This window comes from Brevibacillus sp. DP1.3A (genome assembly GCF_013284245.2).
Taxonomy (GTDB): domain Bacteria; phylum Bacillota; class Bacilli; order Brevibacillales; family Brevibacillaceae; genus Brevibacillus.
In genome coordinates this window covers 3,652,458-3,710,128 of sequence record NZ_CP085876.1, presented here as the reverse complement: position 1 = coordinate 3,710,128, position 57,671 = coordinate 3,652,458, and the positions used below count along the sequence as shown (strand labels likewise).

The window sequence follows — 57,671 nt, the reverse complement described above, 5'->3', positions numbered from 1 at the left end:
AAGACGATCGAGTTGGGATCAAGCTAGAACCCTTTACTTATAAAGTGGAGCGATGCAAAGTCAGGGAGCTATTGTGCGCACTCGATAATAATCCGTCCGTTGACGTTGAGGACGGGTTCATTCCCCCAACTTTTCCTACTGTCATCGAATTTTGGGGTTCTCAAACGTCTATTTCGAAGATTTTGGGTCTGAAAATTGAAAAAGTTCTCCACGGAGGACAGGAATATGAGTACCGAGGCAATATCAGAATCGGGGATGACATAACCGTTTATGGAGAAGTGGAGGACGTATACACAAAAGCGGCCATGATCTTCGTCGTCATCAAAAAAGAGTTCGTCAATCAACATGGTGAAACCGTCGTCGTTGGACGCTCGACCATCATTGAAAGGCACTAGGGGGTGAATGAACATGATCGGTAAACCATTCGAACCGCTATATAAAGAAGAAATCACGCATAGCCAACTGGTACGATATGCCGGAGCCTCAGGTGATTTCAATCCTATTCATACGGTAGTGCCCGTTGCCGAAACAGCGGGGCTTGGTGGCGTCATCGCACATGGCATGATGATCATGGGTTTTGTCGGGCAAGCCATCCATACGTGGTTTCAAGCAGACGATCTCCTGAAGTTCTCCGTTCGGTTTCGAGGCATGACGCGACCGGGAGAAAAAATCATCGTAAATGGCTCCGTAGTAGCCGAAAAGGAAGATCGCTGGCTATGTGAAGCAGAAGCCGTCAATGAAGTAGGAGAAGTAAAGGTCAGTGCCCAGTTCGAAGTTAGAAAAGGGTAACAAAGGAGGATAGCACTCATGATCAGTTTTCAGGTTTCGGAGGAAATCAAAGAGGTAATCTCTGCGATTTATCGATTCGTTGAAGTAGAAATTGACCCGCTTCGTAAGAAATATCAAAAAGAGCTGGAAAATGAAAGATATTTTTACGACGAAAACGGCTTGTATTCACCGGGGATACAAGAAGCGTTAAAACAAGTTCGCTTAAAATCAGCCGAAGCCGGATTTTACACGATGTTTGGTGATCCTGAGCTTGGTGGAACGGGAGATGAATTTGGACCGATCGCTGTTGCTTTGATTCATGAAGCCATCTTGAAAAAATACGGGCTAGATCCATTAGTCATGGAGATTTTCCCTGCTGGTCTGTTTACAGGCGGACTGACACCTGTGCTGTTGGGGATGCACCCTGATACCAAGGCAGAGCTATTGCCCAGTATCGCAAAAGGTGAGGCTACCTTATGCTTTGGTCTGAGTGAACCAGACGCAGGCTCAGATGTATGGGCCATCAAAACGAAAGCGGTGAAGGATGGTGACTACTGGGTTCTGAATGGTACGAAGCAGTGGATTACGAATGCACATTACGCCAAATACGCGATTATTTTCGCTGTGACTGATCCGGATTTGGTGGAAAAAAGAAAGGGCGGAATTACCTGCTTCCTTGTCCCGTTTGATGGCAAAACATGCGTAGCTACCTCATCTATTCCGTATATGGGACACTTAGGATCGCGCATCGGCATCATCTCCATGGAAAATGCGAGAGTACATGAAAAGTTTATTATCGGGGACTTGCATCAAGGGTTCGGCAAAGCCTTGCACGGCGTTGATCTCGGAAGGATCGTCATGGCAGCGTTATGTGTGGGTGCAGCACAATGGGCGTTGGACAAAGCGATCCAATACGCCAATGAACGAAAGACGTTTGGCGTCACGATCGGGAACCATCAGGCGATCCAAATCATGCTTGCAGATTGCGCAATGGAGATCTATGCAGCTCGAAATATGCTGCTTCACTGCGCGTGGAAAATGGAAAATCAAGAAAAGCTCCCGCTTAAGGAAATCTCGATGATCAAAGCCTATTGCACAGAAATGGTGCAAAACGTTGTGGACAGATGCATGCAAATCCACGGCGGCATGGGCTTAACGAATGAAATGAAGCTGGAAAAAGTATGGAGATGGGCAAGAACCTTGCGAATTCCAGACGGTACGACGGAAATCCAAAAGCGTACGATTGCCAGACGCTTGCTCCAAGGCGATCAAAGCTTTCAGTAGAACGGGAGGAACGAAATGAGATTTCAAGGGAAAGTAGCTATCGTCACTGGCGCAGGAAAAGGAATTGGCAAAGCGATCATCCAAAAATTCGCCCAAGAGGGAGCACTGGTTACTGTAGCTGATATTCATAACCAACTTTGTGAAGAGACTGCTTTCGAAATCAACCGGGCTGGGGGACGTGCCATCGCTTCGGTAGTGGATGTAACCAAAGCCGAGGATACCGAAAAGTTAATCGAAAAGACCGTACAGGCGTATGGCAGAGTGGACATACTCATCAACAACGCAGGAATCGTACGGGATATGAAAATCACAGACATGCATGAGGATGATTGGGATCAAGTACTGGATGTATGTCTGAAAGGTGCCTTCCTTTGCGCGAAATATGCTGCTCCATATATGATCGAGCAGCAATATGGGAAGATTGTCAATATTTCATCCCGTGCCTACTTGGGAAATCCAGGCCAAGCAAACTACTCCTCCGCAAAGGCAGGAATCATTGGCTTAACCCGATCACTTGCCAAGGAGCTAGGAAAGCACAACATAAATGTGAATGCGATTGCACCTGGTCTTATTGAAACAGACGCGCTAAAAAGCCATGCCAAATACGAAAAGATCAAGGAATTACAAAAAAGAGACACGCCGATTCCACGAGTTGGCTTACCTGAGGATGTAGCGAACGCCGTCCTGTTTTTCGCTTCTGACGAGTCTTCCTATATTTCAGGTGATATTCTGCATGTGTCCGGAGGACGATTCGGTTGAATATGTCAGAACAAATCTTATATTTCGAAGACTTTGAGGTGGGAACATGCTTTACATCCCCTGCTCGAACCATTACGGAAGCCGATGTGGTCAATTTTGCTGGTTTGTCAGGGGACTATCATGCACTCCATGTGGACGCGGAATACGCCAAGAGCACGATTTATGGTGAACGTATTGCTCATGGTCTGTTAGGATTGGCAGTTTCCTCCGGATTGTTTACGAGGACGGAGCTGAATAGAAGGATGGCCCCGTCCCTGCTTGCTTTATTAGGTATTCAAACCTGGAGATTTCTCGGACCGCTCAAAATAGGGGACACCATCCATTTGGAAGTCGAAATTGTAGAAAAAGAACAAACGAGCAAGCCTGATCGTGGGATTGTGTATTTCAAACGCAAGATGCTCAAACAGCGAGGAGAGGTTGTCCAAGAAGGAACCACGCCGATGTTGATTCGAAGAAAGTAGACCAACTTGATGCAAAGAGGTGAATATAATGTCTCTCGCATTAACCGATGAGCAAACGATGATTCGAGATACGGTGCGCAAATTTTTGGAAAAAGAAATACTTCCTATGGTTGACAGCTATGAGAAATCAGGTAAGGCGGTATCCAAAGAAATTGTCCAAAGACTCGTCCCATTTGGGTATCTCGGGGGGCAACTTCCTGAGGAAGCAGGTGGGCACGGGCTTACTTACACGACGTACTTCACGATGATCGAGGAGCTATCCAGAGTCTGGCCATCGTTGCGCGCAACAGTGGGACTCTCCAACTCGGTGTTGACGCACATTTACGAATACGGAACAGAAGAACAGCGTAAGAAGTTTTTAGGACCATTACTGAAGGGTGAAAAATTTGGGTTCTTTGCCTTGACTGAGCCGAATGTCGGTTCCGATACATCCAGCATTCAAACCCGGGCAGAGCGACGAGGAGACAAATGGGTCCTGAATGGCTCCAAAATGTTTATCACGAACGGCGTAGAAGGGGAAATCGGCATCGTCATTGCTCAAACGGACAAAACCAAAGGGAATAAAGGGATTGCCGCTTTCATCATTGAAAAAGAAATCTCTCCTTATCAAGCCAAGCCGATTGAAAAAATGGGAACAACGAGCTGCCCGTTTGCTGAGCTCATTTTCGAGGATTGTGAGATTCCGGCAGAAAACCTGCTGGGTACCGTCGGAGATGGTTTGAGACAGGGGCTGAAATTCCTCAATGGAGCACGGGCGATGGTTGCCTTTATCTCCACTGGAATTGCTCAAGCATGTGTAGACGCTTCCGTGAAGTATGCCAAGGAACGCGTTCAATTCGGAAAACCGATCGGTAGCTTTCAACTGATTCAAGCCAAAATCAGTGAAATGGTGACACTGACGAGTGCTATGCGTCTGCTCGGCCTCCAAGCGAGTCATTTACTCGATGAAGGAAAACCGTGCAAAGTAGAATGCTCGATGGCCAAATACTTCGCGACAGAAAAGGTATTGAAAGTCGCTGAAGAAGCGATGCAAATTCACGGTGGCTACGGCTATACAAAAGAATTTCCGGTTGAACGCTACTACCGTGATATCCGTTATTTCACGATCGCGGAAGGAACGAATGAGATTCAAAAACTGATCATGGGAAGAGAGATCCTAGGGATATCGGCATTTTCATAAAGGGTAGTTCATTTTACATACCAAAAGGAGGTCTCTATGAAGAATATGCTAGAAAATCAAGTGGCGATCGTTACAGGGTCGGGACGCGGTGTCGGACGAGAAACTGCCTTGATGCTTGCAGAACAGGGAGCTCGCGTTGTCGTTAGCGATAAAGACGAAGCGCCAGCGGCCGAAGTCGTCTCAGAAATCAAGCAAAAAGGCGGAGAAGCGGTCTTGTTTTGCGGGGATGTAACGGAAGCAGATTTCGCGAAAAAGATAACCGAAACAACCATCTCTGCATTTGGAAGACTAGACATTTTAGTCAACAATGCCGGACTTACCTTAGACAACATGATCCATAACATGACGGATGAACAATTTTATACCATTCTGGATATCCATCTCGTAGCGCCTTTCCGTCTGATCCGCGAAGCGGCCCCCTATATGCGGGATGCAGCCAAAGAAGAGATCGAACAGGGCATTGTTCATCACAGGAAAATTATCAACGTCTCGTCCGTTGCAGGAATCCGGGGGAATGTGGGACAAGCCAATTATGCATCTGCCAAGGCTGGCGTTATCGGTTTAACAAAAGTCGTTGCCCTTGAGTGGGGAAAATTCAACATCAATGCTAACGCAGTTGCCTTTGGTTTTATTGATACACGCCTGACAAAACCGAAGGAAGAGGCTGAGGTCATTGACGGTGTACAGCTAGGTATTCCGGAGAAAGTCCGAAATATGTTTATCGATAAAATTCCGCAAAAGCGTCCTGGAGATGCGAAGGAAGCTGCCGCCGGCATTTTGTATCTGGCTTCTCCGCTTTCCAATTATGTCAACGGTCAAGTCCTGCAAATCAACGGCGGTTCTTATACGTAAGGAGAGAATAGGCTTCCCAAGCAAATAATCGGTGCATGAAAAGAGGCTCCGATTATTTGCCCGTCCTACTTGAGGAGGTTCATCGATGTTATCCTTCCTAAACTTTGTAGCATTTCTCGCCATAACAGGGTATGCCACATACTTATTCGTACAAATCGTGTACAGCCGAATCGTCTTTATCAAGCTCGGCAAAAAAGCAATCCTGAAAAAGGATGCTGCGATACGGGTCAATGAATTTCTCACGCAAGTATTCGGCCAAACCACGCTGCTGAAAGATCCGAAAAGCGGTGTCATGCATATCATCATGTTTTATGGCTTTATCATTCTTCAGTTTGGGGCGATTGAACTCATTATCAAAGGGTTCGTTAAGGGCTTTGAATACCCGATAGGCGAGGCTCACAAGTTTTTCAGTCTCAGTCAGGAGATTACGACTTTTCTCGTGCTACTCGCCGTTGGTTATGCCTACTATCGTCGCTATATCGAAAAACTAAAGCGTCTGAAACGAGGGTTTAAATCAGGGCTCGTGATTATCTTTTTAACAACACTGATGCTTTCGATTTTCTTTACCTTGGCATTTGAGCATCTATGGTTGGAAGGATCAGGTGGGTCGTATGCTCCCATCTCATCGTTGATCGCTAGCTTGTTCGCTGGCATGCATCCTGAAATAGCTGGTGCACTGTTCTATCTGTTTTGGTGGGTTCATCTACTTACGCTACTTGCGTTTATGGTCTATGTCCCGCAATCCAAGCACGCGCATGTACTATTCGCGCCTGTAAATATAATGTTGCGCGATACCAAACCTGTCGGGAAGCTTACATCCATTGATTTTGAGGATGAAAAGCAAGAGACTTATGGCGTCGGAAAGATCGAGGATTTCCGGCAAAATCAGTTGATCGACCTGTACGCTTGTGTGGAATGCGGGAGATGCACCAATATGTGCCCTGCTTCCGGTACAGGCAAAACGCTATCGCCGATGGATCTGATTGTGAAAATGCGCGATCATTTGACGGAAAAAGGCTCAGCAATTACATCACGTACAGCATGGATGCCATCCTTTGTGTTTGCGCAGGCAAGAGGGAGCTTTCCCATGCACGATGAAGTGGCTGTTACCGCAGAACAAGCGCCCGAGTTGATCGGGGACGTCATTACAGAAGAAGTGCTATGGGCTTGTACGACATGCAGAAATTGTGAGGACCAATGTCCGGTAGCGAATGAACATGTGGAAAAAATTATTGATATGCGCCGTTATCTCGTGTTAACGGAAGGTAGTATGCCGCATGAAGCATCTCGCTATTTCCAAAATATCGAACGACAAAGCAATCCGTGGGGGATTAACCGTAAAGAACGGTTGAAGTGGCGAGAGGGGCGGGAAGACATCCATGTGCCTACCGTGAGTGAGGTAGAGGAGTTCGAATATTTATTCTTTGTCGGCTCCATGGGATCGTTTGATCTTCGCAGCCAAAAGATCGCACAGGCTTTCGTTAAAATTATGAATACGGCAGGTATTTCCTTTGCTGTTCTGGGCAATGAGGAACGCAATTCCGGGGATACAGCCCGCCGGATGGGGAACGAGTTTTTATTCCAGCAGCTCTGCCAGGAAAACATCGCGAACTTCCAAGTATATGGCGTAAAGAAGATCGTCACGATTTGCCCACATACGTACAACACGTTTAAGCATGAGTATCCTGAATTCGGCTTGGAGGCAGAAGTCTATCATCATACAGAATTGATCTGGAAGTGGATGCAGGAAGGACGGATCAAGCCGACGAAGGAAGTCGAAGAATCCATTGCTTATCACGACTCCTGTTACATTGGACGCTATAACGATATTTACGATATCCCGCGGCAAATCCTTACCCACATTCCGGGCGTTCAAGTGCTGGAGATGGCGCGCAACAAACAAGATGCGATGTGCTGCGGGGCAGGTGGCGGGATGATGTGGATGGAAGAAACACAAGGAAAACGGGTAAATATTGAGCGTGCAGAGCAGGCACTCCGTCTGAATCCAACGACAATCGGCAGTAACTGTCCATACTGTCTCACGATGATGAGTGACGGGACAAAGGCAAAAGAAATGGAGCACCTCGTCAAAACGCTGGACATTGCAGAAATCGTAGAGAAAGCGATCTAAAAGATAAAAGAACGTCAAAGAAAAGAGCGAGAGACCGCTCTTTTTTTGTTTGGGGAGGATTTTTCGTGACAATTGGCATCAGATGTATTATGGTAACTTTATTACTAATAGTAAGTTACGGCGCAACTCCATCACTGAATAGATACAGTCGTTTATGGTCAGCTTGACAGTAGTACGAAGAACGCTCATGTATATAAACGAGGAGGAACACGCTTATGAATTTTCATCAAAGTCCCCATACGTTTGTCCGACAAGTCAATCTCAAGGTGCAAAACCTGGATCGCTCCCTGGCTTATTATCAGGAAGTGATCGGATTCAAAATCTTGAACCAATCTGCCACAAAGGCGGAACTGACAACGGACGGCAAAACCGCGTTGCTTTCTATCGAGCAACTCCATGATGCATTACCGAAACAAAATCATACGACAGGTTTGTATCATTTTGCGCTATTGTTGCCAAAACGCTCTGATTTGGCAAATGTAGTGAGACACTTCTCTGCGTTGAATATGCGTATCGGGTCTTCGGATCATCTCGTTAGTGAAGCGCTATACTTATCAGACCCGGATGGAAATGGGATTGAAATTTATGCCGATCGTGATTCTGATCAATGGAGCTGGCATGAGGGCACCGTAGACATGGCAACGGAACCATTGAATTTTACAGATTTGTTGTCCAGTGGGGAAGAAAGCGCGTGGAAGGGTCTGCCTGCTGGTACCATCATGGGACATATTCATCTGCATGTATCGAAGTTGAATGAAGCGGAACAGTTTTATACCAAAGGACTTGGCTTTGAGGTAGTAAACCGATATGGAGCACAAGCACTGTTCATTTCCACTGGAAAGTACCATCATCATATCGGGTTGAACACGTGGGCGGGTGTCGGTGCTCCACCGCCACATCCTAAGAGTCCAGGACTCGAATCGTTTGTCATGGTGCTCCCGAATGAGGAAGCGAGAAATCGTGTAATCACTCAGTTAAGAGAAATCGGCGCATCTGTTCAGGAGGAGAGCGGCCATTTTGTTACGGAGGATCCTTCTGGCAATCGGATTCAACTGCACATTTGATTGGAAGCCGCAGGAGAGTTTTCCTTTTGAATAACGAAAACGACCTGTGGGTTGCACGAATGATTTTCCATCGTGCTACCTACAGGTCGTTTCATTATCTCATTTCGTAACAGATTGTATCCGTTATGATTAGTACTTTCTTGTGAGAATTCGAGAATGCTCTCCATCTACAGTGATTTCCCAGCCTCTTGGGATTTCATAAGCAAAGGCTGGCGAAGGATGCTTGACCGCTTCAATGCTGGATTCAGTAGGGATACTGGTGATATTTACGATATGTTTTTCATAGAGACTAACATTTACCACGACCCAGCCATATGGTACAGGCTGACCGGTACCGACCCATTTATTCTCCAGCTCTTGAGGTTGGTAGCGTTTTTTATTCTCATTTCTGATATCTATATAAGCCTGTCTCTTGCTGTTATAACCTCGACCGATTTCTACCCAACCAGAAGGGATGTTAAAGCTTAAGCTTCTTTCCACTTGCCCATAATTAGCGCCAACAATATATTTTGCTATTTCATATCCACGCTGTGTTCCACGATGTGGCTCTTTTTCAATCGAAATCCATCCATTCGGAAAGAAAGTATCGTATGCCACTACTAACGTATCACCGTACCGCCAGTTTCCTTCAAAGATATTTTTTTGTGGACGGACGATAGAGTCTTTTCCTTTTCCTACTGCATCTGCTGCTTGAGTCGGGACGATCAGGAATGATGATGCCAAGACGAGAATACCCAAACTTCTTACCACTTTTTTCATAGCTGTACTCCTCCGTATGAATGCAATAAGTGAAAAATGAATTTCAATAAGTATGAGAATTCAAAACAAAAATGAAAATTCCTTCTTTTTATGGAAAAAAATTCTTGATCCTAAGTGGTCGAGGGAGTCTTGTCGTCAGAATTATAAAAAGTGAAACCTGTTGAAACTAAAATTTGGATATGATACAATGCTGTTAAATTAATGACGGGAGCTGAAAGGTATAATGGATTCTTTTCTTGCCTAAAAAATAAAACAAAAAAGCGAAATCCTTCGCATGTTTTATTCTTTATACGCAAGAAAGTTACATTATCTTTTCACTCAATCAATATATCCATATCTAACTCTTGTTTGAGTTGGATTTGCTGTATTTATTTGAGCTACAAGAGAGGGTAACTTTCTTGTAGCTTTTCTATTTTTATACAGGAGGATGATTGTATGTCATTAATCAATGTAAATAACTTGACGTTTGCCTATGAAGGCAGTTTCGATAACATTTTTGAAAACGTGAGCTTCCAAATCGATACGGATTGGAAATTGGGGTTTACGGGAAGAAACGGGAGAGGGAAGACGACCTTTCTCAATCTGTTGCTTGGTAAATATGAATACAGTGGAAAGATTAATGCTCATGTCAGCTTTGAATACTTTCCTTTCCAAGTCGAGAACAAAGAATATCTGACCATTGATATCGTTCAAGACATTGTCCCTGACTATCAGTTATGGGAATTAATGCGCGAGTTCTCCCTCTTAAAGGTTTCTGAGGATGTTCTCTATCGTCCCTTTGAATCTTTGTCTAACGGAGAGCAAACGAAAGTGATGTTAGCCGCCTTATTTCTAAAGGAAAACAGTTTTTTGTTAATTGATGAGCCAACCAATCACCTCGACATGCATGCAAGGGAGCTCGTCAGTGATTATCTTCATTCCAAAAGCGGTTATATTTTGGTGTCTCACGACCGGGCATTTCTAGACAACTGTGTCGATCACATCCTGTCCATCAACAAGACGAACATCGAGGTGCAAAAAGGGAATTTCTCTGATTGGTGGGAAAATAAACAGAGACAGGATAACTATGAACTCGCTGAGAATGAGAAGCTCAAAAAAGACATTAAACGCTTGTCGGACGCAGCCAAACGTACAAGCAACTGGTCGGACGCTGTGGAAAAGACGAAAAACGGGACATTAAATTCTGGTTCCAAAGTAGACAAAGGGTATATTGGACACAAGGCTGCGAAAATGATGCAACGCTCCAAGTCGATTGAGAAACGACAGCAATCCGCGATTGATGACAAATCGAAGCTACTCAAAAACATTGAAAACCAGGATAGCTTAAAAATTGCACAGCTTGCTTATCATAAAAATCAACTAGCCGAACTGGAGAAGGTCTCGATTTATTACGGAGAGAGGCTCGTCTGCGCAGATGTCAACTTTACGATTGAGCAAGGAGAGCGCATTGCGCTGGCGGGAAAGAACGGTTCAGGAAAATCCAGCATACTCAAGCTCATTTGCGGAGAGAACATCCAACAAACGGGGACCTTCAGAAAGGGGAGTCAATTGAAAATCTCGTATGTTTCTCAAGACACTTCCCATCTAAAGGGCAATCTCACTGACTTTGCGCGAGACAACGAGATCGAAGAGAGCTTGTTTAAATCAATTTTGCGCAAGCTGGATTTTTCCCGGGTGCAATTCGAGAAGGATATCTCCGCTTTTAGTGGCGGGCAGAAGAAGAAAGTACTCATTGCGAAAAGTCTATGCGAGAAAGCACATCTTCATATTTGGGATGAGCCGCTAAACTTTATTGACGTCATTTCTCGCATGCAAATCGAGGAGCTGCTCCTCGAACATTCGCCAACGATTCTTTTTGTAGAGCATGACAGGGAATTCTGCAATAACATCGCTACAAAGATTGTTGAACTGTAATAGGACGAAAAGTGTCTAAAAGAAAGAAGGTGGGGAGAACCGTTTCGTTTTCCTCACCTTCTTTTTTTGTCGGAAGGGAAATTTGAGCAATCGAGAAGAAATACTAAGTAGTGAAATGTGTTAATTTTTAGATAATACTATATGAAAGAATGGCGGAGATCCGATGGGGAAAATAATTGCAAACGTAAGCAGCACATTGAATGGTATCTATACGGGGCCGACAGGAGAAGAAGACAATATGGTTAGCTGGGCGTTGCCTGGAATCATGGACGCCACTGAGGATGGTCTTGCGTTCTTCCAGAAGGTCGACGCAATCTTGATGGGGCGAGTCACCTATGAAGGTTTTGCAAGCTATTGGCCGTTCCAAGAGGGAGATTGGGCTGATGCTATGAATAAGACACAAAAGTTTGTCGTAACCAATAATAGTGAGCTTACGGAAGTTCATTGGGGGGACTACGCCGATACGGTTACACTCCTTCATTCTGATGTCATGACGAAAATAAAGGAGCTAAAAAAACAAATCAAGGGTGATATCATTGTTCCTGCAAGTGCGGGTCTTGTTCAAAGTTTGATAAATGCTGGTTTGCTGGATGAACTCCGAATCATTATTCATCCGGTCTTAATGGGCAGCGGCAAATATTATTTTGACAACATCCATACACGTCACGACATGAAGCTGATAGAAACAAAGCTTTACGGAAAAAGTGGTTCCATTCAACTGCGATATGAGATCGGAGAGGCACAAGGAGAATAAAACAAAAAAAGTCCAAGTTCTCATTTCATGGATGAAGAATTGGACTTTTTGTTTTTTGCTCTAATTCGTTCGTAAAGCAGGGTACACGAAAGCCTTTAACGTAACACCCGTAAAGGAACATCCAGAAGCCTTTGGATGACCACCACCACCGTAATGCTGGGCGATCACAGACAGATTCACGTCTTCGCGAATGGTTCGAAAGCTGATTCTGCCTTTCCCAGGATCGAGCATCGCGACGAAATCAATCATTTCCGCATTCTTACATAAGAAATTGCCTGTTGTGGAGTGATATTGTTCGAGGAAAACTACGCCCACTTGATACGTTTTTGGCTCATCTAAATCGATTTCTACCGGAATCAGCTTCATTTGCTTCAGCTTTTTTTGCTCAAATTCATCAATTCGTTTTTCTTCTGTATAGATGAGGATCGATTCTACTTCGTCAAATACAAATTGGTCCGTATCAGCACCCTCACCACGCAAGCGTCCCAGCACATTTTGAACAAACGTGTCTCGCTCGACCATATAGAATAAAATGTTCAGCTGATTGGCTTGAACAGTACCGGTAGCATCCCAGTCCCACGTATCAAAGGCACGAACCAGCTCCACATAGTCAGAGAGAACGTCAGTAGGAGTCAAATATCCCTGGGCTACCAGATAATCATAATAAAGGCTCGTTGCCGAGGTCTTTTTCCCCGCTTCTTCCGTGATAACGTTTGCCCATTCGTACTTAGAAGCCAGTGGCAGGGCGGTTGGGTGATGATCGATCAAAACAAACGCATGTCCCTGATCGCCCTTTTTCTGAATGAGTGTGGCGACCTCGTCATTGACACTCACATCGGTAATTACAACAAACATATCGGAGGTAAGTTCTTCTTCGATAAACTTCTGTACTTCTTGATTGACCGTGTAAGGAGTTACCCCACGCGAATCGACTTCTTGACTGGAAAAAGCAATCTGGCTCAGGATCGCACAGGATACGCCATCCAAGTCCTTGTCACTGAAATGAATGATTTTTTGATGATTCATCAGGCATCTCCTTACTAAATGGGTCCGTATTTCGTATTTCACTACCATGAATCATTTTTCCCATGACTGCAATAGATAGACCCTCTTTATTTCAATACCCTTAATCCAGCTTCGGTTAACCTCGTCCCAAAAGGCCCTCGGCTTTTCACAATATATCCTCTCGATTCCAGCACATCCAATCGGCTGCGAATCTGCTGCTCGCTCAGTGGCTTTGCCCAATCTGTGCTCATTTCAGTTATTTTCCGTCGATTTGGCCTTTCGCCACGTTCAGCGATGGTTTGAATACTCCGTAAGATAAGCAGCAGCTCGTCTTCTTCATCAGGAATGACCGGCGCTTCGGTATGTGAATGATCGCTTTTTAAAAAGCTATTTTCCCACGGCATGTCCTCAATTTGGATGATATCCTCGTCACAGACAGCCAGCATGTAATCGATGGTGTTCTTTAACTCCCGCACATTTCCAAACCACGGTAGGGTAGTGAGCCTCTCGATGACTTCCGGCTTGATAGTCACTTGTGGGTGTACGCTTTGTCGGATAAAATGCCGAACGAGCAGCGGGATGTCATCGGTTCGAGTTCGCAGGGAGGGGAGATCGACAAAGAGAACACGTAGCCGATGATACAAATCTTCCCGAAAAGTCCCTTGTTCGATCATATGCAGCAAATTTTTGTTAGTGGCAGCAATGATCCGAACATCGATTGGAATGATTTGGCTTCCCCCGATGCGCATAATCTCTTTTTCCTGCAGGACCCGCAGAAGTCGTGCCTGTAGCTTCAGGCTACTGTCACCGATTTCGTCCAAAAAGATCGTGCCGCCGTTTGCTTGCTCGAACAAGCCAACTTTTCCACCTTTTTTAGCCCCTGTGAATGCACCGTCATCATAGCCGAACAGCTCGCTTTCCATCAAATCCTCAGAAATGGCGCTGAAATTGACAGCGAGAAAAGGCCTCTTATCCCGCAGCGATGCGTTGTGGATGGCACTCGCAAAAAGTTCCTTGCCCGTGCCGCTCTCTCCTTGGATCAGGAGGGTGAGGTCTGTTTTTGCCAGTTTTTTTGCCTTTTCCTTTGTGCGCGTGAGGATTGAGCTTTCCCCAATCATATCGTCAAATGTGTATTTGGCCACAAAGCCTTTCTTTTTCAATTCGGAGCGCAGCGATCTTTCCAACTCGATTGTCTTTCTCGCATTCTTGAACGTAGCGACGAGTGATTGGTCATTGTTTAAAGGGAAGCGGTGAACAATGACTTCAACCTCACCGAACGTAAACCAGCGATCCTCTTCCTGTGAGAGGGCAAATAAAAAGTCGATGAGCTCAGGATGATCCATGACATCACGAATATGTCTGCCAATAACACGCTTGGCAGAGACACCGAGCAGAAGGCCGAGCTCCTCATTGAAGACCGTGATCTTGCCATCTTGCGTAATTGTCAAGATCCCGTCGTTTACGCCATCCAGCACCTCATTCAAATGCTTATTCAAATCTGTGGCGATCTGGTTGGCATCAGCCAGCCGCTTGCTCAATTGAATGATTTTACGCAAATAGCGCTGAGAGATCACATCTCCTGGCCCGTTCAGTTGGAAATGGTCGAGTATTTGATGAATCGTCGAGATGTCCATCAGGCGGGGACCGATACTCACTACATCTTGAACATGGTCAGGGATTAGCTCGAACGCCCCTGGTGTCACTGCGAGATCAATTTTTTCTACGTGCGGAATGCCGGGATAATACGGTATGTAATGAATGTGGTCAATCCCCAGCTTTTTCAGTGATTCAATGGACTCCAAACATGTTTCTAAGGAGTCATTGACGTAATAAGCTTTGGTTCCAGCTGGTAAGTATAAGAGCCTGTCGATGTTTTCGTAATTGATGATCCTATTGGCGATGATGAGCTTGCAATTTGTTCCAAGGCATGCTCTTATTTTTGGCTCTTCTAATACGAGCGGGTGGGAGAGGACGACCAATTGATTATGAAGGGATGTTGGAAGCTCCTCCTCGACGGAATAACTACTCATCCGCACATACCCGTCCATAACCTCCTGAAGTTGATTGACAAGCGCGATTCGGGTGTCTTTGCTGCCAGCTAGTAAAATGAATTCGTTCATCATGCCTTCCTCGCTTTTGGTTATTTGGGTGTGTTTGGTTGAATTAATTGCAAGAAATAACCGAATATTCTATATCGTAAACCAAATAGTATTTCATTGCACGATTAATTGATGGAGAAAACCAGCAAATATCAACGGTTCAGGACGAGGAAGCAGCATAGACTGCTGCCTATTTTTTTGGCATAGATCATGCTAATTAATTCAGTAGTTTCACTTCATTGATAGAAAGGGGAGAGATTTACGTGCAGATGAGAAGAAGAGTGAGCTTACTCACAGTCAGCTTTTTGATGGCAACAGCCATGCTATCTGCCTGTACGAGCAATTCTGGTCAACCCCCGCCAACAAGCGGACCAGCGCCTGGAAATGCTCAACAACAAGAAGTACCAGCAAAGGCAGTACGAAATGCGGAATTAATAGTGGCTCTTGAAGCGGAGGCCACCTCACTTGATCCTTGGAATTCCACGGATAGCAACACGCTACACATTTTGTCCACGATGTTCGAAGGACTGCTTACGCTGGATGAAAATGGGGAGGTTGTCCCTATACTTGCAACCGATTACAAATTAAGCGCTGATGCAACTTCTCTGACTTTTCATTTACGCAAAGGAATCTTTTTTCATGACGGTTCACCCTTTGATGCAGAAGTAGTGAAAAAGAATCTGGATTACGTACGCAACAAGGAGAATGGCATGGCAAGAGCGAGCTTCTTTGGATTTATCAAGGAGGTTACCGTCGTAGACCCGTACACGATAACGGTTACGGCGAACGAACCCAACTCAGCGATGGTAGCCTATATGGCACATCCTTCAGCCAGCTTTAAATCGCTGAAAGAATTGCAAAAAAAGATCGATGATCCGAAATACAATTTGGACCGGAATCCAGTGGGTACTGGGCCGTATCAATTCCTCGAATGGAAGAACGGGCAGTTTGTGAAGGTAGTTGCTTTTGATGGTTACTGGGATAAAGAGAAACCGGCAAAGCTAGCAGCGATTCTGTTTAAGCCTGTGACGGAGGCGAGTACGAGGGTCAATATGCTAAAAGTTGGAGAAGTAGACATCGTGACAAGTTTGCCGACACTGGATGCACGAACGATAGGGAAAGACGCGAATCTGGATGTTTACTCTGGTCCATCGCTCAATATGATTTATGTCGGTATGAATACAAAGCTGGATAAGTACAAGGACAAGCGTGTGCGTCAGGCGATGAACTACGCGATAAACAAAGAACAGTTGATTAGTCAGGTTGCTGACGGATATGGCACAGCTGCCGACTCACCGCTTTCGCCATTGGTGAAAGGCTACGCGAAACAGCAAGGCTATCCGTACAACGTTGACAAAGCGAAACAACTATTGACGGAAGCGGGTTATCCAGATGGTTTCGCAGCTACGTTGTGGACGCGCAATTCAACGGAATTCGTCGCGATTGCTGAAAATATCAAGATGCAGCTACAAGCTGTAGGGATCAAAGTAGAGGTGCAAGCTTACGAGAGCGGCACGATATTTGAAAGGCTGGATGCCGGAGAGGGAACGGATCTCTATATCGGGCGATGGGGTACGGGTACAGCGGAAGCGGATTGGGGAATGAGACCAAACTTTGCCTCTGACAGAATTCCACCGAACTATAATAACTCTGGCTATTATCAGAACCAACAAGTCGATCAGCTGCTAAATGAAGCATTAAAAGCAACGGACAACAGCATGGCACAGAAAAAATACATCGAAGCACAAAAAGTTATCATGGATGAGGCTCCATGGATATTCCTGTACGTCCCGGATGTGGTGATCGCAAAACGGAAAAATGTCTTGGATGTTGGGGTTACTCTTGATACAGTTCGTCTCCAGGCTGCATACAAACAATAAGTTAGTTTTCTAAAGAGAAGGTGTAGGAAATGTCTAGATATATTTTTGGTCGCATATTGGGCATGATTCCCATTTTAGTGATCATCTCGATCCTTTCTTTTTTGTTCGTACATCTTACCCCTGGCGACCCGATCCGCATCATGTACGGTGCGGAAATGGATATGGCCACCTATGAGAAAGTAAAAGCGAATCTAGGCTTTCATGATCCACTCTATGTGCAGTACGGTCGTTATCTTCAGCAAATTTTGTCCGGCGATTTCGGTGTTTCCTATAAAACAAAGACCAATGTGTCTGACGAGATCGGTAAGCGGTTCTTATACACGCTTGGATTAACGTTTGCCGCCATGTTCTGGGCGCTGATTATAGGCCTGGTTGTCGGAATTTATTCAGCGGCTCGGCGCAAGTCGATTTGGGATCGCATCGGGATTATCTCAACCACGACGATCATTAGCATTCCGGAGTTTTGGTTCGGACTCATGCTCATGCAAATGTTTGCCGTGCAGTTGGGGTGGTTCCCAACCAGTGGCAGCGGAACCTTTGCGCACCTTCTGCTTCCGTCGATAACACTAGGATTCGGAGTGTCTGCGATCATTGCCCGCTTTACACGCTCCAGTGTCCTTGAAGTATTACAGGAAGATTTTGTACGCACAGCCAAGGCAAAAGGGCAGCGAGAGTCAGTCATCATTTGGACGCATGTATTGCGTAATGCGCTGATTCCCGTGATCACGATGACTGGGTTGCAATTTGGCTTTTTGCTTGGAGGAGCAGTCGTAGTTGAGCAAGTTTTTGCCTGGCCAGGGCTGGGATCGTATTTGATTGATTCCGTTCTCGCTCGCGATTATCCGGCCATGCAAGCGCTCATTCTGCTCTTTTCCGTCCAGTTTCTCATCGTCAATCTTCTTGTAGATATCAGCTACAGTCTTGTGAATCCGCAAATACGTTATGAATAACAAAGAGGAGCAGACGAATGAAAAGTCAGAATACTCACTCTCCCTTTCAGCTATTTTTGAAAAAGTTCAAGAAACAGACGATGGCGGTAGTAGCCTTCTGGATATTAATCGGCATCTTTCTGCTAGGTCTGGCAGGGCCATGGATCACACCATATGATCCGAATCGGCCGGTAATAGAGCAGTATGAGGAAAAGGGAATCGACAGAACGAATGATATGACCGGAATGATTCAAATAACCGGGATCATGAGTGATGGAGCAGAACGACCTGTGACTGAGGTTATGCTGCAAAGTTCGAACCGACAGATTTCCTCGGTCAGTGAATCGAGTGGCACGATCACCATAACGCCAGTCGGCCAAGGAAGCACAACCGTGCTGATAGCCAAAGGAGATGTCGCTACTCAGATCCAGGTCGACGTTTCTGTAGAGGACACCCCACCTATTCTCACGCAGCTGCTACTTCATGGTCCGACAGGCAAGGTAAAGAAGGGGGACATCTTACAGCTTGAGCTGGAGGCCACCCTTTCAAACGGTGATAAGCTGGTCGGTTTGGAACAAATACGTAGCAATCTGAAACAATTAATGGGGGCGAGTAAGACTGACTCTCATGAAAATAACGGGTTCTTAACAGCTAAGAAAAAGCAATCGGAAGAAGACGGGCAAATTCATTACCAATCGACAGATGAAAAAGTAATACGTGTAAGTCCAGATGGGGTGGTGACCGCGCTAGGCCAAGGCATCGGACAAGTAAAAGTATCCATCGGGCCCGTATCTACCATTGTTCCGATTGCTGTTGAAACACCGATGCAAAAGCCTGTACTCGTTCAAATCCAACCTAATCAAACGGATATCGCGATTATGGATAACAGGAAACATCAACAGCCATCCCTACTGCACTGGTTCGGAACCGATCATCAAAATCGGGATATCTTCAGTCGTGTCTTGGCTGGGACTCGTGAAACACTGTTCATTGGTTTCGTATCTGTCGGGATCGGTGCTGTTATTGGGACGCTGCTTGGCCTATTAGCTGGATATTACGGAAGGTGGATTGACTCGATCATTACGCGTCTAACCGATATTTTGTTGGCGTTTCCGGGGATATTGCTCGCGATCGCAGTGATTGCCGTGCTAGGGGCTGGGATGGTTAACATTATTTTTGCAGTAGCAGTTTTTACGGTTCCCATCTTCATCCGCATCGTCAGAGGGAGTGCTTTAGCGTTAAAGCAAATGACGTATGTGGAAGCGGCTAAATCAATCGGTGTGCAGGATTTTGTGATTATCATACGGCATATTTTGCCCGGTATGCTTCCTGTGGTCATGGTTTATTTGACGATGAGAATTGGTACAGCGATTCTGCTTGGTGCTGCTCTTAGCTTTCTCGGTCTGGGTGGTGACATAACAGCTCCGGAATGGGGGGCGATGTTGAGCGCAGCCAAAGACAACAGCCGGAATTTTTTCTACCCAACATTTTTTCCTGGGATCGCCATTGTACTGACTGTCGTCTGCTTCAATTTGTTTGGCGATGGTCTGCGAGACACGCTCGATCCCAAGCTAAAGGAGTAGAAGTAAACGAATGAATACGCCTATTTTAGAGGTCAACCAGTTACAGGTTTCTTTTAAGAAAGAAATGGAAGAGATAACTGTCGTTAACGGTATTTCCTTTATTGTTCATGCGGGTGAAACCTTGGGGATCGTTGGAGAATCCGGTTGCGGTAAAAGCATCACGTCCCTATCGATCATGCGCCTGATCAGCCCACCCGGCCGCATTACGAATGGACAAATCGTTTATAACAACAGGGATTTGACCCAACTCTCCGAGGAAGAAATGCGTGTGGTCCGAGGAAACGAGATCTCGATGATTTTCCAGGAGCCGATGACCTCCTTAAACCCTGTTTTTACGATCGGCCGACAAATCGATGAGATTATTCTACTGCATACGTGCGCATCCAAACAGGAAGCAAAAGAACAATCCATCGAGATGCTAAAGCGCGTCGGTATATCCCGTGCTGAGCAAATCTACCGGAGCTATCCATTTGAATTGTCGGGTGGAATGCGGCAACGGGTAATGATTGCGATTGGGATGGCATGCCAGCCAAAGCTGTTGATTGCGGATGAACCAACAACGGCGCTGGACGTAACGATTCAATTGCAAATCTTAGGCCTGATGAAAAAATTGCAAGAAAAAGAAAACACAGCCATCATGCTAATCACTCATGACCTGGGGGTGGTCGCTGAGATGTGTGATCGCGTTCTGGTGATGTATGCAGGAGAAGTCGTGGAAGAAGCTGACGTCGATGATTTATTCCATAATCCTAAGCATCCTTATACCATTGGTCTGCTGCAATCCATGCCCTCTTCAGTAGAAAAGAGAAGCCGCTTATATACGATCAAAGGGCAAGTCCCGCCAGCAGGGTCGATCACCAAGGGTTGTCGCTTTGCAGAACGGTGCGATCGTGTTATTGACCGTTGCTGGGGGGAAGACCCCGCGATCGTTTCGGTCGGCAATAAGCATACTTGCCGCTGCTGGTTACATGCCTAGGAGAACGGGAGGTGTTGGGATGGACCCTTTAGTAGAAGTACAACAGTTACAGGTGTTTTATCCAGGGAAGAGCAAGCTGCTGCAAAAAACGAAGAGTGTAGTGAAGGCCGTCGATCATGTTTCTTTGACCATTAAACAAGGAGAGACGCTCGGGCTAGTAGGAGAATCCGGATGTGGAAAATCGACGATGGGCAGGGCGATTTTGCAACTGATAAAACCAACTTCAGGGGATATCAGCTTTGCAGGCAGGAGTCTGTCCTCCTTATCAGCGAGTGAACTGAGGCAACAGCGCAAGCATTTTCAAATGGTGTTCCAAGATCCATTCTCGTCGCTTAATCCACGATTGACGGTAAAGGAAATTCTGGATGAGCCGCTAAAAGCCCATAGATTGGGTGATGAACATCAGCGTTTGGAAAAAGTACATCATATGATGGAGGTTTGCGGGTTAAATCGCACGTATGCTGAGCGGTATGCTCATGAATTTTCGGGAGGGCAGCGGCAACGAATTGGCATTGCTCGTGCACTGATTCTTCAACCACAGCTAGTAGTGGCTGATGAACCCGTCTCTGCACTAGATGTATCGATCCAGTCGCAAATCTTAAATCTCATGCAGGATTTACAAGAAGAATTTCAACTGACTTACTTGTTCATTTCCCATGATCTCGGGGTAGTTCGGCATATATGCAATCGTGTCGGAGTCATGTATTTAGGGAGAATGGCGGAGCTTGCGACAACGGAACAATTGTACGCCAATCCTTTACACCCTTATACCAAGACGTTGTTATCCGCCATCCCAGTGGCAGATCCCCGATTGAGGAAGGAACGAATCATTTTGCAAGGGGACGTGCCTTCACCAGCCAACTCTCCACTGGGCTGCGCTTTTGCCAGTAGATGTCCGAATGTGATGGAGATATGCAAAGTAATCAGACCAGATATGCAACAAGTGACCGATTCACATAGTGTGGCTTGTCATCTCTATGTCTGATCAAAAAGGAAACCATAGATAGGAGAGAATATAGCATGAGCTTGGCTACTGTTCAGCGTCTAATAGAGGAGCGTAAAGAACATTATTTACAGCAACTGTTTGCCTTGTTGAAACAGAAAAGCATAAGTACAACCAATGTAGGCGTACGAGAATGTGCGGAGCTGTTGAATGAGATGATGCAGGCATGTGGGATACAGAGTCGCCTAATGGAAACAGCGGGACATCCTGTTGTATATGGAGAATGGATAAAGGCTGAGAATGCATTCACAGTATTGATCTATGGTCATTATGATGTCCAGCCCCCTGAGCCGCTCGAGGAATGGCTGTCGCCACCCTTTGAACCGACCATACGAGACGGAAGGATTTATTGTCGAGGAGTAGGAGACAACAAAGGTCAGTTAATGGCTCAGGTACTTGCGATTCAAACGTATTTGGACAGCTTTGGTGAGTTGCCAGTCAATGTGAAGCTGGTACTTGAAGGGGAGGAGGAAAACAGTAGTCCTCATCTCGCTACTTTCGTTGAAGAGAATAAAGAGCTATTGGCATGTGACCTTGTTTACACATCAGATGGGCCCATGCATGGAAGCGGTATTCCTTCTGTTGAGTTAGGTGTCAGGGGTATTCTTGGTGTCGAACTGGTAGCACACGGAGCAAAATGGGATCATCATTCGGGAAATATGGGAAACATCGCACCCAATCCGGCATGGATGCTAATTGACTTGTTAAAAACGATGCGTGATGAGCAGGGGAGGGTGCTAATCGAAGGATTTTACGATAACATCCGCCAACCGACTCCCTATGAGCTGGATTTGCTTCGCAAGCTTCCTTTTGAACGGGAGGTGTTAATCGAGCAGATCGGATATCCAGATATCGAAGCGGACGCCGAAACCTTTTATCGCTTGGTATCCTTGGAACCGACTTTCAATATTTGCGGCTTTCACAGTGGATACGGGGGAGACGGATCCAAGACGATTATTCCTGCTACTGCGCGTGTGAAAATGGATATACGGCTAGTCATCGATCAAGACCCAGACGATATTTTTCAAAAGCTTTGCGAACATGTGAAAAAACACAATCCATCCATAGAGGTTTTGCATCAAGGAGATATGAAACCTTCTCGTACTTCTGCTGAACTGGAGATCGTGAAAGTGGTTACACAGGCAGTCAGAGATGCGTACAGAGTAGATCCTCTTCTTGTACCTGGAGTCGGCGGGAGCCTCCCCGATTATGTCTGGACCCAGATTCTCGGAGTCCCATCCGTGATGGTCCCGTATGCGAATGCAGATGAGGCGAATCATGCACCGAATGAAAATATGAAAGTGGCCCTTTTTTATCAGGGCATTTCATGTACATGCCATGTGATTCATCGATTAGGGGAGCTTTCAAAGTAAGAATCAATAAGTGGTAATTTGCTATTCATATCCATATGTAATATAATGCTTGGGTTAATAGCACTCCACGTATCAGTAACGGCACGGGCGTGTTCGTGATTATTCGCGATCGCCCTTATTTCTATTACACGAGTAAAATAGTGGAGAGAGAATATGGAAAAGGTGGTCCTCAACCATGAAAAAGTCTACATTGATCCCAGCTGCACTTCTGTTAGCAGTCCTGACTGCTTGCGGCAACACGCAAACGGCAGAGCAACCAGCAAATCAAAATCAAGCGGCAACAGGTACCCAACAACCAGCGGGTGAAGCAACTACGCAAAAACCTGAAGAAGCGAAAAAAGAAGAGCAACAGGTGATCGTTGCTCCACAAGAAATCGTTGTATACAAGCAAGGGGAAAAAACATCCCTGAAGCCGGAAGATGATAAGTTCAAGGAAATTTTTGCGCTCATGAATAAACGTTTTGAAACACCTGCGGACCTCATGCGTTTTGATGACAGCACCCAAGCGGTGGAGAAGGACAAGAAAGAGGCTTTGGCAGTTGAATTCAACTACGCTGAAGTAACGACAAACACTTTGCCAGCGACTGTTGGTACAGATAACAAAGCAGAAGTAAAGGCGAAGACACTGTTCTTCGTATTGAGCGGAGACAACAAAAACCATATGTTTGATTCAGAAGATGGCAAAGCTTATGGAACGGCACCGTTGCACATGACCGAATCCACTGAACTGACTGAGCTGTTGAATAAGTAAGCCAACTACCCAGACTGTCGAGCAATCGGCAGTCTTTTTGCATAAGAAATGCCTGATTAAAGAAAACCCTCTTGATCTTGGGTCAATCGAGCAAGAGGGAAGGTCATGATAAGCTATTTTCTTTTTTGATCCGGTTCCGATTGCACGACAGTTAATGCCGTATCGCCATCGGTTTCCACCAGATGCTTCAACATAGATAGCTTATTGTTCCAAAACTGCTCGTAAAAGGATAGCCACTGCTTTACTTCTGTCAGGGGACCGGGATGCAACCGATAGATTTTCTCGCGACCTACCTTATGTCCCGTAACCAAATCTGCGTCAGCAAGTATATGAAGATGCTTAACCACAGCAGTTCGGCTTATGGGGAAATGAGAGGTAATGGCAGAGATAGGCAATTCTTTTTCAGCTAGCAAGCGAAGTACTTCTCGACGAGTAGGGTCAGCGATCGCTTGAAATACATCCACCTTTTCTGCTGAAGCAGACATTTAACCCTCCACAACCTTTTTCAGACGCTCGTGGACAATTCCAACCCAACCTTGATTCATCTTCTCACGAATCATTGCGCTCTTCGCGTTTGCTTTTCCGATGATCTCATCTGCCGCTTTCCATCCACCATGAATGAGGGTAAACTCCGTTTTATCTCCCAGGTCTTTTAAAAGAAAAGAGACTACCCAACCGTCTGTATCCCAAGCAAAAGAAAGGCGATGAGGTGCTTCTACTTCCAACACTTTGCATGGGGACGGTCCAAAAGGGGATTGGATATGAAACTCGTGACCTACCACTGGTTGAAAATCATTCGGCATAAACCAAGCAGAAATGGCTTCCGCAGTGGATACTTTTTCCCATACCTTTTGAATAGGGGCTTCGAAAACAATGGTTTGTTTAATATCTTCTACGGTTTGTTGATTGTTCTGTTCCACGGTAAATCTCTCCGTTTCGTAGTGAAAATATAACACCTTTTAGTTTTACTTCATGATGATATAACACCTTTTGGTTATATGTAAATGGTATTTTTCCTCCAATGATCAAAGACTATACAAAAAAGGAGATCAGATTTACTGAACCTCCTTTGTAACATTCATGTATCGACTCATTGTCTACTTATTTCTTTATATTGATTCGCTTGGGCTTGCAGTTCCTTTAAAAATTCCTTACCGGGTACTGAAACGTATTGGTTTTTTAATTTGATGCAATAATAGGAGACCACGGGTTCTTTTGCAATGAGGGGCTTGCAAATAATATCTTCCCTTTGAAAAAAGGGATCGGTTTTCGTTGTTAGGCGAGTTTCAAACCCCAATGCCATTCCTTGCGAGATGAAATGTTTTTTTGTTTCATAGTTTTGCGATTGAACGGAGAAGTTAATTTTGTGAAATTCCCCAAATAGATAGGAATAGAATTTTTTTGTATCACTCAAATTGGTGGATGCCACAATCGGATAGTTATATAAATCCTCCATGTAAATGATCTCTTTGCTAGCCAATTCCGAGTCCTTTCGAAAACAGACCATCATGGAGCTATCTGTGATATGGGTAGTAGTAAGCAACTTGTTTTCTTCATGGGAGGAGGGAAAAGAGTAGATGACGCCAATGTCAACATCCCCATTCAAAACATCTTTTCGAACTTGCATAAGATGTGCTTCTTTCACATGAAGATGGACCTTTGGGAATTTTGTAGTAATCGCAGCCAAGGTTTTCGGAATGAGTGTTCGACAGATGCCTGGGACTATGGAGATGGATAACTGTCCTTCAAACTCGGAAGAATCACATTTCGCCTCATTTTTAAATTCTTCGATCTGGTTTACTATTTCCTGCGCGCGTAAGATCAACTTTTTTCCTACTTCAGTGGGCTCTAATCCAGTACGTGAGCGTTCAAAAATTTTTACGCCGAGCTCTTCTTCCAAACTGCTAATTGCAAGGCTTATACCTGGAGAAGACACAAAAAGTCGTTCGGCTGTGTTCGCAATCGATCCTGTTTTTGCTATTTCGGTTATGTAGATAAGTTGCTCGATACGCATAGTTTCACCCCAGTAACATTGATTTTCATGGAAAATGTGTTTAGGAATGCTTACCAATATGAGCCATTAATATTTACATAACGTACCTTTTCATTTCTAAACTTTAAAAATAGATAATAACAGAATATCATGAATATAAGATTCCGAACAATCTGAATTATTGTTTTAATGATATCTGACCATACTCGGTCCGAGTACGAAAAGAGGTGAGTCGTATGAAGGGAAAAAACATCGTGACCACGATTGAAAACAAAATCTGCATCATCAAATTGAACAGGCCAGAAATCAGAAATCCTTTAACGGAAGCGGCATGGGAACTACTCGATACCTTTAGGGAAATTCAATATGACGACCAAGTCAAAGCGGTTATCATCACGGGTACAGAACGTGCGTTTAGTGCTGGTGGCAATTTGAATAACGTTCAGGGCGATACTTCGAATGCCTTTTCTACCCGTAAAAGAATGAAACAGTATTATGAGCTACTCCACATGATGAGAAAAGTGGAAAAGCCCATGATAGCAGCGGTGAATGGCGCCGCAGCAGGAGCAGGAGTCAGTCTTGCATTAGCCTGCGTCTTGGTGATTGCAGCCCGTTCCGCTTTCTTCATTCAAAGTTTCGTGAAAGTGGGGGCTCTTCCCGATTTCGGTGGGATTCATTTTTTGACACAATCATTGGGGCCTCACCGTGCCAAAGAACTGATGATGTTGGGAGAGCGCATCTCGGCAGAACAAGCATACCAACTCGGGATGGTGAATGAAGTAGTCGATGATAGCAGCTTGCTGGAGCGGGCATGTTCCATAGCGCAAAAGATTGCAGAAGGGCCAAGCTTGTCAATTGGACTGATCAAACAACTCGTTCACTATAGCGCAAATGTCAGTTTAGAAGAATTTTTAGAGTTGGAAGCCTTTGGTCAAGGAGTATGTTTTCAGACGGAAGATTTGAAAGAAGGAGTTACTGCATTTTTTGAAAAACGGGCTCCACAATTTAAAGGGAAATAATGTGAGATTTCCTTGTTGGTGAGGTGCGTCATCGTGAATATTGGGAGTTCACTTGTCAGAAACGCGAATATGATGCCGGATAGAGTTGCGATTATCTATCAGGATCAGACATACACGTATGAACAGCTAAATCGAATCGTAAATCGATTAGCACATGGCTTGCTTTCACTTGGGATCACGAAAGGTGAAAAAATATGCTTCATGATGAAAAACTCCAATATCTTCCCGATCGCTTTGTTTGCGGCCGCCAAGATCGGTGCTGTCACAGTTCCGATCAACGTTCGCCTGACGAAATCAGAAGCAGCATACCTCATCGATCATTCGGATGCCAAGCTAGTCATTTATGATGAAGAGTTTGGATCGTTGATTGAACAGGCTCGATCTGCCAAGGTCGCTCATTGTATTGCTGTTCATCATGCGCAAGTAGAAGGACATTTGTCTTTGCAACAGGTTCTGACTGAAAATGTAAATGATCCTGATGTAGTGGTTGAACAGCATGATGATTCTCACATCCTGTATACATCCGGAACGACAGGAAGACCCAAAGGAGCCGTATTCGATCATCATCGAGCAATTTTGTTCATTTTTCATTCGCTTGGGTTGAGTGGGGAAACAATGAACAGCCGAATCTTGCATTTCATGCCTTTCTTTCACGGTGCAGGATTCAGTATCCTCTTCAAGGATTTATTTTTGGGACAAACACTTGTCATTCAACAAAAATTTGATCCTGTTGAAGTTCTAAAAGCAATTGATCATTACAAAATTCAATCATTTATTGCCGTTCCAACGATGTATAACATGATGCTGCAAGTCCCAGATGCCGCCCAATACGATTTATCCTCGATTGAAAGTCTAAGGTATGGTGGAGCTCCGATGTCTCCCGAACTCATCAAGAAAAGTATGGAACTGTTTAAGACGGATCAGTTTAACAACCGTTGTGGATTGACAGAAGGCGGACCTTCCGGGATTTACTTATATCCGGAGGAACACAAGGAAAAGCTGGGGACAAGCGGAAAGGCAAGATTCTTGACGGAAGCCAAAGTCGTTGACAAGGATGGAAAAGAAATTGCCCCAGGAGAAATTGGGGAATTGCTTCTTCGGAGTGACATGATCATGAAGGGGTATTATAAAAATCCAGAGGCTACTGCTGAGGCAATTCGTGACGGGTGGCTGTATACGGGAGACTTGTGTTCCGTTGATGTAGATGGCTTCATAACACTTGTTGATCGCAAAAAAGATATGATTATTTCGGGTGGCAGCAACATCTATTCCGTTGAAGTAGAGAACATTCTGTACGCTTTTGATGGTGTATTGGAAGCAGCAGTGATAGGAGTTCCCGATGAGAAGTGGGGAGAAATAGTGGCAGCGGTAATCGTCGCAAAACCTGGTTATATCATCGATAGAACAGAGTTAATAGAATTCTGTCGGAAGCATCTCGCTGGTTACAAGATTCCTCGCGCAGTAATCTTCACGGACGTTTTGCCAAGAAATCCTTCTGGGAAAATACTGAAATATGAATTGCGGAGCCGTTACATAAAACATCAATCCGAATCCACTTCTTCAAATGAAAGGAGTCGGTAGTTTGAAAAAGCCATGGCACGCCTTTTATCCGAAAACGATCCCTGTTGAAATGGAAATTCCTCTGTGCTCCATCTACCATTTCCTTGAGCGAGCTGCACAAGATTTTCCTCATCATCCAGCTATTATCGAAGCGGATCTGGCGTTTACTTATACCGAATTGAAGCACGCAGTGGATCGTTTTGCCGGTGCCTTGCATCGACGTGGATGCAAGAAGGGAGATCGCTTGGGAATCATGCTGTACAATTGCAAAGAATATATCATCGCCTATTTCGCAGTTCAGCGAATAGGGGGGATTGTCGTCCAACTGAATCCCATGTTTCAGCAGCGAGAATTGCTTATCATGCTGGATGACTCGGAGCCGAGCTGGTTGATTTGTGATAGCAGTCAGATTGAGAAACTAGAAAGTACCAACTATCACAAAAAGCTGATGATCGTAACCACAGATCACAATCCAAATGGATATGCCTACTTCTATCAGTGGATCGAAGAACAAAACGATACACTCCCTCCTTTGCAAATCAATAGCAAGGAAGATATTGCCGTCCTACAGTACACAGGGGGGACGACAGGAACACCTAAAGGGGTAATGATTACGCATTACAACACGGTAGCGACCACGTACCATACCTCGATCACAGACGAAGGGGCACTTCAGCGTCCTAGCGAACGGTTTCTTGGTGTTTTCCCATTGTTCCATGGTGCAGGCCTGATGGTCATGATGGCCTCTATCTTCCATGCAGGTGTCTACATTCCCATCATGCATTTTCGCATCCACGACGCTCTTCCCATCATCCGCAAGTATCGTCCCTCTCATCTCTCAGCCTCACCGACTGTCTTTGTAGCATTAGTGAATCATCCTGACTTTCGGGACGATGATCTGCGTTCGTTGAAAATATGCAGATCAGGTGCTGCTCCGATCCCGTTAGAAGTATTGCGAGCCTTTGAACATAAGTCGGGCGTCCGTATTTCTGAAGCGTATGGACTTACAGAATCCAACGCTGTTATCGTTCGGGTATTTGGAAAAGGTATTCGAAAAACAGGAAGCGTAGGGATACCAGTCCCAAATGCCGATGTAAAAATCGTGGATATTGAAACAGGTTTGGAAGAAATGCCACCGGGAGCAACGGGTGAAATTGTTTTGAAAAGTCCGCAAATCATGAAAGGATATTGGAAAAAACCAGAAGAGACAGCGCAAACGATACGTGATGGATGGCTCTATACGGGTGACACCGGGATGATGGATGAGGATGGCTTCTTGTATGTTGTCGGAAGAAAGAAGGAAATGATCATCGCAGGAGGATACAATATTTATCCCAACGAGATTGATGAGGTCCTGTACATGCATCCAGCCGTTGCAGAAGCGTGTACATTCGGTGTCCCGGATGCCTACCGTGGAGAAACCGTCAAAGCAGCCATTGTTGTGAAGAAAGACCATTCGCTGACAGAAGAAGAAATTGTGGAATGGTGCAAAGAACGGTTGGCGAAATACAAAGTCCCCAGATTGATCGAATTCAGGGAGCAATTGCCGAAATCGGCAGTGGGCAAAATATTGCGTCGTACATTGGTTGAGGAAAATCGTACCCATTAATATTTACTTAATGTACCTTTTGCGTTCTAAACTTTATTAAATACGAGCATAATTTTATTATTAATTTAAAGATTCAAATTATTCATAAATATCTCGAGCGACTTCACCATTCTACAAAGGAGGCGAGACTATTGGGTAAAAAAGTAAAAGTAATCGGCGTCAATATGATACCGTTTACAAAACCGGGGGCACACGAGCCCTATGAAGTCATGGCAGCGAAAGCGGTAAAAGGTGCACTGGAAGATGCGGGAATTGACTATTCCGAAATCCAGCAAGCATATGCAAGTTACGTTTACGGTGACAGCACGTGTGGTCAAAGAGCGTTATATCAGGTGGGGATGACCGGGATTCCGATTTTTAATATCAATAACAACTGCTCCTCTGGTTCCAATGCGCTGTTCCTGGCACGACAAGCAGTTGAGTCTGGCGCTGTAGAGTGCGCACTGGCAGTTGGCTTTGAAGAAATGAAGCCGGGCGCATTGAAATCTCATTGGGATGATCGAACACCAGCAACAGGCTGGTTGCAGGATCGATTGAGGGAATTGTGGCCGGAAGTTCCGCAAGCACCAAATGCCATTCGTTTGTTTGGTTCAGCAGGTAAGGAGTATCTGGAGAAGTATGGAGCAAATCCAGACATTTTTGCAAAAGTGTCCGTGAAAACAAGGAATCATGCCGTTCAAAATCCGTACTCGCTATTCACACAAACACTGAAAGTAGAAGAGGTGATGAGTGCGCCGGAATTGATGCCTAAATTGACTCGTCTCATGGCGTGCCCTCCTACGTGTGGTGCAGCCGCCGCTATTGTTTGCAGTGAGGAATTCGCCAAAAAGCACGGGATTTCCAACGCAGTCGAGATTGTGGGGCAAGCGCTGACAACGGATATGAATGTCAGTCACGACAATATCCTCAATCTGGTGGGAGCCGATATGACTCGTCGTGCCGCCAAACAGGTCTATGAGGCGGCAGGCATCGGCCCAGAAGAAGTAGATGTCTTGGAACTCCATGACTGCTTCACCCCAAATGAGGTCATTACCTATGAGAGCCTGGGGATATGTGAGGAAGGTGGAGCAGAGAAATTGATCAATGATGGCGATAACACATACGGTGGCAAAGTGGTTGTCAATCCTTCTGGTGGCTTGATGTCAAAAGGACATCCAATCGGAGCAACGGGTCTTGCCCAGTGCACGGAGCTTGTCTGGCAGCTTCGCGGGCAGGCACAGAAACGGCAAGTGGAAAATGCAAGAGTTGCCTTGCATCACAACTTGGGTCTTGGTGGTGCTTGCGTCGTAACTATGTATCGAGTTGGATAAAAACGAAATGGAAGGAAGAGTGGAAATGGCGAAAATGTTGGAAAACCAAGTAGCGATTGTTACAGGGGCTGGACGTGGAATCGGCCGTGAAACGGCATTGGTATTAGCTGAAAATGGCGCGCGAGTCGTTGTGGCAGATCGAGATGAAGAACCGGCAGCAGAAGTAGTTTCTACGATCAAGGATCTCGGAAGCGATGCGATCGCATTTTGCGGAAACGTAACAGATCCAGTCTATCCGAAGAAATTGGTAGATGCGACGATTTCTGCCTTTGGCCGACTGGATATTTTGGTGAACAATGCTGGCTATTGTATTGACGGCCTTCTTCATAAAATGACGGACGAAGCATTCCAGGCAATGCTAGACATCCATCTGATCGCTCCCTTCCGATTGATTCGTGAAGCATCCCCATACATGCGCGATGTCGCCAAAAAAGAGATCGAACAAGGCATCGTTCATCACCGCAAGATTATCAATGTTTCCTCCGGGTCCGGGGTAAGAGGAAACATGGGCCAAGCTAACTATTCGTCTGCGAAAGCAGGAGTCATGGGATTAACCAAGGTGGTAGCGAAAGAGTGGGGGCAATTCAACATCAACAGCAATGCAGTAGCATTCGGGTTCATTGATACACGGCTTACACGACCGAAAGAAGAAGGATTGATTGTCAATGGGGAAGCAGCGGGCATTCCAGAAAAAGTACGGAACCTGTTAATCAACAATATCCCTCAAAAACGCGTTGGCAGTGCAAGGGAAGCAGCCGAAAGTATCCTATTCCTGGCTTCCCCATTGTCTAACTACATTAATGGACAAGTGCTTGGGGTAAACGGCGGTTCCTTGACGTAATCATTCCGTCCAATTTATGCAGATGAGGTGAATGAACGTGTCAAATGTGAAAGATTTGATCGGGCTGGAGTTTAAACCTTACACCATGCCCGTAGAAAAAGGAAAAATAAAAGAATTGGCCCTCGCCATTGGTGATGACAACCCGATCTATTACGATCTGGAGGCTGCCAAAAAAGAAGGCTACGATGGAATCCCGATCCCGCCAACCTTTTTGCAGGTTATTGACTTGTGGGGCGGCATGGGTTCCGTTGAAAAAATGGAGAAGTTGGGATTAAAACTGGCGAGAGTTTTGCATGGACAGCAATCCTATGAATACTTGGGTGACATTGTCGCGGGAGATGTGCTGTCAGTCACGAGCAAGGTTGTCGATGCCGAAACGAAGACAGGAAGCAGCGGGTCGATGGACTTGGTCACATCTGAAAATCAGTATCGAAATCAGCGAGGCGAACTGGTAGGCATTACGAGAAACACGATCGTGCATCGTCATTAACGGGGGATGAGAAGAATGGAGAACGCCATGATATTTTATGAGGATGTAAGCGAAGGATACGAGTTCCCTGTTCTGGAAAAAGAACCGATCACCCGCGTGCAGCTCGTTCGGTTTGCAGGTGCTTCCGGCGATTTTCACCCGCTGCATCTGGTGGAAGAGTTCGCAGAGAAAGCAGGCATGAAGATCATCGCTCACGGAATGCTGGTCATGGGGATGCTGTCCCAAGGAGTTACTTCCTGGGTTTCTCGAAAAAACATTCAGAAAATTCAAGTTCGTTTTTGCAAAATGACACTGCCTGGCGAATCGATCCAGATTGTCGGAAAAGTATTGGAGAAAAAGTTGGATAACACTGTAGTAGGAGAAGTGCTGGCAAAGAACAGCGAAGGAGAAGTCAAAGTTTCAGGCATCTTTGAGGCGAAATTGCCATCAAGGTAATAGATTTGTCTGCGTTACCTAACTGACCGGCTTGAGTACCGTGGAATTGGTTGCCACTATAGCCCTCCCGGTTCTCATAGACGGTCTTTCCTATATGTATGAACAATCCAAAAAAGAGGAGGGGTGCATGGTGTCAAATTCGACGACTTCATCAAAACCAAATACATTTGATTTATTTAGAAGAGAGAGATGTTTTCTCACCCATGAACATGATATGTTCCGAACTTCTTTGCAAAAATTTCTCGAAAAAGAAGCTGTCCCTTCCATCGAGAAATGGGAAGAAGAAAAATACACGCCACGAGAATTTTATGAGAAGCTGGGTGCGCAAGGGTTTCTTTGTCCGCAGGTGCAGCCTGAATATGGCGGTCTTGGCCTCGACTTCGGCTTTAATCTCGTCTTGGCGGAAGAGTTACATCGTGTTGGGGTAGGTACGTTGGCAAGCACGAGCTCTTCGATTATCGTCCCTTACCTCGAAAGATTTGGAAACGAAGAGCAAAAGAAAAGGTATTTGCCCAAATGTGTGAGTGGAGAGGTAACGACGTCAGTGGCGATGACAGAGCCTGGGATCGGATCGGACTTGGCGAGTATGAGTACAACGGCTATTCGTGATGGCGATCACTATATCGTAAACGGGCAGAAAACCTTTATCTCCAATGGTATCAATGCACCGCTGTTTTTTGTTGCAGTCAAAACCGATCCAAAAGCAACTCCAGCTCGGAAAGGTGTCAGCATCCTCTTGGTGGATGCGGATACACCCGGATTTTCCCGCGGACGCAAATTGAAAAAGCTGGGCCAGCATTCTACAGATACCGTTGAGTTGATTTTTGAGGATGCGCGTGTTCCCGTTGGTAATCTGCTAGGTGAAGAAGGCCAGGGCTTCTACTACTTGATGGAAAAATTGCAGCAGGAACGGTTGTTGATTGCTTTGGGTGCAATGGTCATAGCAGAAGAGATGCTCAAGACAACTATGAGCTATGTAAAAGAAAGGCATGCTTTCGGGAAACCGATCAGTTCCTTTCAGAACACGCAATTTGAGATTGCAGAAATGGCAACCGAATTAAAAATGGCCCAGACCTTCCTTGATGATTTAACCAAAAAACATATGCAAGGAGAAAATATCGTTACCCAAATTTCCATGGCAAAATGGTTCATTACAGAAATGGCAAGGAAGATGTCAGCCCGCTGCTTGCAGCTTCATGGCGGATACGGATTTATGGAAGAATATCCGATTGCCCGTCGTTATCGGGATGTTGCCGTGATGCCTATCTATGGTGGTACAACGGAAATTATGAAAACTATTATTGCCAAAAACCTTGGTCTATAGGGGAAAGAATTATTACGCAGAACAGACTGCCGACAGAAACCTCTGTCGGCTTTTATGTATCCTTCCACTAATTCGATTAAATAATTCCTTGGCGGTAGAGCTCTCCAACAGCATGGGAACGATTGTTGGCGCCCAGCTTTTGAATCGCAGATTTTACGTATTGTTTGACGGTTAATTCACTGATATTCAGGGAATCTGCCATTTCCTTCGTACTCTCACCCCACGCGATTTTTTTCATCACTTCCAGTTCTCGTTTGCTTAGTTGCAAAGAGTTTTCTACCCGCTGATAGTCTTCAATGAACTTTCCAACGAGCTTGCCATACAGAGTGACAGACGCAAGGATATTGTCATCAATGATTGCTCCCGTATGGAATTCTTTGGAGGATATAAAGCCAATGACGACCGAACCGTAGCAAATGGGGGAAACTAAAACGGCATGCGCATTTGAGGAATGAGGGTAATTGCTGCTGGTTTGTTTGAAGAACTCAATGCCAGAACAGTACTTGGCCTTTCTTTCACGGATGACATCCTGCAAAAAGCTATATCCTCGAATATCATCACGTTTTTCCCGTATATGACTTAATCCTCTTGCTGAGAGAGAGATAATTCCTTCTCCAAAATAGCCAATAGGCGAATAGCGATATAAAGAAGCGTCCTGAGTTGGAAATAGCTCCAGGTATAATTCAAGAATTTTATATAATTTTTCTTCATGATTCGTTATGGCATCCAGCTTTCGAACTTGTTCTTCAATGGTATAGATTGAAGTCACTTTGTCATCTCCTTTTGGGGGAATCGATATACGACAAAATGGGAATATTCCAATTATACAGAAAAAAGTAGGCTTAAGATAAGGATTATAGCTCTTCTCTGAATCTACTACCTTCAAGTATACATCATATCAAGGGAAGGATGGATGTTTCGTGGCAAATTTAGATCCAAGAGCAAAAGTTTATTTGGAAAGGATTAACCAATTACCGCCCCTCCATAAATTGGAGCCGCAAGCAGTAAGAGACATATTTGCACAGATCCCTGCTATCGAGGTAGAGCTTGCACCTCTAGCAAAAGTGGAGGACAAGCTGATTCCTGCTGGGGCAGATGCCGAAACAAACATCAGGATGTACACACCGGAGGGGCAAGGTCCGTTTCCGCTTTTTGTCTATTATCACGGTGGCGGTTGGGTAATCGGTGATCTTGAAACCGTAGATGCTAGCTGTCGGATGCTGGCTCATCTATCAGGAAGAATCGTCGTATCCGTCGATTATCGATTGGCGCCGGAGCATAAGTTTCCTGTTCCCGTCGCTGATTCCTATGCAGCGTTAAAGTGGGTGAGTGAAAATGCTTCCTCTATTAATGGAAGCGCTTCCGACTTGGTAGTTGGCGGTGATAGTGCAGGAGGAAATCTTTCCGCCGTTCTCTCGCTTCTTGCAAAAGACCAAAACGGCCCGGCAATAAAGGCACAGGTCCTTATTTACCCAGTGACGGATATGCGCTTTGACTCTCCATCTTACATGGAATTTCAAGAAGGGTTCGGTCTGAATCGGGACCTGATGTTGTGGTTTTCCAACCATTATATCAATCATGAGTATGATAAAGGCAATCCGTATGTAGCTCCATTATCAGCGAGAGATTTGAGCAATCTCCCTCCTGCTATCGTGATCACTGCCGAATGTGATGTATTGCGCGATGAGGGAATGGCATATGCCGAACGCTTGAAGAATGCAGGAGTAAAGGTCGAAGCGGTATGCGAGAAGGGGTTAGTACACGGATATTTTACGAATATGGCCGTATTTCCGGAGCAGATAAAAGCAACAGTTTCTCGCATAACGGAATTTTTGCATACAATCGATCAGATTGTAACCAAGTAGGGTAGGGGGCTTGGAACGATGTTGAAAGGAAAACGATTGATTTTATCACTGGCTACTGTTCTGACAACGCTATCCTTTTCTGCTAGTATCCCTGCTGTAACAGCTCATGCACAGGCTAACGCTATGGCATCGCAGGGAACGGTATCAACGAAACAGTCACGTGAGAATCTTGCGTACAGCCTGGGTATCCAAGCCTACATTTACGGCTATCCTCTTGTGACATTGGAAAAAAAGAAGAGGAGTGCTTTACAAGACAAAAGGCCCTTGAATCAGTTTTTTCATCTTCAAGCGCTGCCTGCTGCTGATTATAGAGGCGTGGTCTCCCCGAATCACGATACGTTGTACTCGGCTGCCTATCTTGATCTTGCGCAAGGTCCACTGGTTCTGCACGTACCTGATTTCGGAAAAAGATATTATACCATCCAATTGATGGACGCTTGGACAAATTCTTTTGACTATATCGGGACGAGAACCACTGGCACAAAAGAAGGCAAATTCGTCATCGTCGGACCAAACTGGAAAGGCGAACTGCCAGCAAATATGAAAGGCATCAAGTCCCCGACTAATACAGTGCTTGCTGGTGGGCGTATTTTAATAGATGGAGAAACAGATATTCCGAATGTAACCGCCCTTCAAAAACAGATGACGATTACACCCCTTGTCCAATCAACGAAGATCAGCTCTTCCTCGAATGCATCTGAAGCGATATTGGACGAAAAGAACCCGCTGTCGTTCTTTGGCCTCCTGACCAGCTCCATGAAATCCAATCAGCCGGCTTCAGCGGATGAAGCTCACGTCAAGCAGTTCGAACAAATTGGAATTTCCCCTTTCCATGATTTTGATGAAACTGCGTTGGATGAAGCCACTCTGGCAGGATTAAGACGCGCTGTAAAAGATGGGGAAGAAATCATTGCAATGGCAAGTGCTGTCAAAGGACAAGGACAAAATTCATGGAGTCTAAACCTCGATTACGGAACATATGGGGTGGATTACCTAAAGCGAGCAGTTGTCGCTCGTACGGCCTTCGGTGCCAACATCCCGAGTGAGAGCGTATACCAAAGGACGGATGTGGATCGCGATGGAAACCCACTATCCGGAGAGAATCGTTATGTCATTCGCTTTTCAAAAGATAACCTTCCTCCTGTTGATGCTTTTTGGTCATTAACCCTGTATGGAGCAGATTATTACTTCGTACCAAACCGTCTCAACCGTTATGCCATTGGCGATCGCACGAGGGAACTGAAATACAATGCAGACGGCTCTCTCGATATTTACCTCCAGAAAGATCCGCCTGCAGGAAAAGAATCGAACTGGCTACCGACTCCAGCAGAAGATTTTAACTTGATGCTCAGACTGTATTTACCCAAGCCGATTGTTCTGGAAGGCAATTACGAAATTCCCAATGTGCAAAAAGTAAACTGACAAAAAACAATGGAGGAAGTGCTTGTGAAAAAGGCAGGACTGTTCATTACAGCATTGAGTGTACTGACATCAATGGCAACGGGTAGTGCATATGCAAACGAAAACAAGCAATATCATGCAGGAAGTGTTCAGCCACAAGCTTCGGCCACACCAAATTCCGCGCCACTCGTGCAAGCTCCGTACCGAACCAATTTGGCGTACAGTGTAGGGGTTGATGCATATATTTACGGTTATACCCTAGTGGAAATGGCAAGAACGATGCAGCAGTTCACAGAGAAAACCCCTTTAAACACATTCCATCACGACAAGGTGTTGGCAGATGCAAGTTTCAAAGATTTTGTCAAACCGAACAATGACACGTTGTACTCGACAGCATGGCTGGATTTATCAAAAGGTCCGCAAGTGTTGAGCTATCCCAAAATTGATCGATACTTCACCTTGCAAATGATGGATGCCTACAGCAACTCATTCAAGTATATTGGTGGGTCCAAACTGGATGAATATAAAGGTGGAAAAGTAGTAATTGTGGGACCGAAGTGGGAAGGAAAGCTGCCAAGTAACGTAGAGGTCGTTCGGGCACCTACGGACATGCTTTGGATTCTTGGTAGAACATTTGTGAATGGCGAAAAAGACTTGCTCAACGTTTATAAAATTCAAGAAGGGTATAGGCTAGCGTCCTTGGATGCTAACCAGAAACCGGGGGCGATCGATCTGCCCAAAATAGAATCGGCGGATTTCGATGATCCGTCAAAATTTTACCCATTACTCGCCGAATTGATGAAGCTTAACCCGCCACCACAAAGGGACGAAGCTTTCCTAAGCAAGCTTGAGTTCATCCGCTTGGATTATCAGGCAGGGACATTTCACGCAAACAATGATCCTGTTGTATGGGAAGGGTTGACGAAAGCAGTAAAAGATGCAAAAGAGATCATAAAAAATTCCATCGGTATTCTGCAAAGACCCAACAATGGAAATTGGCGAGTAAACAATGAGCGAGTGGGTATTTATGATACCTATTATTTAAATAGAGCCATGGTTGCCATGCATGGAATTGGTGCCAATACACCGGAAGAAGCTGTTTATGCATCAACTCGTGTGGATGATGGCGGGACTCCGTTGGTCGGACAGAAAAAATACGTGATTCATTTTGAAAAAGAGCAGATCCCTCCGACAAAATCGTTCTGGTCGCTTAGTCTATACAATTTTGAAAATCACTTTATCGATAATGAGTTGGACCGCTATTCCATTGGCGATCGCACGGAAGGGCTGAAATACAATGAGGATGGTTCGCTGGATATCTACATTCAAAGCACACCACCGAAGGGCAAAGAGACTAACTGGCTGCCATCGCCTACCTCAACGACAGCTCCAAATTTTAGTTTGGTAGTAAGAATCTACACCCCGGATGAGTCTTTACAGGAGAATACCTTTGTCATACCGGCTATCAAAGTAGTGAATGAGTAAAGCTTTGAACCTCTCCTTTTGAGGGAATGTTCACGTGTGGAATTGGGAATATTCAGATAACTAACAAAACCATAAACTTTAAGTAGTCGCTTCAACTATTCTACTAAATGATTTCATTGGGAGGTTGGAACAGGAATGACGAATGCGAATAGCGACTTCGACGCGGTGATTATCGGAGCAGGATTCTCAGGGCTATATATGCTCTATCGCTTGCGTGAAGCAGGATTTTCTGTACGAGTCTACGAGGTCGCTCCAGATGTTGGAGGCGTATGGTATGCCAATCGTTATCCGGGAGCGAAATGCGACTCGGAAAGCATCATTTACAATTACATGTTTTCTGAGGAGCTCTATCAGGAATGGACTTGGTCCTCCAGATATCCAGAGCAGGCAGAAATACTGAGTTACCTCAACTATGTAGCGGACAAATTCGATTTGCGACGTGACATCCAGTTCAAAACGCGCATGACGGCGGCCTATTACGATGAGGTACATAACAGGTGGAGACTCCAAATGGAAGACGGCACACATGTAACGGCGACGTATTTTATTACGGGGGTCGGTAATCTCTCCTCCTCCAATATCCCCAAGTTCAAGGGCTTTGATAGCTTCGAAGGCGAGTGGTACCACACCGGACATTGGCCACACGAAAAAGTAGAATTCAAGGGGAAGCGAGTTGGAGTGATCGGTACAGGTTCAAGCGGCATCCAGTCGATCCCCGTCATTGCCGAGGAGGCAGAGCATCTGTTTGTCTTTCAGCGGACACCAGGGTATTGCACGCCAGCGAGAAACCATCCCTATGATCCGGAATTTATACGCCAGACGAAATCTAACTATAGTGAGATAAAACGGCAAACACGTGAATCTGCAACTGGCTATCTTCACAAAGTGCAAAATGATCGATCTGCGTTGGAAGATACACCGGAAGAACGCCAGCGGGAATATCAAAAGGTCTGGGATCGGGGAGGCTTTGGGTTAGGTAGCACTTACAATGACTTGATACTAAACGCAGAAGCCAACGAAACAGCAGCCGATTTTATTCGCTCTAAAATAAGTGAAGTTGTAAAAGACACCAAGGTGGCCGAGCTTTTGAAACCAACTTATTATTTCGCTGCGAAACGGCCTGTTCTGGACACCAATTATTATGAGACATACAACCGCCATAATGTCACGCTAGTCGATGTGAAGAGTGCGCCGATTACCGAGATAACACCCAAGGGACTCAAAACGACGGAAGAAGAGTATGAACTGGATATCCTCGTTTTTGCAACTGGTTACGATGCGATGACCGGGCCGTTGTTTAAGATCGATATTCGTGGAAAAGACGGAATCTCACTCAAAGAAAAATGGGCGGGAGGTCCGCAAACTAGAACGTACCTTGGCATCGCAAACGCTGGTTTCCCGAACATGTTTATGATTACTGGTCCTGAGAGTCCTTCCTCCTTGTCCAACGTTCCTGTTTCCATTGAGCAGCATGTGGAATGGATTGGCGATTGCATAGAATATTTGCGCGAACATGGGATTGCATCTATTGAGGCGAAAGTGGAGGCAGAGGAGGCTTGGAGCAAGCATTGTAGTGAAGTGGCGGATTCGACACTCTACACGAAAACAGATTCCTGGTACACAGGTGCAAATATAGAGGGCAAACCACGTGGATTCCTCATCTATGTAGGCGGTGTTGGAGCTTATCGCAAAATTTGCGACGAGGTCGCAGCCAAGGGCTATAAGGGCTTCTCCTTAACACCGTCGTCCACTAGAGAAACCATATCCTAGAAGTAGATGCAAATGAAGAAAAGCAAATTGACAGGAGATGAAAAGCATGTCCAAAGTTTTGGGTGTACCGCAAGAAAGCGTAGCACAGTTCCTTTCCGACAAAAAACAAATGCTGATCAATGGCGAATGGGTTCCTTCTCTCTCCGGCAAAATCTATGAATCTATCAATCCAGCAAATGGGGAGGTCATTGCGAAAATTTATGAAGGAGACGAGGCAGACGTAGATCAGGCAGTTCGTGCAGCAAGAGCAGCATTTAACGGGTCTTGGTCCAAAACTTCTCCTGCAGAACGAACAAAATTCCTCAATAAGCTCGCCGATTTGCTGGAACAACGCGTCGAAGAATTTGCTTATCTCGAGACGCTGGATGGCGGAAATACGATTACGCTAACACGCCACGGCTTCGTCCCAAGTGCAGTCGCTCACTTGCGCTATTATGCAGGATGGGCGACAAAATTAACAGGACAAACGATACCGCTTACATCAGGTGGCAATTTTCATGCCTATACACGAAGAGAGCCTTTAGGGGTTTGCGGACAAATCACACCATGGAACTATCCTTTGCTGGGGACAGTCTGGAAGTTAGCTGCTCCGCTCGCCGCAGGGAATACCGTGATTTTGAAGCCTTCCCAGCAAACCACCCTAACAACTTTGTTACTTGGTGAACTGATCATGGAAGCGGGTTTCCCCGCAGGAGTGGTGAACATTGTAACAGGCTCCGGTCGTAAAATTGGGGAAGCGATCACGAGTCACCCTGATATCGACAAAATCGGTTTCACAGGGTCAACGGAAGTGGGCAAAGGCATCATGAGAAAATCCGCTGACACTCTGAAAAAAATCACACTGGAATTAGGCGGAAAATCACCAAACATTATTTTTGCGGATGCCGACCTGGACAAAGCGATTCAAGGCGCGTTTATGGGAATGTTTACAAACCAGGGCCAGATATGTGTGGCAGGGACTCGACTCTATGTGGAAAAGTCAGTCTTTCAACAGGTCACAGAAAAATTGGTTGAAATGGCACAAAAAATGAAAGTGGGGAACCCACTAGACCCAGCTACACAGATGGGACCGCTGATTTCCAAAGAGCACTTGCAATCGGTGAAAAATTATATTGAAATCGCCCAAAAAGAAGGAGCTACCGTTTTAACAGGTGGGAACGTTATACAAGAGGGCGAGCTGGCAGGCGGTAATTATTTGGAGCCTACCATTCTTACTGATCTCGAAGAAAATTGCACTGCCGTAAAAGAGGAGATATTCGGCCCGGTCTTGTGCGTCATGCCGTTTGAACAGATAGAGGAAGTCATTGAAAGAGCGAACGAAACCGAATATGGATTGGCTGCCGGTGTATGGACCCAAAACTTGACAACTGCGCATAAAGTCATCGATGCATTAAAAGCAGGAACTGTCTGGGTAAATACGTACCTCAAATCGGATAATGGTCTTCCCTTTGGTGGGCATAAGCAAAGCGGAATCGGCGTGGAAATGGGCAATCAAGGTATTGAAGCATACACAAAAACGAAAAGTGTCTTAATCAGCCTCAATTAAATCAATCAAAACCATATCAGGGGGTAAACAGAATGAAGGCACTGGTACTCGTAGATAAACAGAAATGTGAAGTGAAAAATGTTCAAGATCCCACACCTGATAAAGACGGGATTCTTATTAAAGTAATGGCAAATGGAGTATGCCGGAGTGACTTGCATTTTTGGCTGCATGGACAACCGGCAAACCGTATTTTGGGTCATGAATTCTGCGGCGTCGTAGAAGAAGTGGGTAGGGAAGTGACCCATTTTAAAAAGGGAGATCGGGTAGTTGTCCCATTTATCGGAAGTGATGGAACTTGCCCTTTTTGTCTCAGTGGGAAGTCAAACCTGTGTGACTCCAGGTCATTCCCCGGGATGTCCTATGATGGCGGCTACGCAGAATACGTCGCCGTTCCAAAAGGAGACCGGAATGTCATCCACTTGCCAGAGGAAATTGACTTCCTCGATGCTTCGGCCTTGGGCTGCCGCTTCATGACCGCGTTCCATGGTCTGGTCGATCGGGCACAAGTTATGCCTGGGGAGTGGGTGGCCATTTATGGATGTGGTGGACTCGGACTTTCTGCGATCAACATTGCCTCAGCAATGGGGGCAAATGTAATCGGTGTGGACATTCAAGATACGAATTTGGCGTTAGCCAAGCAGATGGGAGCAGCTTATATCATTAACAGTCGTAAAACGAACCCCGTCGAAGCCATCATGGAACTCACGAAGGGTGGAGCGGACGTGTCTGTTGATGCACTGGGCCATTCTGAAACATGTGTAAACTCGATTCTCAGCCTCAAAAAGGACGGACGTCACTTGCAAGGGGGGCTTATTACACACGATGGTGGAAATGTTACGATCCCTGTGACTGATATGGTCAAGAAAGAAATTCGCTTCCTTTCTACCTTTGGTATGCCGGTTCATGGTTACTCGTCTTTGCTCTCTTTTGTGTTGCAAGGAAAACTTTCTCCTAGCAAAATGGTGAATCGCGAGGTTTCTCTTTCTGAAGTGAACGACATTTTTGAAGGGATGACCCAAAATACGCTGACCGGAACATTTGTTGTCACAAAATTCGAATAAGAAAAGCTAGTCATTGCGAACATTGGGAAGAGTCTGCTGGTCATCACAGCAGACTCTTTTTAACTGCCAGCAATGGGCAGAGTGCTGATAGAAAACGAACACAAGTTACCATGGTTCTCATGGTTTTAGTGAGCATCATATTGTTAACACAGAACGAAAACGTCGAGGGGAAAACCGGCGTTTTTTTGTTTTTTCACCTGACCAATGTGCTCCAATCTTGGTGAAAAGGGTATAATAAACTGGCAAAATGTATCAAGTGTACAGTTACTTCCATTCAAATACACCAATCGATAAAAGGAGATACAATGACAGACAAAAAAACAACGATCGAACCGGGATGGAACTTCGACAACAGCTATACAACGCTGCCGAAATCCTTTTATTCCCGACTGAGCCCACCTCCTGTGCATTTACCGAAGCTCGCCATTCTAAACGAGTCATTGGCAAAGTCGCTCGGGCTGAACGCCGAAGCCCTTCAAAGCGCCGATACTGTAGCCATGCTCGCGGGAAATGAGGCACCAGAAGGCGCAATGCCTCTCGCGCAAGCATATGCGGGACACCAATTTGGTCATTTTACCATGCTAGGCGACGGCAGGGCTCTTCTGCTTGGTGAGCAGATTTCACCCTCCGGCGAGCGCTTTGATATCCAACTGAAAGGTTCCGGCAGAACACCTTATTCACGCGGCGGCGATGGTAGAGCAGCGCTTGGCCCGATGCTACGCGAATACATCATTAGCGAGGCCATGCATGGACTCGGAATTCCTACCACTCGGAGCCTTGCAGTAGTGACAACTGGCGAGTCTATCTATCGCGAAGCCGAGCTGCCTGGTGCCATTTTGACGCGTGTTGCAGCCAGTCATATCAGAGTAGGCACGTTTCAATTCGCGGCAAGATGGTGCTCCATAGAAGATCTCCGCGCGTTAGCTGATTACACGTTGCAAAGACATTTTCCAGAGATCGAAGCAGAAGAAAACCGCTACCTCCTCCTACTGAAGGGAGTCATCCAGCGTCAGGCTGCGTTGATTGCCAAGTGGCAACTCGCGGGCTTTATTCACGGGGTCATGAACACCGACAACATGGCGATCAGCGGCGAAACTATTGATTACGGTCCTTGTGCTTACATGGACACGTATGATCCCGCAACGGTATTTAGCTCCATTGATGTTCAGGGTCGCTATGCTTACGGAAATCAGCCGTACATTGCTGTGTGGAATCTTTCTCGTTTTGCGGAAACCTTATTGCCGTTGCTGCATGACAACGAAGCGCAGGCTGTGAAAATGGCCGAAGATGCTCTCGCCGAATTTAGCAAGCTGTATCATAGCCATTGGCTTGCAGGAATGCGGGCAAAGCTCGGATTGTCTAACGAAGAGGAACAAGACGAAGCATTGATCGAAGGTCTGCTCAACATGATGAAGGAGCACCGTGCCGACTACACGAATACATTCCGTGCGCTCACGATCAATCAACCAGAAGATACCGTGCTGTTTGGCACGAGCGAATTCACGGATTGGCATGAGCAGTGGAAAGCACGACTAACAAGACAGCCAGAAGACACCGAAGCGGTACAACAGTTTATGAAAAAGAGTAATCCGGCAGTCATCCCACGGAACCATCGTGTAGAAGAAGCATTGGAAGCAGCATGGAAAAAGGGCGACTACACGGTGATGGAACGGCTTTTGGCAGTCCTTTCTGATCCATATGCGTACACGCCTGAACAGGTAGAATACACGACTTTACCAGCGGAATCGGCACGTCCTTACCAAACGTTTTGCGGTACGTAATAGCACGCAACCAGGGTCCAACGATCTTTCACATGTTGGACTCTTTTTTCATACGTCCGCTCTGCGCTAAAATATGGAAAGCAAAGAAAAAAGGAGCAATTGTTTTATGGATAAAAAAGCAAAGCAAATCTTGATGAAAACATTTTGGAGCAGCAACGGGTGGAAGAGCCGCCCATACGATTTTACGGGAGCAGATTTTGAATACGCCAAAAGCAAAGGCCTCATGTTTGACCTACTGACGATCAGTCACGAGGAGTGCATAGAGAAAATCATTGCTCTGCATGAAAAAGTGACGAAAGAACAAGTCGCCACAGCATTTTTGCACAGTCTCTCAACGCGAAAGGTGTACCTGCGTAGCGCCTTGTCTAGTTGGGCTTTGACAGAGCCTTTGAAAGTACATGCATTCGAAAGTAACGCCGGGAAGTATACGAATCCAGAAAACGGCACGTACTTCGCCATGTACGGAGACTGCCATAAATGCGACCGTTACTATATCGCTGGACGAGAGCTATATACGGATGAAGATTTGAATGTCCTGAATTTTGAAAGAATCAAGTGGGGGGGTATCCGTCTGAACTATCTACCGTACCTCATGCTTGATCTGGAGCTATTACGTACAGAAGAAAATCTTACGGTACAGGAAGAAGATGTAGCCATCCTCCGTCAAGTGCTAGCCATCATCGCGAGCAGTGAACCAACTGATGCCGCCCGGCAATTGGAGAAGCGCCTCCATGGTGTCTTTCCATCTAGCAAGAACGAACGGGATGTCTTCATGGAAATCCTTGCATCCGCTGGGATCTTGGCTCCAAGCAAGGACAGACCAGGGCGTGGCGGGAAGAACGACTTTTTCGCCGTCGTGAATTGGCGGGGGGAAGATAGCTATTCCGAGCAAGTTGTCCAGAGCTTCTTTGGTCCGTGGCTGTAAAGAAGGGGAAATCTAGGAACAAAGAAGGGTGCCATCTATACGCGAAGTGTGTATAATATTGGAAAAGTAAGTCGAAAAGTTAGTTTCTATTGAAAGGAGGTGAGATATAAGTGAAAAAGAAATTAATCGTCCTGTCAGGCATTGCGGGCAGTGGCAAAAGCAAGTGGGCACAAGAAATTGCCAAAAAGGAACGGGCAACCATCGTGTCTACGGATGAAATTCGCCAGAACTTATTTGGTGATGAGCGAAAACAAAAAAAGTCAGCGCAAGTATTTTTTGCGGTTTATTCGAAAATCGCAACGGAGCTGGCGAATGGAAAGAATGTCATCTTAGATGCAACCAATATTGACAGAGAGAAAAGAATGAAGGTCCTTGCCAAATTTCCTGATGTCCAAAAAGAATGCTATTACGTCGATGTTCCCTATTCTGTTTGCCTGGAGCGCAATCGATCCCGAAAGAGAACCGTAGACGAATACATCGTGGCAAAGATGCGGAAGAACTTCCATTTTCCCATTAAGAATGAAGGCTGGGATCACATTCATCTCTTGCACGAACCAGTTCCTTATGCCATTGAAAAAGAAGAGTTCGTTCAATTGCTTCAAAATGAACCCTCCTATGAAGAGTTATTCGCCAGATTGAATGCTATTCCGATCTTTAAAGAGATGTATCAGTTTAATCAGGAAAACCCTTATCATCAGTACCCTTTGTGCAAGCATACCTATCATGTTTTCGATTATGTAAACGCCTTTTACACGGAAGAAGACAAATTTCTCATGCAAGTGGTCGCCTTGTTTCACGATACAGGAAAACCATTTTGCAAAACCTACAAACCGATGAAAGGCCATTACTCCTACTACGGACATGAGCATGTTTCTGCGCAAATTGCTTGCCATTTCTTAAAAGAATTAGGATTCGAAGATGATTTTATCTTCGAAGTCGTCAATCTGATTCAAATGCACATGAAGATTAACTACGGAACGCAGCAAGATATTTCCGAGATTTATCATTTGTTGGGCGATGAGTACCTATGGAAGCTGTACTTCTTTAAGGAAGGTGATGCCTATGCCAAATAAGGAGGTGAATAACGATGTTGAAAAAATACCCGAGAACCTTTCATTTACCCTGGTCAAGAAGTAGAACCGACGATGATAAAATCTTGCGAACGGTTAGTCATTTCGAGGGAAAAGAAGTAGTCGTGACAGAGAAGCTGGATGGTGAAAATACCACGCTGTACCGAAATCATATCCACGCAAGGTCACTGGATAGCAAAGATCATGCATCTAGACATTGGGTAAAGATGCTGCACGGGACGATTTCGTTTCATATTCCGGAAGGCTGGAGAATTTGTGGGGAAAATGTATATGCGCTGCATTCCATCTATTACGAACACCTAACGAGCTATTTCTACGTGTTCTCGATCTGGAATGAAAACAATGAATGCTTGTCGTGGGATGAAACGGTAGAATGGGCCGAATTACTTGGCTTTAAAACAGCACCTGTCTTATACAGAGGGATTTGGAAGGAAGAGACCGTAAAAAGTTGCTACACCAAACAATCTGTCTTCGGCGGAGAACAAGAGGGGTATGTGGTACGAATAACGGAGAGGTTTCCGTACGAAGATTTTAAACAATCTGCCGCCAAGTTTGTGCGCAAAAATCATGTGCAAACCGACCAGCACTGGTTATCGAAGCCAGTCGTTCCGAATGGGATAGCACAAACCGATTAAAGACTTTTGAATAGAAGGGAATGAGAACGATGTAATTTGCTAAGTGGTATTGACCGTCTAATAGAGTATCCAAATTTTATTTTGGCTATTGTTAAGACAGTCATTACATAGGAGGCGAGAGAGATGAACGAAGAAATGGATGAAGAAATGATGTCAGTGGGCTGGGATGCCATTGATCAGGAGATGAGAAAGATTTATGGAGAGCAGGAGCCTAAGCATTACGGGACGCTCATCTCGTATGCGCTGGGTGGTCACGATCCATTGGATGGAATAAGCGCCTACAAATCAGACGAGCCATACCCGCATTGGCATTTTGTGACCTATGGATTTACCGAGTTGTATGAAAAAGAGTCCGAGAATGAAGAGGAAAGCGGTTTTGGCTTTGAATTGACGTTTCGATTGGCGCGAAAGGACGACGAGGAAGAACCGCCTGCCTGGGCGCTGAATCTGCTTCAAAATATGGGACGTTACGTATTCAACACCGGGAATGTTTTTCAGGCAGGGGATCATTTGGATGCAAACGGTCCGATATGCTTGGACGCCGATACCCAACTGACTGCGCTCGCTTTTGTCACAGACCCACAGCTTGCCGAAATCGATACGCCGAATGGTCGGGTGCAATTCTTGCAAATGGTCGGGGTTACAGGTGATGAACTCGATGCGATGATGGCTTGGAATACACGTGGCGTACTCCAATCTGGATTGCCGTACATGCCTTCCTACATAACCGATCTCGAGCGGGATTCTCTCCTTCGCAACTCTACAGTTACAGATGCTGTTCAAAAAGGAATGGAACAAGAAGGCTCCAACACTGCCTATTTGTTTGTCAGCCAGCTTGGCTGGGAGCCAGGTAAAAATGGCTTTTTGAAAAAAACGCCTTCGACCCTGAGGCTGGGAGCTAAGCAAGCGGAAGTCATCGGGAAAATTCTCCGAGGACGTATGCGCAAAGGGGAAAGCCTGAGTTTGGTGGGACCTGATGTTCGAGTTGTATTTGAGGCAGGAGAAAATCCTGAATGTATTCCAGGAGATGACGTTATTCGCTTTGTTCTCGATGATGCGACAACGATTGCGCTTACCAAGCAGTTACTTCCAAAGGAATGCAGCTTTGAGATCCCATCTCTGAAAGGAATTGCCATCAACATTGTGAAAACCAATATTACCGATAGCGAGGGCAATGTCGTCAAGGTCATCGGTTAAGAAGGTAGCGCTGTTTTGGCGAGGAGGAGTCAGTCAATGAATCAGGCAGCAGAAGCATTTCTAAACGAAGTATGGACTTCCATCCAAGAAATTTACAAGAAAGAGAACCAGCGGATCAACGAGATCAAAGACTGGAGTCAACTGCAGGCGGGGATCAAAGACTACCTGAGAGTGGCATGGAGAAAAGGAAAACTCAATTGGGCCAATGGCAAAATCCACGTGGATGTCCATGAACCTTTCAAATGGAGTGACGACTCGTACAAATACGACGCGGGTCCTTACATGGAGGAGCTTACAGAGGAAATTCTCATGCAAGAGTTTTTCCCCGCACTGTGTGATCGAATGGAATCCCTTTTCCATTCCACTGACTATGATTCTCACTTTTTTGATTACCGCTTCGAGCTCGTCTTTGAATTCGAGTGGAAACAATCGGTGCAATGCCATTCTCACCATTTCGTAAACGAACGAAAACTCGAGAGTCTAAAACAAGCACTGGATCAATTTATCGAGACAAAAATCAAGCCGGAGCTTCCTATACGTCCGCATGAAAAAGACGATTTTTTCTTCGCTCATTGTCTCGTCAATCCCGATCTGATGGAACAAAAGCAGGAGGTTATCGAACCGCTCATCCAGCATCTTAGCGAAAAGCTGCGCTCCAATAAAGAACGCAGTGATTCATGGACATACCACTTTACTTTGGCTTTAAAAGGCTGGGCGGAGGAACGTTTTTTAGTCAACTATTTTGATCGTACTGGGCATTATGGACTGGATTGGGTTTTGAAACCTGAGCAGGAGCGTCAGGAACTAAAAACAGAGGAGCTGGATTTTTTCCTGTACGTAGCTCTCGCAATTGGGAACAAGGAACCGGACACCCGCAAGAAGTTCTTGGACCTCGCTGTTCAGCTTGGCTCCAAGCAGGCTGCGGACTATGTAAAACGAGGCAGCGGTCGCTTTGAAAACGAGTATAAAAGCAGTCTGATTCAAGCGACCGCCAATGACGTTTTGCAAGAGATCGACATCCGGATCGTATCTGAGGAAGAAGCCACCTACGGTGAGGCCATCAATTTTATCAACGGCCTTTTGCGTGAAGGTTTTCCCAAAGGGTACAAGCTCAAGCTGAAGAGCAGCGCAAAGCACTACCTGCCAGTAAAAAAACTGGCGAAGTCAGGTCTCCACCAGTTTTTTGCGAATGCGTCCCGTTACCCTGCCTTATACCCGAAAATCGCAGAATATGCCGAGCTAGCGATGGAGGAGTTCGCGTGGTACGGAGATGTAGAGCCTAGTGAGAAATCAGTCATGCCTGGCACTTATGCGGTATTGGCTCTCGGCTTGTCTAGCAACGATTATTTTCCACTTGTTCGTCGTTATATGGAGCTGGTCGACACGGAGCATCAGTCTGCCCAAGACGATTTTGCCATGGCTTTTATGGAGGCGCATGGTGTAACTGTAGAGAATATGCCAGTACTCGTCTCTCTGGTGCTTGGCAGTAGCGACTCGGCGAAGCCTTTGAAAAATATCACCATCGATCGTGCAGAACTGGTGGATGCCCTCATAGGAGAGCTTGCAACGATGGAAGATTACCAGCGGGGAACCGTTATTTATCGTCTTTTCGGCGGGAATAAGAAGCTCGCACAGGCTGTAAAAAAGGAATCTTCCCCCATCAAAGACAAGCTTGCACAAGTGCTAGCCTTGATCGAATAGCTTGATTGACATTATTTAGAAGGCCATGCTATATTGAAGTCAACTAATTGGAACGGAGGGTGAATCATTTGCGCAATTGTTTATTTATTGGAAAAGCCAATCCTATAATAAATAAACAAGAAGCCAAATTCACCCGCAAATGTATATCTTGAATCCCTGTATGGTCTATTTTTCATATAGCGATTTCAAGAACGAGAGCAAGATGCTTCTGTTTATTGGACAGAAGCATCTTTTTTGTTGTCAAAAAAGGGGGTGATACAGATGAACAAAGAGTAAATGACGAGAAACGTAAAAACGAAATGGGGAATCCAAATGGTAGAACTGCACAATATCACGATTACCACCAAAAAAGACGACAGGACGCTCATTCACAATTTGCATCTCACCCTGCAACTCAGCGACAAGATTGCTATCATCGGGGAAGAAGGAAATGGCAAAAGCAGCTTATTAAAATTGATATACGCGGAACAAATGATTGCCGAGTACTGCACATTTGAAGGTAACGTGTTGAGAAACGAATGTTCCATGGGTTATCTTGCACAGGAGCTATCGGACGAAGAGAAACAAATGACCATTGCCGACTTTTTTGCCGAAAATCAATGGAGCAAAGAACTGGTGAGAGCGATGGATGACCTCGGCATTCATGCATTGGATTCAGATAAAAAGATGGGTGTTCTGTCCGGTGGTGAGCGTTTCAAATACCGCTTTTTAAGTCTGCTGGCACAGAAGCCGGATGTTCTATTGCTGGATGAACCCACGAATGATTTGGATATTCAAACGATGGAGTGGCTGGAAGAATTTATTCAACAGACGGCTATTCCTGTTATCTATGTATCGCATGACGAAACATTTATTGCGAATACAGCAAACGGTATCCTTCATATGGAACTGACGAAGCGCAAACAAGTACCCAAATATACGTTTTCAAGAGAACCATATGAGAATTACCTCGCGAATCGCGAGAGCCACTTGAGCAAACAAGAAACGATAGCCAGGAAGCAAGCTTCTGATCATAGAAAGCAAATGGAGAAATGGCATGACGTTTGGAATAAGGCAGAACATCAACATCGGAATGTATCCCGGTCAGACCCGCGACTGCAAAAGAAAATCAAGTCTCTGAAAAATCAAAGAGAGCGTATGGAGAAAGCATCGCAAACGTTTGTAGAGGCACCAAGTGTAGAAGAAGCAAGCGAATTCCGGTTTGATTCTGCAGTGCATGTGCCCGGCAGTAGGCAAATCCTCGACTTTTCATTGGATGTACTGCAAATAGCGAACAAACAGCTATCGAAACAGATTCACTTATCGATCAAGGGGCCAGAAAAAGTCGCGATTATTGGGGAAAATGGGGTGGGAAAAACGACGTTGTTGAAAAAGATCATGGATGAGCTAATCCAGTACTCCTCATTAAAGATCGGGTACATGCCCCAAAACTATGAAGACCGGCTGGATTCGACCAGAACACCGATTGAATACTTGGAAACAACGGGTGTTAAAGATGCGATTACAAAAGCGTATACGCATTTAGGTAGTATGAAATTTACAAAAGATGAGATGCATCAACCCATTATAAACTTGTCTGGGGGACAGAAAGCGAAATTGCTCCTGGTAAAAATGATTTTGGATCAGTGCGAAATATTGATACTGGATGAACCGACCCGAAACTTCAGTCCTTTGACGACTCCTGTTCTGTGCCGCGCTTTAACGGCTTTTGACGGTGTGATTATCAGTATTTCGCATGATCGACGGTATTTACATGAAGTCGCAACAACTGTTTATGAACTAACTTCTGAAGGGCTCACGAAAATAAACTAAGGGATAGTAGCGGAATCATTGCTACATGGTTGACATTGCTATTTGAATTCAATATACTGACTTTAATTTCATATGAAACATACGTTGAAAGAGCCCAGTAGCAGCTTATTCCCTGTTCTAGAAAGCCGGGGGTTGATGAAACCCGGTACACAATAAGCGAGCGAATTACACTCTGGAGTATCTCGGGTAATGCCGAGCGGAATCGCGAACGATAACTCGCTATGAGTGGCATGAATGGCCTGCGCAAGCGCTTGGGTCCATTAGTGCAAGATGGGTGGTAACACGGTTATTCAATCGTCCCTATGTCTACAATAGACAAGGGGCGATTTTTTGTTTTTTACCATAGGAGATTGAAGGAGTGTATGGCAGTGAATATTATCGACGAACTCGAATGGCGCGAAGCCATCAATCAGCAAACAGATGCAGAAGGACTGCGAGAATTAACGAATGAAAAAGCAGTCTCGTTATATTGTGGTGTCGATCCAACAGGTGACAGCATGCATATCGGTCACTTGATTCCTTTCATGGTACTGAAACGCTTCCAGCTCGCTGGTCATCGTCCGGTCATTTTGATCGGTGGTGCAACAGGTACGATTGGCGATCCGAGCGGCCGTCAATCCGAGCGCTCTTTGCAAACACTGGAACAAATTCAGGAGAACGTAGATGCGCTCACAGCACAAATGAAGAAGCTGTTCGTAACAGAAGGCGACAACCAAATCCGTTTGGTGAACAACTACGACTGGACGCACAAAATCAATGTCATTGAATTTTTGCGGGATTACGGGAAAAACTTCAGCATTAATACGATGCTTGCCAAGGATGTTGTATCGAGCAGACTGGAAAGCGGCATTTCGTTTACGGAGTTTTCCTATCAAATTCTGCAATCGCTGGATTACCTACATCTGTACAAACATGAAGATGTTCAGCTGCAAATCGGCGGTTCCGACCAATGGGGCAACATTACTAGCGGCCTCGATCTGATCCGCAAAAAAGAAGGACCAGAAGCAAAAGCATTCGGACTCACTATTCCTCTCATGCTGAAGGCAGATGGTACGAAATTCGGGAAGACAGCAGGAGGAGCCATCTGGCTCGATCCAAACAAAACAACACCATTCGAATTCTACCAATTCTGGGCGAATACCGATGACCGCGATGTTGTGAAATACTTGAAATACTTTACATTCCTCTCGAAAGAGCAGATTGAAGAGCTGGCTGAAAAAGTACAGTCTGAGCCACATAAACGCGAGGCGCAAAAAGCGCTGGCTGAGGAAATGACGAGATTTGTGCACGGCGAGGAATTGCTGGAGCAGGCGAAGCGCATTACAGCTGCTTTGTTTACTGGTGATATTAAATCGCTATCGGCAGATGAGATCGAGCAAGGCTTCAAAGAAATGCCGACGTTCGAATCTACCCTCGAAACGAAGAACATTGTCGACTGGCTCGTTGAGATCGGCATTGAGCCATCCAAGCGTCAAGCACGTGAGGATATTACAAAAGGCGCTATCTCCATGAATGGCGAGCGCGTTACCGATCTGGAACTGGAAGTTACGCCAAGTCTCGCTATCGGCGGCCGCTTCATCATTATCCGCAAAGGCAAGAAAAACTACAGCTTGGTAAAATTGTCTCAATAGATGAAGGAATAAGAAGCTTCCCTGGAAACATGAAGGGAAGCTTCTTCTTTTATTTGTATGATTTTCGTGTTTGACAGTCCTCCAACGTATGAGTGGGGAAGGACATCGCCTTGCGATCTAAACTGTAGCTGATAAAAGTCAACAACGATGCAACGATCGCGACAATCGCACCGACCCAGGAAACATCAATGAGTTCTCGGTTTGTCGTGATAAATCCACCCAATGCTGATCCGAGGGCGATCCCGACATTGACTGACACGGGAGTTAATGAGGACGCCAAATCTCTGGCAGCCGGGAAATGTTTATCGGCCAAATCAATAAAATACAATTGCATCGTGGAATTCATGATATAAACGACCAAGGCCATCAATGATAAGCTGATGAATCCACCGAGATGGGAATGGGACGAAACATAAAGAGATGCGAGAATAACAGCTTGCATCAGATACACATACCGGAGCTTTCCTATCCCGTTGTGAGCTGCTAGTTTTCCACCAATCAACGTGCTAAAGATCGAAATGACCCCGTACAATAAAAATACGAGACTAATATATTCGTTCGGTACGAAGAGCACTTCTTGCAGCAAAGGAGTTAAATACGTGTATACCGTGTAGGTTGCCGCGATACTTAATGCCGGGATAAAGAACGCGATGATGATACGTTTATTGGTCAGTAACCCGATTTGTTTTTGCAAGGAGCTGTTCGACCCCTTCAATCCTTTTGGGATGGTCGCTGCACTTGCTAGGAGAGATAGGACGCCTAGTAGAGCCGCAAACCAAAAGGCCATTTGCCAACCGCCCCATTGCCCAATAAAAGTACCAAGTGGCACCCCGACAACGCTGGCAATCGTGAAGCCCGCAAAAATGATAGAAATAGCAGCCCCTCTCTTCTCAGCAGGCATCGTTTCACTGGCAACCGCCATGGCAAGTGCAATCAAAACCCCGGTAACAACGGCAGTCAAGATTCTGGAAACAAGAAGCAACACATACGTCTCGGATAGGGCAGTAAGAATATTCCCTATAATAAAGATGCCTATCAATGTAAGCATGAGTGGATACTTGGCAAATCGGCTGAATATCGCCGTTAAGATTGGTGTACCGATGGCAAACGAAATGGCAAAGGCTGATACGAGCGATCCTACTGTTGAAATCGATATGCCCAACTCAGTTGCCACATCACTGAGCAGCGAGATGATCACAAATTCACTCGTACCCAGAACGAAGGTCAATAAAAATAAGGCGAAAGTTAGGAACTTTTGCTGTCTGTTCAATAGCTGAATCTCCTCTCCACATGTTCGAACGTTACGCTTTTTCTACGGCAATCTGGAGCTCGGCGACATAAGAGTCCGGGTCTTCGGGATTTTCACGACGAACACAAATTTCACGACGCGGTTCATTCTCTTTGATCCGATATCCATTTCGTTCAATCCACATCGCCAATTCGACACTCGCAGTGCAACGGCACGTCGTCCGGCAATGATGGATGAGCGTAGCCATCAACGGAATTTCCGGCAATTGCTTAACGGTGAAAGGGGGTTCGGTCTGCAAATCGTGAGAAAGCAGACGTGCCACTTCCACATCCATGCTGTCATCGCATTCCTCACAACCATGCCAAAGAACCAATCTGGAAAGAGAAGATTGACCTAAACGCCCCAAGGAATCGTCCAACATTTGAAATAGCTCCGGAATTTTATTGAACGGAGTTCTTTGACGATAGGATAGGACAAGCTGAGATTCTACTTTTTTGAGAATAACATCATGCGAAGGCAGGCTTTTCTCTTCATTTTCGATGGCGTACAGACGATCTTTGATGAGATTCAGTCTTGCTTGCTCCTTATCCAAAATGGATTGAATCTCGCTTTGCTTGATTCGAAACATCCCCCTGATTTGTTCGAGTGGGATTTGCTCGCTCATCATCTGACGAATTTGATCCAAGGAGAAACCCAATTCTTTATAAGCCATAATCCGATTAAGCTGAAACATTTGGTCAGCCGAATAATACCGATAGCCTGAAAATTTGTCGGTATGAGCTGGCTTGAGCAAATGAACTTGGTCATAGTAGCGAAGTGTTTTGACGGAGACTTGACTAATCTTCGCAAATTCACTGATTTTAAACATGGGGCAACCTCCTTACTGACGTTTTTTCTGTACCGAGTATAACTTTCCAGTTAAGGGGAGAGTCAAGCGGCAAGCGAAGGGGAATGGGCAATGAAAAAAACGGTGGGTTTCGATACCAACGGATGTGACTGATTTTTATTTTATTTCGGGAGTGTAATACTCTCCACTTTGTTCGCAGCAATAACAGCAACTGCATTCGGCTCCAGATCGAACCAAAAGATAAGATCGCCATCCGCTTTCTTTTGCGATGGCTTCATCCCGTTTATGTAGACTTCCGAAGCTTTTGTCGCCATGGAAAGAAGGACATTGCCTGCCTCATCCCAGCTAAACACATAGTACGCATTTTGAAAGGAGGATTCCTTCGCAAGCGTAGGTATTGGAAAATAAAATACCAAGAAAAGCAATAATAAGAAGGGAATGGCGGAAAACCTTTTTGCCAGCATGATTTTCTCCTTTTGTATGATGATATAGGTTAGACGAATGTGCACCGAAAAAGCCACAAGGTAACCCATCATGATTTAGACCTTCTCAAACAGCAAGAAAAGATATATAATTAATTAAATTAATTAACTAATACAAAGGAGCTAACATGTACCCGTTCTTTTCAAAAGTCGCATTCACACATCGTATATACAATAACCAATTGCAAGAGGAGTTACTTCCATTCGGTATATCCGTCACGCAATGGGCGCTAATTCGTTATCTGAAAAATAACGGTTCTGCTACTTTTAGCGACGTCGCCGATTATTGGCAAGTAGAGAAGCCAGCCATTACACCGATTGCGCAAAAATTAGCTGCGCGTGAAATCATTTCGATTTCATCAGGATCAGACAAACGGCAAAAAATTATGTATTTGTCAGAGAAAGGTGAAGCGCTACATGAGACGATTATGGAAGCGACTGATCCGTTCTTGGAAGAAATATTGGAGGGCATCTCACCAGAAGAAAGAGACGCAGCTGCCGCAGCTCTAGAAAAAATAATCATGAATCTAAAGAGAAGAGGGTAAGCAGTGGAAAAGGATAGGCTTTGGACGAAAGAGTTCGTTATTGTTTCTTTCATCAATTTTCTTTTGACACTTATGTTTTTCTTACTAATGGTTACGATTGCTTCGTATGCCAAAACAGAATTTCACGCTTCAACCAGTTTAGCCGGATTGGTCTCTAGTATCTTTATCATTGGCGCATTGATTGGCCGACTACTCACGGGTAGAGCCATTAGTCATATTGGTACGAAAAAAACGCTTTGGATTGGGTTAGCATTTTTTGCTGTCACGTCGTTGCTTTACTTTTTTGCTGTCCATATCAGTTTGCTACTGGTAAATCGATTGCTGCAAGGGATTGCTGTTGGTATTGCGAGTACAGCTACAGGAACGATTATTGCTCAAATCTTACCAGCGTCTCGCAAGGGAGAGGGGATTGGCTATTACAGTTTAAGTGCGATTTTAGCCACTGCGATTGGGCCTTTTCTCGGCATAATCTTATTGCGGCTTGAAAATGGTTTCACCTGGATCTTTACGATGAATGTTGTGTTTTCCCTGATTTGTTTGA

52 protein-coding genes and 1 other annotated feature (2 of these 53 cut by a window edge) are annotated in these 57,671 nt (G+C 45.3%); of the genes, 42 read left to right on the top strand and 10 right to left on the bottom strand.

Going from position 1 to position 57,671, the window contains the following annotated elements; genetic code table 11:
* From HP399_RS16745 to HP399_RS16705, 9 genes are all read left to right on the top strand, one after another.
* Nucleotides 1-395 carry the 3' portion of an FAS1-like dehydratase domain-containing protein gene (locus HP399_RS16745; RefSeq protein WP_173617676.1) on the top strand. It extends 13 nt beyond the left edge of the window, so only the last 395 of its 408 coding nucleotides appear in the window; its start codon lies beyond the left edge, outside the window; it ends in the stop codon at nucleotides 393-395.
* A 13-nt stretch (nucleotides 396-408) separates the two neighbouring features.
* Nucleotides 409-789 (top strand): MaoC/PaaZ C-terminal domain-containing protein, encoded by a 381-nt coding sequence (locus tag HP399_RS16740; RefSeq protein WP_173617675.1) that lies wholly within the window; start codon nucleotides 409-411, stop codon nucleotides 787-789.
* An 18-nt stretch (nucleotides 790-807) separates the two neighbouring features.
* Nucleotides 808-2,052 carry an acyl-CoA dehydrogenase family protein gene (locus HP399_RS16735; protein WP_173617674.1) on the top strand — a complete coding sequence of 415 codons (1,245 nt, stop codon included), beginning with the start codon at nucleotides 808-810 and terminating at the stop codon, nucleotides 2,050-2,052.
* A 15-nt stretch (nucleotides 2,053-2,067) separates the two neighbouring features.
* On the top strand, nucleotides 2,068-2,811 hold the full coding sequence (locus HP399_RS16730; protein WP_173617673.1) for an SDR family NAD(P)-dependent oxidoreductase: 744 nt from the start codon (nucleotides 2,068-2,070) through the stop codon (nucleotides 2,809-2,811).
* Nucleotides 2,812-2,813: 2 nt separating this feature from the next.
* Nucleotides 2,814-3,272 carry a MaoC/PaaZ C-terminal domain-containing protein gene (locus tag HP399_RS16725; RefSeq protein ID WP_173617989.1) on the top strand — a complete coding sequence of 153 codons (459 nt, stop codon included), beginning with the start codon at nucleotides 2,814-2,816 and terminating at the stop codon, nucleotides 3,270-3,272.
* Between the two features lie 28 nt (nucleotides 3,273-3,300).
* On the top strand, nucleotides 3,301-4,452 hold the full coding sequence (locus tag HP399_RS16720) for an acyl-CoA dehydrogenase family protein (protein WP_173617672.1): 1,152 nt from the start codon (nucleotides 3,301-3,303) through the stop codon (nucleotides 4,450-4,452).
* A gap of 36 nt (nucleotides 4,453-4,488) precedes the next feature.
* A complete protein-coding gene (locus HP399_RS16715) occupies nucleotides 4,489-5,304 on the top strand; it encodes an SDR family NAD(P)-dependent oxidoreductase (protein WP_173617671.1) in 816 nt (271 codons plus the stop codon).
* 85 nt (nucleotides 5,305-5,389) lie between these two features.
* Nucleotides 5,390-7,435 carry a heterodisulfide reductase-related iron-sulfur binding cluster gene (locus tag HP399_RS16710; protein WP_173617670.1) on the top strand — a complete coding sequence of 682 codons (2,046 nt, stop codon included), beginning with the start codon at nucleotides 5,390-5,392 and terminating at the stop codon, nucleotides 7,433-7,435.
* A 215-nt stretch (nucleotides 7,436-7,650) separates the two neighbouring features.
* Nucleotides 7,651-8,499, top strand: coding sequence for a VOC family protein (locus HP399_RS16705; protein WP_173617669.1), 849 nt, complete (start codon nucleotides 7,651-7,653; stop codon nucleotides 8,497-8,499).
* A 129-nt stretch (nucleotides 8,500-8,628) separates the two neighbouring features.
* Here the strand turns inward: HP399_RS16705 and HP399_RS16700 are convergent, their stop codons facing one another.
* Complete coding sequence (locus HP399_RS16700) at nucleotides 8,629-9,258, bottom strand: hypothetical protein (protein WP_173617668.1); 630 nt, start codon at nucleotides 9,256-9,258, stop codon at nucleotides 8,629-8,631.
* Nucleotides 9,259-9,693: 435 nt separating this feature from the next.
* Here HP399_RS16700 and HP399_RS16695 point away from each other — a divergent pair, with 435 nt between their 5' ends.
* Nucleotides 9,694-11,172 carry an Lsa family ABC-F type ribosomal protection protein gene (locus HP399_RS16695; protein ID WP_173617667.1) on the top strand — a complete coding sequence of 493 codons (1,479 nt, stop codon included), beginning with the start codon at nucleotides 9,694-9,696 and terminating at the stop codon, nucleotides 11,170-11,172.
* Nucleotides 11,173-11,335: 163 nt separating this feature from the next.
* A complete protein-coding gene (locus tag HP399_RS16690; protein ID WP_173617666.1) occupies nucleotides 11,336-11,926 on the top strand; it encodes a dihydrofolate reductase family protein in 591 nt (196 codons plus the stop codon).
* A 60-nt stretch (nucleotides 11,927-11,986) separates the two neighbouring features.
* Here HP399_RS16690 and HP399_RS16685 read toward each other — a convergent pair whose 3' ends face one another.
* Together HP399_RS16685 and HP399_RS16680 are read right to left on the bottom strand one after the other, a co-directional pair.
* Nucleotides 11,987-12,952: a DHH family phosphoesterase gene (locus HP399_RS16685; protein WP_173617665.1), complete on the bottom strand. Its 966-nt coding sequence runs from the start codon at nucleotides 12,950-12,952 to the stop codon at nucleotides 11,987-11,989.
* A gap of 86 nt (nucleotides 12,953-13,038) precedes the next feature.
* On the bottom strand, nucleotides 13,039-15,051 hold the full coding sequence (locus HP399_RS16680) for a sigma-54 interaction domain-containing protein (RefSeq protein ID WP_173617988.1): 2,013 nt from the start codon (nucleotides 15,049-15,051) through the stop codon (nucleotides 13,039-13,041).
* A gap of 248 nt (nucleotides 15,052-15,299) precedes the next feature.
* Between HP399_RS16680 and HP399_RS16675 the strand changes: the two genes are divergently transcribed.
* From HP399_RS16675 to HP399_RS16645, 7 genes are all read left to right on the top strand, one after another.
* A complete protein-coding gene (locus HP399_RS16675; protein ID WP_217367570.1) occupies nucleotides 15,300-16,910 on the top strand; it encodes a glutathione ABC transporter substrate-binding protein in 1,611 nt (536 codons plus the stop codon).
* Nucleotides 16,911-16,939: 29 nt separating this feature from the next.
* The gene (nikB, locus tag HP399_RS16670; protein ID WP_173617663.1) at nucleotides 16,940-17,860 is read left to right on the top strand and encodes a nickel ABC transporter permease; all 921 of its coding nucleotides are present in this window, start codon (nucleotides 16,940-16,942) and stop codon (nucleotides 17,858-17,860) included.
* 17 nt (nucleotides 17,861-17,877) lie between these two features.
* A complete protein-coding gene (locus tag HP399_RS16665; protein ID WP_173617662.1) occupies nucleotides 17,878-19,422 on the top strand; it encodes an ABC transporter permease in 1,545 nt (514 codons plus the stop codon).
* A gap of 10 nt (nucleotides 19,423-19,432) precedes the next feature.
* On the top strand, nucleotides 19,433-20,398 hold the full coding sequence (locus tag HP399_RS16660) for an ABC transporter ATP-binding protein (RefSeq protein ID WP_173617661.1): 966 nt from the start codon (nucleotides 19,433-19,435) through the stop codon (nucleotides 20,396-20,398).
* 19 nt (nucleotides 20,399-20,417) lie between these two features.
* Nucleotides 20,418-21,383 carry an ABC transporter ATP-binding protein gene (locus HP399_RS16655; protein WP_173617660.1) on the top strand — a complete coding sequence of 322 codons (966 nt, stop codon included), beginning with the start codon at nucleotides 20,418-20,420 and terminating at the stop codon, nucleotides 21,381-21,383.
* 35 nt (nucleotides 21,384-21,418) lie between these two features.
* Nucleotides 21,419-22,774 (top strand): M20/M25/M40 family metallo-hydrolase, encoded by a 1,356-nt coding sequence (locus HP399_RS16650; protein WP_173617659.1) that lies wholly within the window; start codon nucleotides 21,419-21,421, stop codon nucleotides 22,772-22,774.
* A 175-nt stretch (nucleotides 22,775-22,949) separates the two neighbouring features.
* A complete protein-coding gene (locus HP399_RS16645) occupies nucleotides 22,950-23,525 on the top strand; it encodes a hypothetical protein (RefSeq protein WP_173617658.1) in 576 nt (191 codons plus the stop codon).
* 113 nt (nucleotides 23,526-23,638) lie between these two features.
* Here HP399_RS16645 and HP399_RS16640 read toward each other — a convergent pair whose 3' ends face one another.
* From HP399_RS16640 to HP399_RS16630, 3 genes are all read right to left on the bottom strand, one after another.
* The gene (locus tag HP399_RS16640; protein WP_017248440.1) at nucleotides 23,639-24,010 is read right to left on the bottom strand and encodes an ArsR/SmtB family transcription factor; all 372 of its coding nucleotides are present in this window, start codon (nucleotides 24,008-24,010) and stop codon (nucleotides 23,639-23,641) included.
* Nucleotides 24,011-24,445: an SRPBCC family protein gene (locus HP399_RS16635; protein ID WP_173617657.1), complete on the bottom strand. Its 435-nt coding sequence runs from the start codon at nucleotides 24,443-24,445 to the stop codon at nucleotides 24,011-24,013. It abuts the gene before it with no gap.
* A gap of 170 nt (nucleotides 24,446-24,615) precedes the next feature.
* Complete coding sequence (locus tag HP399_RS16630; RefSeq protein ID WP_173617656.1) at nucleotides 24,616-25,539, bottom strand: LysR family transcriptional regulator; 924 nt, start codon at nucleotides 25,537-25,539, stop codon at nucleotides 24,616-24,618.
* 215 nt (nucleotides 25,540-25,754) lie between these two features.
* On the opposite strand from HP399_RS16630, the gene HP399_RS16625 reads away from it, so the two are divergent.
* From HP399_RS16625 to HP399_RS16590, 8 genes are all read left to right on the top strand, one after another.
* Nucleotides 25,755-26,537 carry an enoyl-CoA hydratase/isomerase family protein gene (locus HP399_RS16625; protein ID WP_173617655.1) on the top strand — a complete coding sequence of 261 codons (783 nt, stop codon included), beginning with the start codon at nucleotides 25,755-25,757 and terminating at the stop codon, nucleotides 26,535-26,537.
* A gap of 33 nt (nucleotides 26,538-26,570) precedes the next feature.
* On the top strand, nucleotides 26,571-28,118 hold the full coding sequence (locus HP399_RS16620) for a class I adenylate-forming enzyme family protein (RefSeq protein ID WP_173617654.1): 1,548 nt from the start codon (nucleotides 26,571-26,573) through the stop codon (nucleotides 28,116-28,118).
* Between the two features lies 1 nt (nucleotide 28,119).
* Nucleotides 28,120-29,706: a long-chain-fatty-acid--CoA ligase gene (locus HP399_RS16615; RefSeq protein WP_173617653.1), complete on the top strand. Its 1,587-nt coding sequence runs from the start codon at nucleotides 28,120-28,122 to the stop codon at nucleotides 29,704-29,706.
* 131 nt (nucleotides 29,707-29,837) lie between these two features.
* The gene (locus tag HP399_RS16610) at nucleotides 29,838-31,016 is read left to right on the top strand and encodes a lipid-transfer protein (RefSeq protein WP_173617652.1); all 1,179 of its coding nucleotides are present in this window, start codon (nucleotides 29,838-29,840) and stop codon (nucleotides 31,014-31,016) included.
* Between the two features lie 25 nt (nucleotides 31,017-31,041).
* Nucleotides 31,042-31,857: an SDR family NAD(P)-dependent oxidoreductase gene (locus HP399_RS16605; RefSeq protein WP_173617651.1), complete on the top strand. Its 816-nt coding sequence runs from the start codon at nucleotides 31,042-31,044 to the stop codon at nucleotides 31,855-31,857.
* A gap of 37 nt (nucleotides 31,858-31,894) precedes the next feature.
* Nucleotides 31,895-32,347: a MaoC family dehydratase N-terminal domain-containing protein gene (locus HP399_RS16600; RefSeq protein WP_173617650.1), complete on the top strand. Its 453-nt coding sequence runs from the start codon at nucleotides 31,895-31,897 to the stop codon at nucleotides 32,345-32,347.
* Nucleotides 32,348-32,374: 27 nt separating this feature from the next.
* Nucleotides 32,375-32,782, top strand: a complete 408-nt coding sequence (locus HP399_RS16595) for a MaoC/PaaZ C-terminal domain-containing protein (RefSeq protein ID WP_173617649.1) — start codon at nucleotides 32,375-32,377, stop codon at nucleotides 32,780-32,782.
* Between the two features lie 127 nt (nucleotides 32,783-32,909).
* Entirely contained in the window at nucleotides 32,910-34,106 is a 1,197-nt protein-coding gene (locus tag HP399_RS16590; RefSeq protein ID WP_173617648.1) for an acyl-CoA dehydrogenase family protein, read from the top strand.
* Nucleotides 34,107-34,182: 76 nt separating this feature from the next.
* Here HP399_RS16590 and HP399_RS16585 read toward each other — a convergent pair whose 3' ends face one another.
* Nucleotides 34,183-34,875, bottom strand: coding sequence for a response regulator transcription factor (locus tag HP399_RS16585; RefSeq protein ID WP_173617647.1), 693 nt, complete (start codon nucleotides 34,873-34,875; stop codon nucleotides 34,183-34,185).
* Between the two features lie 151 nt (nucleotides 34,876-35,026).
* Between HP399_RS16585 and HP399_RS16580 the strand changes: the two genes are divergently transcribed.
* The 14 genes from HP399_RS16580 (at nucleotide 35,027) to tyrS (ending at nucleotide 54,007) form a co-directional block, all read left to right on the top strand.
* Complete coding sequence (locus HP399_RS16580) at nucleotides 35,027-35,971, top strand: alpha/beta hydrolase (RefSeq protein ID WP_228088274.1); 945 nt, start codon at nucleotides 35,027-35,029, stop codon at nucleotides 35,969-35,971.
* 18 nt (nucleotides 35,972-35,989) lie between these two features.
* Nucleotides 35,990-37,393 carry a DUF1254 domain-containing protein gene (locus tag HP399_RS16575; RefSeq protein ID WP_173617646.1) on the top strand — a complete coding sequence of 468 codons (1,404 nt, stop codon included), beginning with the start codon at nucleotides 35,990-35,992 and terminating at the stop codon, nucleotides 37,391-37,393.
* Nucleotides 37,394-37,417: 24 nt separating this feature from the next.
* Nucleotides 37,418-38,857, top strand: a complete 1,440-nt coding sequence (locus HP399_RS16570) for a DUF1254 domain-containing protein (RefSeq protein WP_173617645.1) — start codon at nucleotides 37,418-37,420, stop codon at nucleotides 38,855-38,857.
* A gap of 135 nt (nucleotides 38,858-38,992) precedes the next feature.
* Nucleotides 38,993-40,627, top strand: coding sequence for a flavin-containing monooxygenase (locus HP399_RS16565; protein ID WP_173617644.1), 1,635 nt, complete (start codon nucleotides 38,993-38,995; stop codon nucleotides 40,625-40,627).
* 46 nt (nucleotides 40,628-40,673) lie between these two features.
* Nucleotides 40,674-42,173 (top strand): aldehyde dehydrogenase family protein, encoded by a 1,500-nt coding sequence (locus HP399_RS16560; protein WP_173617643.1) that lies wholly within the window; start codon nucleotides 40,674-40,676, stop codon nucleotides 42,171-42,173.
* Nucleotides 42,174-42,205: 32 nt separating this feature from the next.
* A complete protein-coding gene (locus tag HP399_RS16555) occupies nucleotides 42,206-43,234 on the top strand; it encodes an alcohol dehydrogenase catalytic domain-containing protein (protein ID WP_173617642.1) in 1,029 nt (342 codons plus the stop codon).
* A 305-nt stretch (nucleotides 43,235-43,539) separates the two neighbouring features.
* The gene (locus HP399_RS16550; RefSeq protein ID WP_173617641.1) at nucleotides 43,540-45,015 is read left to right on the top strand and encodes a protein adenylyltransferase SelO; all 1,476 of its coding nucleotides are present in this window, start codon (nucleotides 43,540-43,542) and stop codon (nucleotides 45,013-45,015) included.
* A 106-nt stretch (nucleotides 45,016-45,121) separates the two neighbouring features.
* Nucleotides 45,122-45,940: a hypothetical protein gene (locus tag HP399_RS16545; RefSeq protein ID WP_173617640.1), complete on the top strand. Its 819-nt coding sequence runs from the start codon at nucleotides 45,122-45,124 to the stop codon at nucleotides 45,938-45,940.
* A 110-nt stretch (nucleotides 45,941-46,050) separates the two neighbouring features.
* Nucleotides 46,051-47,013 (top strand): AAA family ATPase, encoded by a 963-nt coding sequence (locus HP399_RS16540; protein ID WP_173617639.1) that lies wholly within the window; start codon nucleotides 46,051-46,053, stop codon nucleotides 47,011-47,013.
* 14 nt (nucleotides 47,014-47,027) lie between these two features.
* Entirely contained in the window at nucleotides 47,028-47,666 is a 639-nt protein-coding gene (locus HP399_RS16535; RefSeq protein ID WP_173617638.1) for an RNA ligase family protein, read from the top strand.
* A 135-nt stretch (nucleotides 47,667-47,801) separates the two neighbouring features.
* Nucleotides 47,802-48,863 carry a suppressor of fused domain protein gene (locus HP399_RS16530; protein ID WP_173617986.1) on the top strand — a complete coding sequence of 354 codons (1,062 nt, stop codon included), beginning with the start codon at nucleotides 47,802-47,804 and terminating at the stop codon, nucleotides 48,861-48,863.
* A gap of 36 nt (nucleotides 48,864-48,899) precedes the next feature.
* Nucleotides 48,900-50,564: a DUF6138 family protein gene (locus HP399_RS16525; RefSeq protein ID WP_173617637.1), complete on the top strand. Its 1,665-nt coding sequence runs from the start codon at nucleotides 48,900-48,902 to the stop codon at nucleotides 50,562-50,564.
* Between the two features lie 276 nt (nucleotides 50,565-50,840).
* Entirely contained in the window at nucleotides 50,841-52,376 is a 1,536-nt protein-coding gene (locus HP399_RS16520) for an ATP-binding cassette domain-containing protein (protein WP_228088272.1), read from the top strand.
* 75 nt (nucleotides 52,377-52,451) lie between these two features.
* Nucleotides 52,452-52,681 (top strand) — a binding site (T-box leader).
* 63 nt (nucleotides 52,682-52,744) lie between these two features.
* On the top strand, nucleotides 52,745-54,007 hold the full coding sequence (gene tyrS / locus HP399_RS16515) for a tyrosine--tRNA ligase (RefSeq protein WP_173617984.1): 1,263 nt from the start codon (nucleotides 52,745-52,747) through the stop codon (nucleotides 54,005-54,007).
* A gap of 49 nt (nucleotides 54,008-54,056) precedes the next feature.
* Here the strand turns inward: tyrS and HP399_RS16510 are convergent, their stop codons facing one another.
* From HP399_RS16510 to HP399_RS16500, 3 genes are all read right to left on the bottom strand, one after another.
* Nucleotides 54,057-55,277: an MFS transporter gene (locus tag HP399_RS16510; RefSeq protein WP_173617636.1), complete on the bottom strand. Its 1,221-nt coding sequence runs from the start codon at nucleotides 55,275-55,277 to the stop codon at nucleotides 54,057-54,059.
* Between the two features lie 31 nt (nucleotides 55,278-55,308).
* The gene (locus HP399_RS16505; RefSeq protein ID WP_173617635.1) at nucleotides 55,309-56,124 is read right to left on the bottom strand and encodes a MerR family transcriptional regulator; all 816 of its coding nucleotides are present in this window, start codon (nucleotides 56,122-56,124) and stop codon (nucleotides 55,309-55,311) included.
* Nucleotides 56,125-56,264: 140 nt separating this feature from the next.
* Entirely contained in the window at nucleotides 56,265-56,639 is a 375-nt protein-coding gene (locus HP399_RS16500; protein ID WP_173617521.1) for a hypothetical protein, read from the bottom strand.
* Nucleotides 56,640-56,713: 74 nt separating this feature from the next.
* Here HP399_RS16500 and HP399_RS16495 point away from each other — a divergent pair, with 74 nt between their 5' ends.
* Together HP399_RS16495 and HP399_RS16490 are read left to right on the top strand one after the other, a co-directional pair.
* A complete protein-coding gene (locus tag HP399_RS16495; protein ID WP_173617634.1) occupies nucleotides 56,714-57,130 on the top strand; it encodes a MarR family winged helix-turn-helix transcriptional regulator in 417 nt (138 codons plus the stop codon).
* 3 nt (nucleotides 57,131-57,133) lie between these two features.
* On the top strand, nucleotides 57,134-57,671 hold the 5' end (the start) of the coding sequence (locus tag HP399_RS16490) for an MFS transporter (RefSeq protein ID WP_173617633.1). It continues 653 nt past the right edge of the window; only the first 538 of its 1,191 coding nucleotides appear in the window; the start codon lies at nucleotides 57,134-57,136; its stop codon lies beyond the right edge, outside the window.

Excerpts from the sequence above, each read along its gene's own strand:
- HP399_RS16525 (WP_173617637.1), top strand. The coding sequence starts at position 48,900 with ATGAATCAGGCAGCAGAAGCATTTCTAAACGAAGTATGGACTTCCATC.
- HP399_RS16700 (WP_173617668.1), bottom strand. The coding sequence starts at position 9,258 with ATGAAAAAAGTGGTAAGAAGTTTGGGTATTCTCGTCTTGGCATCATCA.
- HP399_RS16575 (WP_173617646.1), top strand. The coding sequence starts at position 35,990 with ATGTTGAAAGGAAAACGATTGATTTTATCACTGGCTACTGTTCTGACA.
- HP399_RS16715 (WP_173617671.1), top strand. The coding sequence starts at position 4,489 with ATGAAGAATATGCTAGAAAATCAAGTGGCGATCGTTACAGGGTCGGGA.
- HP399_RS16605 (WP_173617651.1), top strand. The coding sequence starts at position 31,042 with ATGGCGAAAATGTTGGAAAACCAAGTAGCGATTGTTACAGGGGCTGGA.
- HP399_RS16625 (WP_173617655.1), top strand. The coding sequence starts at position 25,755 with ATGAAGGGAAAAAACATCGTGACCACGATTGAAAACAAAATCTGCATC.
- HP399_RS16495 (WP_173617634.1), top strand. The coding sequence starts at position 56,714 with ATGTACCCGTTCTTTTCAAAAGTCGCATTCACACATCGTATATACAAT.
- HP399_RS16545 (WP_173617640.1), top strand. The coding sequence starts at position 45,122 with ATGGATAAAAAAGCAAAGCAAATCTTGATGAAAACATTTTGGAGCAGC.
- nikB (WP_173617663.1), top strand. The coding sequence starts at position 16,940 with ATGTCTAGATATATTTTTGGTCGCATATTGGGCATGATTCCCATTTTA.
- HP399_RS16705 (WP_173617669.1), top strand. The coding sequence starts at position 7,651 with ATGAATTTTCATCAAAGTCCCCATACGTTTGTCCGACAAGTCAATCTC.
- HP399_RS16560 (WP_173617643.1), top strand. The coding sequence starts at position 40,674 with ATGTCCAAAGTTTTGGGTGTACCGCAAGAAAGCGTAGCACAGTTCCTT.
- HP399_RS16565 (WP_173617644.1), top strand. The coding sequence starts at position 38,993 with ATGACGAATGCGAATAGCGACTTCGACGCGGTGATTATCGGAGCAGGA.
- HP399_RS16725 (WP_173617989.1), top strand. The coding sequence starts at position 2,814 with ATGTCAGAACAAATCTTATATTTCGAAGACTTTGAGGTGGGAACATGC.
- HP399_RS16555 (WP_173617642.1), top strand. The coding sequence starts at position 42,206 with ATGAAGGCACTGGTACTCGTAGATAAACAGAAATGTGAAGTGAAAAAT.
- HP399_RS16730 (WP_173617673.1), top strand. The coding sequence starts at position 2,068 with ATGAGATTTCAAGGGAAAGTAGCTATCGTCACTGGCGCAGGAAAAGGA.
- HP399_RS16640 (WP_017248440.1), bottom strand. The coding sequence starts at position 24,010 with ATGTCTGCTTCAGCAGAAAAGGTGGATGTATTTCAAGCGATCGCTGAC.
- HP399_RS16685 (WP_173617665.1), bottom strand. The coding sequence starts at position 12,952 with ATGAATCATCAAAAAATCATTCATTTCAGTGACAAGGACTTGGATGGC.
- HP399_RS16695 (WP_173617667.1), top strand. The coding sequence starts at position 9,694 with ATGTCATTAATCAATGTAAATAACTTGACGTTTGCCTATGAAGGCAGT.
- HP399_RS16500 (WP_173617521.1), bottom strand. The coding sequence starts at position 56,639 with ATGATGGGTTACCTTGTGGCTTTTTCGGTGCACATTCGTCTAACCTAT.
- HP399_RS16665 (WP_173617662.1), top strand. The coding sequence starts at position 17,878 with ATGAAAAGTCAGAATACTCACTCTCCCTTTCAGCTATTTTTGAAAAAG.
- HP399_RS16675 (WP_217367570.1), top strand. The coding sequence starts at position 15,300 with ATGAGAAGAAGAGTGAGCTTACTCACAGTCAGCTTTTTGATGGCAACA.
- HP399_RS16590 (WP_173617648.1), top strand. The coding sequence starts at position 32,910 with ATGGTGTCAAATTCGACGACTTCATCAAAACCAAATACATTTGATTTA.
- HP399_RS16595 (WP_173617649.1), top strand. The coding sequence starts at position 32,375 with ATGATATTTTATGAGGATGTAAGCGAAGGATACGAGTTCCCTGTTCTG.
- HP399_RS16630 (WP_173617656.1), bottom strand. The coding sequence starts at position 25,539 with ATGCGTATCGAGCAACTTATCTACATAACCGAAATAGCAAAAACAGGA.
- HP399_RS16505 (WP_173617635.1), bottom strand. The coding sequence starts at position 56,124 with ATGTTTAAAATCAGTGAATTTGCGAAGATTAGTCAAGTCTCCGTCAAA.
- HP399_RS16550 (WP_173617641.1), top strand. The coding sequence starts at position 43,540 with ATGACAGACAAAAAAACAACGATCGAACCGGGATGGAACTTCGACAAC.
- HP399_RS16740 (WP_173617675.1), top strand. The coding sequence starts at position 409 with ATGATCGGTAAACCATTCGAACCGCTATATAAAGAAGAAATCACGCAT.
- HP399_RS16735 (WP_173617674.1), top strand. The coding sequence starts at position 808 with ATGATCAGTTTTCAGGTTTCGGAGGAAATCAAAGAGGTAATCTCTGCG.
- HP399_RS16520 (WP_228088272.1), top strand. The coding sequence starts at position 50,841 with ATGACGAGAAACGTAAAAACGAAATGGGGAATCCAAATGGTAGAACTG.
- HP399_RS16645 (WP_173617658.1), top strand. The coding sequence starts at position 22,950 with ATGAAAAAGTCTACATTGATCCCAGCTGCACTTCTGTTAGCAGTCCTG.
- HP399_RS16710 (WP_173617670.1), top strand. The coding sequence starts at position 5,390 with ATGTTATCCTTCCTAAACTTTGTAGCATTTCTCGCCATAACAGGGTAT.
- HP399_RS16530 (WP_173617986.1), top strand. The coding sequence starts at position 47,802 with ATGGATGAAGAAATGATGTCAGTGGGCTGGGATGCCATTGATCAGGAG.
- HP399_RS16660 (WP_173617661.1), top strand. The coding sequence starts at position 19,433 with ATGAATACGCCTATTTTAGAGGTCAACCAGTTACAGGTTTCTTTTAAG.
- HP399_RS16535 (WP_173617638.1), top strand. The coding sequence starts at position 47,028 with ATGTTGAAAAAATACCCGAGAACCTTTCATTTACCCTGGTCAAGAAGT.
- HP399_RS16650 (WP_173617659.1), top strand. The coding sequence starts at position 21,419 with ATGAGCTTGGCTACTGTTCAGCGTCTAATAGAGGAGCGTAAAGAACAT.
- HP399_RS16690 (WP_173617666.1), top strand. The coding sequence starts at position 11,336 with ATGGGGAAAATAATTGCAAACGTAAGCAGCACATTGAATGGTATCTAT.
- HP399_RS16655 (WP_173617660.1), top strand. The coding sequence starts at position 20,418 with ATGGACCCTTTAGTAGAAGTACAACAGTTACAGGTGTTTTATCCAGGG.
- HP399_RS16680 (WP_173617988.1), bottom strand. The coding sequence starts at position 15,051 with ATGAACGAATTCATTTTACTAGCTGGCAGCAAAGACACCCGAATCGCG.
- HP399_RS16720 (WP_173617672.1), top strand. The coding sequence starts at position 3,301 with ATGTCTCTCGCATTAACCGATGAGCAAACGATGATTCGAGATACGGTG.